General features: G+C 67.1%; 56 protein-coding genes (1 of these 56 cut by a window edge). 36 read left to right on the plus strand and 20 right to left on the minus strand.

Annotation, left to right across the window (positions count from 1 at the left end; all coding sequences use genetic code 11):
- Positions 1–305 precede the first annotated feature (305 nt).
- The 8 genes from G3573_RS00005 to G3573_RS00040 form a co-directional block, all read right to left on the minus strand.
- The gene (locus tag G3573_RS00005) at positions 306–3,527 is read right to left on the minus strand and encodes a CusA/CzcA family heavy metal efflux RND transporter (protein WP_163258790.1); all 3,222 of its coding nucleotides are present in this window, start codon (positions 3,525–3,527) and stop codon (positions 306–308) included.
- Positions 3,528–3,539: 12 nt separating this feature from the next.
- Positions 3,540–4,748: an efflux RND transporter periplasmic adaptor subunit gene (locus G3573_RS00010; protein ID WP_163258791.1), complete on the minus strand. Its 1,209-nt coding sequence runs from the start codon at positions 4,746–4,748 to the stop codon at positions 3,540–3,542.
- Positions 4,745–5,140: a hypothetical protein gene (locus G3573_RS00015; protein ID WP_163258789.1), complete on the minus strand. Its 396-nt coding sequence runs from the start codon at positions 5,138–5,140 to the stop codon at positions 4,745–4,747. The genes G3573_RS00010 and G3573_RS00015 overlap by 4 nt, the downstream gene beginning before the upstream one ends.
- 2 nt (positions 5,141–5,142) lie before the next feature.
- Positions 5,143–6,351 carry a TolC family protein gene (locus tag G3573_RS00020; RefSeq protein WP_346427317.1) on the minus strand — a complete coding sequence of 403 codons (1,209 nt, stop codon included), beginning with the start codon at positions 6,349–6,351 and terminating at the stop codon, positions 5,143–5,145.
- A 118-nt stretch (positions 6,352–6,469) separates the two neighbouring features.
- The gene (locus G3573_RS00025) at positions 6,470–6,829 is read right to left on the minus strand and encodes a hypothetical protein (protein WP_163258792.1); all 360 of its coding nucleotides are present in this window, start codon (positions 6,827–6,829) and stop codon (positions 6,470–6,472) included.
- Positions 6,826–7,464 (minus strand): cation transporter, encoded by a 639-nt coding sequence (locus G3573_RS00030; protein WP_163258793.1) that lies wholly within the window; start codon positions 7,462–7,464, stop codon positions 6,826–6,828. The genes G3573_RS00025 and G3573_RS00030 overlap by 4 nt, the downstream gene beginning before the upstream one ends.
- Positions 7,465–7,533: 69 nt before the next feature.
- Complete coding sequence (locus G3573_RS00035) at positions 7,534–8,013, minus strand: SRPBCC domain-containing protein (protein WP_163258794.1); 480 nt, start codon at positions 8,011–8,013, stop codon at positions 7,534–7,536.
- 25 nt (positions 8,014–8,038) lie between these two features.
- Positions 8,039–8,707, minus strand: a complete 669-nt coding sequence (locus G3573_RS00040) for a cation transporter (protein ID WP_163258795.1) — start codon at positions 8,705–8,707, stop codon at positions 8,039–8,041.
- Between the two features lie 81 nt (positions 8,708–8,788).
- On the opposite strand from G3573_RS00040, the gene G3573_RS00045 reads away from it, so the two are divergent.
- Positions 8,789–9,202, plus strand: a complete 414-nt coding sequence (locus tag G3573_RS00045) for a helix-turn-helix domain-containing protein (RefSeq protein ID WP_163258796.1) — start codon at positions 8,789–8,791, stop codon at positions 9,200–9,202.
- 23 nt (positions 9,203–9,225) lie between these two features.
- Here the strand turns inward: G3573_RS00045 and G3573_RS00050 are convergent, their stop codons facing one another.
- Positions 9,226–9,708, minus strand: a complete 483-nt coding sequence (locus G3573_RS00050) for a Fur family transcriptional regulator (RefSeq protein ID WP_163258797.1) — start codon at positions 9,706–9,708, stop codon at positions 9,226–9,228.
- A gap of 505 nt (positions 9,709–10,213) precedes the next feature.
- Between G3573_RS00050 and G3573_RS00060 the strand changes: the two genes are divergently transcribed.
- The 6 genes from G3573_RS00060 (at position 10,214) to G3573_RS00085 (ending at position 15,736) form a co-directional block, all read left to right on the plus strand.
- On the plus strand, positions 10,214–10,552 hold the full coding sequence (locus G3573_RS00060; RefSeq protein WP_346427312.1) for a YnfA family protein: 339 nt from the start codon (positions 10,214–10,216) through the stop codon (positions 10,550–10,552).
- A 331-nt stretch (positions 10,553–10,883) separates the two neighbouring features.
- Positions 10,884–11,411 (plus strand): hypothetical protein, encoded by a 528-nt coding sequence (locus G3573_RS00065; protein WP_163258799.1) that lies wholly within the window; start codon positions 10,884–10,886, stop codon positions 11,409–11,411.
- 157 nt (positions 11,412–11,568) lie between these two features.
- Positions 11,569–12,642 (plus strand): hypothetical protein, encoded by a 1,074-nt coding sequence (locus G3573_RS00070; RefSeq protein ID WP_163258800.1) that lies wholly within the window; start codon positions 11,569–11,571, stop codon positions 12,640–12,642.
- Positions 12,643–12,819: 177 nt separating this feature from the next.
- On the plus strand, positions 12,820–13,701 hold the full coding sequence (locus G3573_RS00075) for a replication initiator protein A (RefSeq protein WP_163258801.1): 882 nt from the start codon (positions 12,820–12,822) through the stop codon (positions 13,699–13,701).
- Positions 13,702–14,534: 833 nt separating this feature from the next.
- Entirely contained in the window at positions 14,535–15,311 is a 777-nt protein-coding gene (locus G3573_RS00080) for a division plane positioning ATPase MipZ (protein ID WP_163258802.1), read from the plus strand.
- Positions 15,308–15,736, plus strand: coding sequence for a hypothetical protein (locus tag G3573_RS00085; RefSeq protein WP_163258803.1), 429 nt, complete (start codon positions 15,308–15,310; stop codon positions 15,734–15,736). Before G3573_RS00080 ends, G3573_RS00085 begins: the two co-directional genes overlap by 4 nt.
- Before the next feature lie 400 nt (positions 15,737–16,136).
- Here the strand turns inward: G3573_RS00085 and G3573_RS00090 are convergent, their stop codons facing one another.
- From G3573_RS00090 to G3573_RS00105, 4 genes are read right to left on the minus strand one after another with little or no spacing between them, the layout of a single operon-like run.
- Positions 16,137–16,793: a thermonuclease family protein gene (locus G3573_RS00090; RefSeq protein ID WP_205597969.1), complete on the minus strand. Its 657-nt coding sequence runs from the start codon at positions 16,791–16,793 to the stop codon at positions 16,137–16,139.
- A gap of 47 nt (positions 16,794–16,840) precedes the next feature.
- A complete protein-coding gene (locus tag G3573_RS00095; protein ID WP_163258804.1) occupies positions 16,841–17,440 on the minus strand; it encodes a hypothetical protein in 600 nt (199 codons plus the stop codon).
- A gap of 2 nt (positions 17,441–17,442) precedes the next feature.
- The gene (locus G3573_RS00100) at positions 17,443–17,874 is read right to left on the minus strand and encodes a hypothetical protein (RefSeq protein WP_163258805.1); all 432 of its coding nucleotides are present in this window, start codon (positions 17,872–17,874) and stop codon (positions 17,443–17,445) included.
- 22 nt (positions 17,875–17,896) lie between these two features.
- Positions 17,897–18,079, minus strand: a complete 183-nt coding sequence (locus G3573_RS00105) for a hypothetical protein (protein WP_163258806.1) — start codon at positions 18,077–18,079, stop codon at positions 17,897–17,899.
- A 464-nt stretch (positions 18,080–18,543) separates the two neighbouring features.
- Here G3573_RS00105 and G3573_RS00110 point away from each other — a divergent pair, with 464 nt between their 5' ends.
- The 11 genes from G3573_RS00110 (at position 18,544) to G3573_RS00160 (ending at position 33,072) form a co-directional block, all read left to right on the plus strand.
- Positions 18,544–19,077 carry a hypothetical protein gene (locus tag G3573_RS00110; RefSeq protein ID WP_163258807.1) on the plus strand — a complete coding sequence of 178 codons (534 nt, stop codon included), beginning with the start codon at positions 18,544–18,546 and terminating at the stop codon, positions 19,075–19,077.
- Positions 19,078–19,118: 41 nt separating this feature from the next.
- On the plus strand, positions 19,119–20,042 hold the full coding sequence (locus G3573_RS00115) for a toprim domain-containing protein (protein ID WP_163258808.1): 924 nt from the start codon (positions 19,119–19,121) through the stop codon (positions 20,040–20,042).
- Positions 20,043–20,120: 78 nt separating this feature from the next.
- Positions 20,121–22,196 carry a ParB N-terminal domain-containing protein gene (locus tag G3573_RS00120; RefSeq protein WP_163258809.1) on the plus strand — a complete coding sequence of 692 codons (2,076 nt, stop codon included), beginning with the start codon at positions 20,121–20,123 and terminating at the stop codon, positions 22,194–22,196.
- A 76-nt stretch (positions 22,197–22,272) separates the two neighbouring features.
- The gene (locus G3573_RS00125; RefSeq protein ID WP_163258810.1) at positions 22,273–22,500 is read left to right on the plus strand and encodes a hypothetical protein; all 228 of its coding nucleotides are present in this window, start codon (positions 22,273–22,275) and stop codon (positions 22,498–22,500) included.
- Positions 22,501–22,666: 166 nt separating this feature from the next.
- Positions 22,667–26,932, plus strand: a complete 4,266-nt coding sequence (locus G3573_RS00130) for a bifunctional class I SAM-dependent methyltransferase/DEAD/DEAH box helicase (protein ID WP_163258811.1) — start codon at positions 22,667–22,669, stop codon at positions 26,930–26,932.
- A gap of 117 nt (positions 26,933–27,049) precedes the next feature.
- The gene (locus tag G3573_RS00135; protein WP_163258812.1) at positions 27,050–27,301 is read left to right on the plus strand and encodes a hypothetical protein; all 252 of its coding nucleotides are present in this window, start codon (positions 27,050–27,052) and stop codon (positions 27,299–27,301) included.
- A gap of 138 nt (positions 27,302–27,439) precedes the next feature.
- Positions 27,440–28,078 (plus strand): SOS response-associated peptidase, encoded by a 639-nt coding sequence (locus G3573_RS00140; RefSeq protein WP_163258813.1) that lies wholly within the window; start codon positions 27,440–27,442, stop codon positions 28,076–28,078.
- A 126-nt stretch (positions 28,079–28,204) separates the two neighbouring features.
- Entirely contained in the window at positions 28,205–28,525 is a 321-nt protein-coding gene (locus G3573_RS00145) for a hypothetical protein (RefSeq protein WP_163258814.1), read from the plus strand.
- 84 nt (positions 28,526–28,609) lie between these two features.
- Positions 28,610–29,377, plus strand: a complete 768-nt coding sequence (gene radC / locus G3573_RS00150; protein WP_163258815.1) for a DNA repair protein RadC — start codon at positions 28,610–28,612, stop codon at positions 29,375–29,377.
- A 1,205-nt stretch (positions 29,378–30,582) separates the two neighbouring features.
- Positions 30,583–31,518 (plus strand): DUF2493 domain-containing protein, encoded by a 936-nt coding sequence (locus G3573_RS00155; protein ID WP_163258816.1) that lies wholly within the window; start codon positions 30,583–30,585, stop codon positions 31,516–31,518.
- 444 nt (positions 31,519–31,962) lie between these two features.
- Positions 31,963–33,072: a Fic family protein gene (locus G3573_RS00160; protein ID WP_163258817.1), complete on the plus strand. Its 1,110-nt coding sequence runs from the start codon at positions 31,963–31,965 to the stop codon at positions 33,070–33,072.
- Between the two features lie 84 nt (positions 33,073–33,156).
- Here G3573_RS00160 and G3573_RS00165 read toward each other — a convergent pair whose 3' ends face one another.
- Together G3573_RS00165 and G3573_RS00170 are read right to left on the minus strand one after the other, a co-directional pair.
- Complete coding sequence (locus G3573_RS00165) at positions 33,157–34,149, minus strand: nucleotidyltransferase domain-containing protein (RefSeq protein ID WP_163258818.1); 993 nt, start codon at positions 34,147–34,149, stop codon at positions 33,157–33,159.
- Positions 34,150–34,321: 172 nt separating this feature from the next.
- Positions 34,322–34,528: a hypothetical protein gene (locus tag G3573_RS00170; RefSeq protein WP_163258819.1), complete on the minus strand. Its 207-nt coding sequence runs from the start codon at positions 34,526–34,528 to the stop codon at positions 34,322–34,324.
- Between the two features lie 1,056 nt (positions 34,529–35,584).
- On the opposite strand from G3573_RS00170, the gene ssb reads away from it, so the two are divergent.
- Both ssb and G3573_RS00180 read left to right on the plus strand, forming a co-directional pair.
- Positions 35,585–36,019 carry a single-stranded DNA-binding protein gene (ssb, locus tag G3573_RS00175; protein WP_163258820.1) on the plus strand — a complete coding sequence of 145 codons (435 nt, stop codon included), beginning with the start codon at positions 35,585–35,587 and terminating at the stop codon, positions 36,017–36,019.
- Positions 36,020–36,576: 557 nt separating this feature from the next.
- Complete coding sequence (locus tag G3573_RS00180) at positions 36,577–36,774, plus strand: hypothetical protein (RefSeq protein ID WP_163258821.1); 198 nt, start codon at positions 36,577–36,579, stop codon at positions 36,772–36,774.
- A gap of 522 nt (positions 36,775–37,296) precedes the next feature.
- On the opposite strand, the gene G3573_RS00190 is transcribed toward G3573_RS00180, so the two are convergent.
- Positions 37,297–37,746, minus strand: coding sequence for a hypothetical protein (locus G3573_RS00190; protein WP_163258823.1), 450 nt, complete (start codon positions 37,744–37,746; stop codon positions 37,297–37,299).
- A gap of 548 nt (positions 37,747–38,294) precedes the next feature.
- Here G3573_RS00190 and G3573_RS00195 point away from each other — a divergent pair.
- The 13 genes from G3573_RS00195 (at position 38,295) to G3573_RS00255 (ending at position 51,888) form a co-directional block, all read left to right on the plus strand.
- Positions 38,295–39,098 (plus strand): hypothetical protein, encoded by an 804-nt coding sequence (locus G3573_RS00195; RefSeq protein WP_205597970.1) that lies wholly within the window; start codon positions 38,295–38,297, stop codon positions 39,096–39,098.
- Complete coding sequence (locus tag G3573_RS00200; protein WP_205597971.1) at positions 39,095–39,853, plus strand: hypothetical protein; 759 nt, start codon at positions 39,095–39,097, stop codon at positions 39,851–39,853. Before G3573_RS00195 ends, G3573_RS00200 begins: the two co-directional genes overlap by 4 nt.
- A gap of 1,238 nt (positions 39,854–41,091) precedes the next feature.
- On the plus strand, positions 41,092–41,445 hold the full coding sequence (locus G3573_RS00205) for a hypothetical protein (RefSeq protein WP_163258826.1): 354 nt from the start codon (positions 41,092–41,094) through the stop codon (positions 41,443–41,445).
- Positions 41,446–41,847: 402 nt separating this feature from the next.
- Positions 41,848–42,075, plus strand: coding sequence for a hypothetical protein (locus G3573_RS00210; RefSeq protein ID WP_163258827.1), 228 nt, complete (start codon positions 41,848–41,850; stop codon positions 42,073–42,075).
- Between the two features lie 297 nt (positions 42,076–42,372).
- A complete protein-coding gene (locus G3573_RS00215; RefSeq protein ID WP_163258828.1) occupies positions 42,373–42,594 on the plus strand; it encodes a hypothetical protein in 222 nt (73 codons plus the stop codon).
- 77 nt (positions 42,595–42,671) lie between these two features.
- The gene (locus tag G3573_RS00220; RefSeq protein WP_163258829.1) at positions 42,672–42,857 is read left to right on the plus strand and encodes a DUF3606 domain-containing protein; all 186 of its coding nucleotides are present in this window, start codon (positions 42,672–42,674) and stop codon (positions 42,855–42,857) included.
- A gap of 413 nt (positions 42,858–43,270) precedes the next feature.
- A complete protein-coding gene (locus G3573_RS00225) occupies positions 43,271–43,636 on the plus strand; it encodes a CopG family transcriptional regulator (protein ID WP_163258830.1) in 366 nt (121 codons plus the stop codon).
- A 60-nt stretch (positions 43,637–43,696) separates the two neighbouring features.
- On the plus strand, positions 43,697–45,862 hold the full coding sequence (locus G3573_RS00230; RefSeq protein WP_163258831.1) for a type IV secretion system DNA-binding domain-containing protein: 2,166 nt from the start codon (positions 43,697–43,699) through the stop codon (positions 45,860–45,862).
- Positions 45,863–45,865: 3 nt separating this feature from the next.
- Entirely contained in the window at positions 45,866–48,937 is a 3,072-nt protein-coding gene (gene mobF, locus G3573_RS00235) for a MobF family relaxase (protein WP_163258832.1), read from the plus strand.
- A 120-nt stretch (positions 48,938–49,057) separates the two neighbouring features.
- On the plus strand, positions 49,058–49,405 hold the full coding sequence (locus tag G3573_RS00240; protein ID WP_163258833.1) for a hypothetical protein: 348 nt from the start codon (positions 49,058–49,060) through the stop codon (positions 49,403–49,405).
- 12 nt (positions 49,406–49,417) lie between these two features.
- A complete protein-coding gene (locus tag G3573_RS00245; protein WP_163258834.1) occupies positions 49,418–49,816 on the plus strand; it encodes a hypothetical protein in 399 nt (132 codons plus the stop codon).
- A gap of 204 nt (positions 49,817–50,020) precedes the next feature.
- Positions 50,021–50,773: a hypothetical protein gene (locus G3573_RS00250; protein ID WP_163258835.1), complete on the plus strand. Its 753-nt coding sequence runs from the start codon at positions 50,021–50,023 to the stop codon at positions 50,771–50,773.
- 5 nt (positions 50,774–50,778) lie between these two features.
- Positions 50,779–51,888, plus strand: coding sequence for a DUF3800 domain-containing protein (locus G3573_RS00255; RefSeq protein WP_163258836.1), 1,110 nt, complete (start codon positions 50,779–50,781; stop codon positions 51,886–51,888).
- A gap of 21 nt (positions 51,889–51,909) precedes the next feature.
- Here the strand turns inward: G3573_RS00255 and G3573_RS00260 are convergent, their stop codons facing one another.
- Genes G3573_RS00260 through G3573_RS00275 form a run of 4 tightly spaced genes read right to left on the minus strand, consistent with a single transcriptional unit; the run spans position 51,910 to position 54,400 of the window.
- Entirely contained in the window at positions 51,910–52,269 is a 360-nt protein-coding gene (locus G3573_RS00260; protein ID WP_163258837.1) for a hypothetical protein, read from the minus strand.
- Positions 52,270–52,290: 21 nt separating this feature from the next.
- Positions 52,291–53,016 (minus strand): GIY-YIG nuclease family protein, encoded by a 726-nt coding sequence (locus G3573_RS00265; protein ID WP_163258838.1) that lies wholly within the window; start codon positions 53,014–53,016, stop codon positions 52,291–52,293.
- A 12-nt stretch (positions 53,017–53,028) separates the two neighbouring features.
- On the minus strand, positions 53,029–54,195 hold the full coding sequence (locus tag G3573_RS00270; protein ID WP_163258839.1) for a DNA cytosine methyltransferase: 1,167 nt from the start codon (positions 54,193–54,195) through the stop codon (positions 53,029–53,031).
- The gene (locus G3573_RS00275; RefSeq protein ID WP_163258840.1) at positions 54,188–54,400 is read right to left on the minus strand and encodes a hypothetical protein; all 213 of its coding nucleotides are present in this window, start codon (positions 54,398–54,400) and stop codon (positions 54,188–54,190) included. The genes G3573_RS00270 and G3573_RS00275 overlap by 8 nt, the downstream gene beginning before the upstream one ends.
- Before the next feature lie 150 nt (positions 54,401–54,550).
- Here G3573_RS00275 and G3573_RS00280 point away from each other — a divergent pair, with 150 nt between their 5' ends.
- From G3573_RS00280 to G3573_RS00290, 3 genes are all read left to right on the plus strand, one after another.
- Positions 54,551–55,324 carry a hypothetical protein gene (locus G3573_RS00280; RefSeq protein ID WP_163258841.1) on the plus strand — a complete coding sequence of 258 codons (774 nt, stop codon included), beginning with the start codon at positions 54,551–54,553 and terminating at the stop codon, positions 55,322–55,324.
- Positions 55,325–55,546: 222 nt separating this feature from the next.
- Positions 55,547–56,461 carry a 3'-5' exonuclease gene (locus tag G3573_RS00285; protein ID WP_276208650.1) on the plus strand — a complete coding sequence of 305 codons (915 nt, stop codon included), beginning with the start codon at positions 55,547–55,549 and terminating at the stop codon, positions 56,459–56,461.
- Between the two features lie 25 nt (positions 56,462–56,486).
- Positions 56,487–56,551: the beginning of a hypothetical protein gene (locus G3573_RS00290; RefSeq protein WP_163258842.1), read on the plus strand. Its footprint extends 1,408 nt past the window's final position; only the first 65 of its 1,473 coding nucleotides appear in the window; it begins with the start codon at positions 56,487–56,489; its stop codon lies beyond the right edge, outside the window.

A 56,551-nucleotide genomic window follows, 5' to 3' on the forward strand; every position in this document is an offset into this window, starting at 1 on the left:
GACAGCCCTTACCGTCCTATGCCGGGATGCGTCTGACCATGGCCTCGGGAGCGCGTGGCCGAGCGCTCCCGAGGCCTGACGGGCCGCCCAAAGGGCGGCCGATGCTCACCAAGCCCCTCCGCCCGGCTTGCGTCGGACGAGGTCCATGGCCTGGCCCTGCAGCCGACCAGCCCGCTCCTTGGCGAGGTCGAAGAGACGCGCGCCGGGCCCGCCTTCGCGGCCCATGACCCGCGAACAGCAGGGCGTTGCGGACCAGGACCGCGAGCATCGTACGACGCTCGCGGTCCTCGGCGCACACACGCGGGTCAATCGTCCATGCCTTCCGCAGCCCGATGCCGGACCGCCTTGGCGGCGAAGGTCGGCAAAACCAGCAGGGTCAGCGCCGTGGCGGTCAGAAGGCCGCCGATCACGACGGTCGCCAACGGCTTTTGGACCTCGGCCCCCGCGCCATGGGCCAGGGCCATCGGAATAAAGCCGACGATCGCCACGAGCGCCGTGGTCAGGACGGCGCGCAGGCGGCTGAAGGCCCCCTCTATGGCGGCTTCCCGCGGCGCTCGACCCGCCGTCAGCCGCTCGCGGATCGCCTGCATAAGCACCAATCCGTTCAGGGTGGCGACGCCGGAAACCGCGATGAAGCCGACCGCGGCCGAGACCGAGAACGGCATGCCCCGCAGCAGCAGTGCCAGCGCCCCGCCAACCAGAGCAAGGGGCACGCAGGCGAAGACCAGGCCTGCCTCCGCGAAGGAACCGAGGGCCATGAACAGCAATACTCCGATCAGGACGAAGACGATCGGGATGACGATGCTGAAACGCTGCTCGGCGCGCTTCAAGTTCTCGAACTGACCGCCCCAGTCCAGGTAGACCCCCGCGGGCAAGTCGATGCGCGCAACCCGCGTCTGGGCGTCGGAGACAAATCCGCCGAGATCACGCCCGCGCACATTGGCCTGGACCACCATTCTCCGGCTGCCGTTCTCCCGGCTGATCTGGTTTGGGCCCTCGGCGGCCTGGATGCGGGCAACCGAAGAGAGCGGCACGACGACGCCGCTGTCGGCCACGATCGGCAAGGCCGCAAGCGCCGCCGGATCGTTGCGCGCAGCGTCGGGCAGTCGCACGACGACATCGAAGCGTCGGTCGCCTTCGAAAATGCGGCCGGCCTCCGCCCCGCCAACAGCCGCCGAAACAGCCTCGCTGACGTCGGCGGCCGACAGGCCGTAGTTGGCCGCGGCGAAGCGATCCACCTTGACGGTTAGGGTGGGCAGGCCAGAAGCCTGTTCGACCCGGACGTCGGCCGACCCCGTCGTCCCGCGCAATGCGACTGCGACCTGGTCCGCCACTCGCTGAAGAGTGGCGAAATCGTCGCCGTAGACCATGACGGCCAGATCGGTGCGCACCCCGGAGATCAGTTCATTGAAACGCAGTTCGATAGGTTGACTGAACTCGAAATTGTTGCCGATCTGCTGTCCCGCGACTTTTTCGATACGCTCGATCAACTCCTCCTTCTCCAGCTTGGGATCGGGCCAGTCCTTACGGTCCTTAAGCACGATCACGCTGTCGGAGATGTTCGGCGGCATCGGATCGACAGCCGCCTCTGCAGTGCCGGTGCGCGAAAACATGGTCTCGACCTCCGGCTGCGCCTTGATGGCGCGCTCCAGCGCCATCTGCATCGCCAGCGACTGCTCCAGAGAGGCAGACGGTACCCGAAGCGCCTGCATGGCGATGTCACCCTCGTCGAGCGTCGGGATGAATTCCCGGCCCAGTGTCACGAATGAGACCGCGCCGACCGCCAGGGCGGCCAAGGCGGAAATCAGCACGATTTTGGGCCGGGTGACCGCCGCCTGGATGGCGGGCTCGATGCGCCGGCGGGCGAAGCGCAGGATCCAAGTCTCGTGTTCGACAGGCTGACCGTCGGGGCCCAGGTGGACCGACTTGGGATCGCGCACGAGGAGCGCAGTCATGGCCGGCACGAAGGTGAAGGAGAAGATGAAGGCGCCCACGAGCGCCAACATCACGGTGGCCCCCATCGGCTGGAAGGTCTTGCCTTCCACTCCTTCCAGCATCAGCAGTGGAGCGAACACCAACAGGATGATCAGCTGGCCGTAGGCCGCTGGCTTGACCATCTGACGCGCGGACTGGACCGTTACCTCAATCCGCTCGTGTCGGGTGAGCATGCGCCCGAGCGCGGCACGCCTTTGCGTCAGCAAGAGCAGGGTGTTCTCGATGACGACGACACCGCCGTCCACCATCAGGCCGAAGTCCAGCGCGCCCAGGCTCATCAGGTTGCCGCTGATTCCAAACCGGTTCATGCCGATCACCGCGAACAGGAAGCTGAGCGGGATCATCAGGGCGGTGATCGTCGCCGCCCGGATATTGCCGAGCAGCAGGAAGAGGACGACGATCACCAGCAAAGCGCCTTCGGTCAGGTTCCGGGCCACGGTGGCGATGGTGGAGTTGACCAGCTCGCTGCGGTTCAGGACGGGAACGGCGACGATGCCGGGCGGCAGGCTGTCATCAACTTCCGCCAGCCGTTTGGCGGCAGCTTGCGCGACGGTGCGGCTGTTGCCGCCGGCGATCATCAGCGCCGTGCCGAGCACCGCTTCATGGCCGTCGCGGCTGGCTCCGCCCAGCCTCGGAGCTTGTCCGATTTCCACCGTGGCGACGTCCGCCACCCGCACCACAAGGCCGCCGCGATTGACGACGGGGGCCTGGGCGAGGTCCTCGACTGTTAGGGCGAGCGCATCGGTGCGCACGACCAGGGCTTCGCCGGCACGTTGCACATAGCCCGCCCCAGCCTGGGTGTTGGCGCGCTCGACCGCCTCCACTAGATCGCCGAGGCCGAGGCCATAGCTGGACAATCGCGCCGCATCCGGGCGGACGGCGTACTCCTTGACATAGCCGCCCACCGTGTCGACGCCCGCAAGCCCTTCCGTGCCCCTCATCTGCGGAGCGATAATCCAATCCTGGACCGTACGCAGATAGGTGGCGCGCTGTTGGGGGGTGGTGAGCCGCGCGCCCTCGGGAGTCAGATAGACCCCACCGGCTTGCCAGCCCGGCTGGCCGGGCTTCGCCAGGTCCTTGGCGTTGAACGGCACGTAGTCGACCGTCCACATCAGCACTTCGCCGAGACCCGTGGTGATCGGGGACAGACCGGGCTCGACCCCTTCCGGCAGGCCCTCGCGGGCCGCGGCGAGGCGTTCGGCGACCTGCTGGCGCGCGAAATAGATGTCGGTCTCGTCGGTGAAGATGGCGGTGATCTGGCTGAAGCCGTTGCGCGATAGCGACCGGGTGCTGGTCAGGCCCGGAATGCCCGCGAGCGCGGTCTCCAGCGGATAGGTGACCTGACGCTCGATCTGCTCGGGCGCCAGAGCTGGGGCGACAGTGGTGATCTGCACCTGCCGGTTGGTGATGTCGGGAACCGCGTCGATCGGCAGCTTGGTCAATTCGAACAGACCGAGGCCGGCGACGAGCGCGACGGCGATGACGACGAACCAGCGGAACCGGACCGACGCCGCTATGATGGCGTTGAACATATGCGTCGCTCCCTAGTGGCCGTGCTCGGCCTCGCCCTTTGCGAGTTCGGCTTTCAGGAGGAAGGCGTTGGCTCCGGCGATGCGCTCGGCCCCGGTCAGCCCGCGCAGAATTTCGGTTCTGTCGCCCGCCTGCCGGCCGACCAGCACGGGCACGGCCCGGAAGCCCTCGGATGTGCGCACGAATACGACGTTGGCGCCTTCTACAGTCTGCACCGCCTCCGACGGTACGGTCAGGCTCCCGGCAGTACCGCCGGTGACGACCGAGCCGCTGACCGCCGAGCCGGCCGGCGGCAGGCTCGCGCCCGTCGACCGGGCCCGGATGACCGTTGCGCCGCTCTTCTCACCCGCGTCGGCGGCGACGCCGGTGACGACGGCTTCGAACTCGCCGTTCGGCCCCTGCACGTGCACCTGCGAGCCGGCGTGAACCTGAGCGGCCAAGGCCGGCGGCGCGTTGAAGACGAGCTCGCCCCGGGCCGGGTTGGTGACCTCGGCGATCACCCCGCCTTGAGCCGCGAAGCCGCCCGGCCCGACCTGGACGCTGGTTACCACGCCGGTGATCGGGCTGGTGACGTTGAGGCGGCCGGAGGCGTTCGGAGAGCCCGCCGCGGACGCGCGAGCGCGCGCGGCCCGAGCAGCCGCTTCGGCGCTCAGCGCCTGGGCGTGGGACGCCTCGACCCCCTGCCGGGCGACCACGCCCGCCTGTTCCAGGTCTCGCTCGCGCTCGTAGGCGCGGCGGGCTGCTGCGGCCGAAGCGGCGGCCGCATCGGCGTCGGCGCGGAAGGTGGCGGCATCACCGCTGACCAACACCGCCAGGGCTTGGCCGGCCCGAACCGACTGCCCGGCCGCCACCAGCACCCGCTCGACGCGCCCGCCGACCGGGGCGGCGACGGCCGCGCGTGCATCAACCATAGGCTCGACCCTACCGGCAAGCCGGGTCTCGCCGCCGCCGCCACCGGTCACCGCCACGACGGCGATGTCCGCAGCCTGGATCTGGGCGGGCGTCAGGGCGACCACGCCCTCCTCTCCGCCGGCCTCCTCGGCATGGCCCTCTTCACCTTCTGCGTGGCCGTCCTCGCCTTCGGCGTGACCCGCTTCGCCACTCGCTTCGGCGGCGGGATTCGGCGCGGGGTGGAAGACCATGTAAAGTCCGGTCCCGCCCAGAATGACGACGGCGACGGCTCCGGCCATCAGCCAGCTCTTGTTGTTCGATGTGCGTTTCATTGGGGCGTTCCAAACGGGGCGCGGCCTTGCAGGCGCGCGAGGTCGATTTCAGCGCGGACCCGCGCAAGGCGAGCGTCCACGGCGGCGTTTCGGGCTGCGCCGCCGCCGCGGCCGACGCTCACGAGCTCTATACTGGCCGCCCGCGCGTCCGCGGGCTTGAGGTCGACCGCAGGCTTGAGGTCGACGAACCCTTCCGCGCCGTGACCGGCGCCTTCCTCGCCGTGGCCGGCCTCAAGTTCTTCGTCCCCGCCGCCTTCGACGTGACCGTTCTGGGCAGGGGCCGTGGTGCGATCGGCGGAACGCAGGAGCTCAGCGCCTGCGAAGCCTAGACCAGCGGCCACGACGACCGCGGCGCCGGTGAGGAGCAGTTGGTTCTTGTTCTTGGTGTTCACGGTCAGGCTCCGTAGGCGCGGCCCTGGAGGCGGGCGAGGCCCGCTTCAGAGCGCAGGCGCGCGAGGCGCGCATCGAGGGTTCGAGCGCGCGCTTCAGCGAGCGTGCGACGGGCGTTGAGGACTTCAAGGAGGGGGAGGCGTCCGGCGTCATACCCGACGCGCGCCAGACGATAGGCCTCAGCCGCGGTCGTTTCTCCCTCGGTCGCTGCGGCCAAGCGGGTCTGCGCTGCCGTGGCCTGGGCCTGAGCGCTTCTCAGTTCTGCTTCGGCGTCCAACCGGGCTGCGTTCAGCCGCGCTTCTGCGGCCTGCAACTCGCCTTGCGCGGCGGCGGTGTTGCCCTGATTGCGATCGAACACCGGGATCGGGGCCGAGACCCCGGCCACCAGCGCGGTCGAATCATCGCCCTGGAAGCGACGAAGTCCGAACGCGACAGTCACGTCGGGCGTCGCCCGCGTGCGCTCCATACGAACTCGCCGGGCCGCGGCTTCGCGCTCCGCCTCCGCGGCCAGGACCGCTGGGCTCGTCACCTGCGCCGCAAGCGGGGCTGCAATCTGTCCGGGGCCGTCCTGGAGCACGCTCCCGTCGAGGGAGGTAAATACGGTCGGTGAACCGGCCAGCGCGGTCAGGCGTGCAAAGGCGGTCGACCGTGCGGCCTGTGCCTCGTCGAGGTCGGCGCGAGCGGCGGAGACGGCCGCATTGGACTGCACTGCGCGAAGCTCAGCCTCGCGGCCGGCGTCTACCAGGGATCGCGCGGCGCGCGCGTCGGTTTGCGCGAGCTCCAGCCCTTCCTGGGCGAGGACAAGTCTCCGGTCGGCCGCCTCGGCTTCGGCGTAGGCCGCCGCGAGATCAAAGGCGAAGTCGGCCATAGTCTGGCGCTGGCGCGCACGGGCGAGTTCGACATCGGCCCGAGCCGCGCCGATGCGCGCGCCGCGCTTGCCGCCCAATTCGAGCGGTTGCGCCACCGAAAGAGTGGTCTCGGCGACGGCGAAGCCGTCGAACGGCTCGCCGCCGCCGAAGTTCTCGACCTCCAGCCCGAGTTCCGGATTGGGCCGGGCCGAGGCTTGGCGGGCGCGGCCTTCGGCGGCGCGGACTTGCGCGAGGCTTTCGGCCAGGCGCGGCGAAGTGGCTTCAGCCTGCCGAAGCAGGTCAGGGAACGACGGCGCGGGCTCGGCCAGCGCGGGGGACACGAGAGCCAGGGCGGCGACGATCACGCCCAAGCTGACGCTCAGGCGGAACGACGCGCCAGGCGCGGTCCGGTAGGGGGGTGTCACGAAAGACCTCCACGGATGATGACGAAAGCGGATGCGCGCCGTCGAGGCGCGCGGCTCGTCACCCGCGTGGAGGCTGGTCCTGTACGGCCTGGGCCAGCCCGGTCAGCTGGTGCGGCTCGGGCGTGTCCCAATCCATGGCGTCGACAATCGGGAGGCCTCCACCGCCCGCCAGAGGCGGCGCGACGGCGGTGTGCCCGGTGCAGTGCGAAGAGCAGTGGCCGACATGGAAAATCTTGTGGATCGGGCTGCCGTCGCCGTGGTCGTGTTCCACCAGCGCGGCCTCGGCGTGAGATCCGTGCTCCGTGATCTCCGAGGCGTGGGCGGCCTGGCTCATGAGCGCGAGCAGCAAGCCGAGCACGACCGCCGCGACGGTCACGACCGCGCGCCAGCCCTTCAGCGATGCCGCTTCAGCTCTCATCGAGCCCCTTCCCGCGCGAGCTCGCCCCGCGCGTCCCGTATGATGGTGAACGCCGAGTGTAAAAACAACGTGGCGATTACCGCCGCGGCGACAAGGTCGGGCCAGCGTGTGGCGGTCGCCACGACCAGCCCTGCGGCGACCAGAACCGCCACGTTGCCGATAGCGTCGTTGCGCGAGTAGAGCCAGACGGCCCGGGCGGTCGCGTCGCGCCCCTGATGCTTCACCAGAAGCAGGGCGCAGGTCACGTTGACGATCAGGCCGAGGGTGCCGTAGGCGCCCATCGACAGCGCCTCGGGGTGCGTCCCGACGAAGACGCGCCATAGCACCGAGCCGGCGGTGAAGAGGCCCAGCGCGGCGAGCGCGACCCCCTGCCAGAGAGCCGCGGTTGAGCGCACGCGCGCTGACCTGCCGATCAAGACGAGGCCGACGCCGGTCGCCAGCGCGTCGCCCAGGAAGTCCAGAGCGTCCGCCTGTACGGACACGGTCCGACCGAGAACGGCGATGGTGCCCCCGATGAGGAACATGGCGCCGTTCAGAGCGACCACCAGCCAGAGCGCGCGCTTGTAGCTCGGCGAAGCGCCGTCGAGGTTCTCGACGGCGCCGCAGCAGCTGTCGTGCTTGGCTGAGCTGTTCATTGGCACTGCCTTACGATCTCCAGCCACTGGAGGAGCAAGCGTCAAATCTGGCAGCTGCAGCTTCGGACGCTAGATTCCGCGGGCCTTCTTAGGTTGGCGGAAGCCCTTTCCGGACTGCCTCAAGGGCGGCAGTGAGTTGAACCGGCCTGTGATGGCCGTGTCGGTCGCTTCCAGGAAAAACGCGGCTCTCCGCGTGAACACGCTCCGGACCAGCGGCGACAGAAGCCCCTTGCAGCGGACCGCGTGACGAAGCCGGACCCCGCCCGCCGTCGGGGACAGTTCGTGGAGCTCGATGAACTGCAGGAGCCCGGGAAGGCCGAGCGCCCAAGACAGGCGTCGCATAGGGTCGAACTCAACGATTTCCAGCGGCAGTCGATGGTCCCGGTTGTCCCGGAGCCGCAGCGTACACTTGAGCTCCGCGCCCTTGGAGGCCGGGCCCTCGATCCTCACGCCAGGTCGCCAGGACGGATACCCTGGGAAATCGGTCAACAGCCGCCAGACAGCGTCGGGAGACGCCTTCAAGATCAGCTCGCTCGTCACTTCGTTCATGGCGTCCTGCGCGTGGCCCGGCAGGTCACTGTGCCGCCGGGCGCTGCGCGCGCCAACCGTCGCGGCGCAGTTCGTCGCTGGCCTGCCGGGTGATCAGGACGGCCGATTGCAGGAACAATCCCGCCATGACGGTCGCCACGGCCAGGTCCGCCCATTTCGTGCCCGTCCATGCGACCACGCCGGCCGCCGCCAGGACCGCCACGTTGCCGATCGCGTCGTTGCGCGAGCACAGCCAGACCGAGCGGACGTTTGCGTCGCCGTCCCGCCAGCGGGCCAGCATCACGGCGGCCGCCACGTTGACGGCCAGCGCCATCGCTCCGACCACGCCCATGGTGACCGCTTCCGGCGCGCCCTCGACGAAGGTTCGCCACAGCGAAGCGCCGAGCACATAGATGCCCATGACCGCTAGGGTCACCCCCTTGAAGAGCGCAGCCTTGGCGCGGAACTGTAGCGCGCGTCCGATGGCCAGCAAGGTCAGGCCGTAGGTCGCGGTATCGCCCGCGAAGTCCAGGGCGTCCGCCTGCAGGGCCATGGAGCCCGCCAGTTGCCCGGCCACCGCCTCGACGGCGAACATGGCCGCGTTCATGCCCACTACGAGCCAGAGCACGCCTCTAAAGGCGCGGGACGTTCCGTCGAACACCGGGGCGGGGCCGCCGCAGCAGGCGGGCTTGTCGTGACAGGTCGCGCTGGTCATGTATCGGCTTGTGCATCCTCCAGTGACTGGAGGAGCAAGCGAGTTTTTTTTGTGGAGAAGGCGATGCCGTCCAGATCGGGCATGACCATCGGCGAACTGTCCCGACGGACCGGCGTGAAGCCGACCACCATCCGGTTCTACGAGAGCGTCGGGATGATGCCGCAGCCGCCGCGCAGCGAAGGTGACCGGCGGCTTTACGAAGCCGAGCACCTTGAGCGGCTGACCTTTATCAAGCACGGGCGTGAGCTGGGGTTCGAGATGGACGCCATCAGGGCGCTACTCGACCTGGCTGTGAAGCCGAACACCCCGTGCGACACGGCCGACCGGATCGCACGGGAGCACCTGGCCGAAGTCGAGGCCAAGCTGGTACGGCTGGGAGCCCTGCGGGACGAACTGGCCCGGATGGTCGCATCGTGTGCGACGGGAAAGGTCGCGACCTGTCGGATCATCGAGACCCTGGCCGATCATGGGCGCTGCGCCCATGCCGAGCACTGATCCGCGCAGGACACGCGCGGGGCTCACGCGACCCGGCAGGCGCCGCACCGGCCGCGGGCTTCGACGGTGAGCGTCTTCACCTCGTAGCCGACGCGCTCGGCCGAGGCGACGAAGGCTTCAGCGCCCGCGGGCGCGATCTCGCGCGCCGCGCCGCAACAGTCGCAGATCAGGAAGGCGGCCGCGTGCAACGCCCCGCCCAGCCGGCAGGCGATGTAGGCGTTCAGGCTCTCGATGCGGTGGACGAACCCCTGGCGTTCGAGGAAATCCAGGGCGCGATAGACGGTCGGCGGCTTGGCCGGCCCCCCGCCCGCGCCGAAGGCGCCGATCAGGTCGTAGGCCTTGACCGGCCCCTCGGCCCCGAGCAGCAGTTCGAGGACCCGCCGCCGAGGGGCGGTCAGTCGCTGCCCGACGGCTCCACAGCGCGCTTCCGCGTCGGCCAGCGCGTCGTCGAGGGCCTGGCCGAACAATCCCGTCCGGCCGGTGTCGGCGTGTTCGCAGTGGTCCATGCAACCTCGTTACGTCCGCGCTTACAGCGGGGCGGACTCGTTTCAACCTCGTCGCCCAGACTCGTCCAGATCCGCTGCGCTGGATAGAACGGCATAAGGAACAACCAAGCTCTACCGCGTCGGGAACTCGGCTGCCCTCACCCGGTTCAAATCGCACCGCGACGTCATGAGTGCGCAAATATGCTGCGAGTTGAAGGAGAGCCGGCGTTCCATCTCACAGCGCGTGAGCTAGAGATCGTGAAGCTCTTGGCGAGCGGACTTTCCGTGCGCGCAGCGTCCATCCAACTCGGCCTGTCGACTCGCACCGTCGAAAGCTATGTTAAACAGTCCCGCCTCAAGTTGGGCGCACGAAACCAAGCGCACATGATCGCGCAGGCCATGAACAGTGGCCTCATTGGGTGACGGCTCTATTGCACAGGGGCGGCCGAGATGATGTTTGAGCAGTTCGTAGCGCCAACGCTAGCCGCGGTGCCGTGGGGATGCGGGTGCGGGTGCGGCTGAACTCATGCTTACGGGGGGGCTGAAAAGCGTCGGCATCTATGGAGTGGCCGCCGCAGCGGAAATCGGCGGCTGCTTCGCGTTCTGGGCCTGGCTGCGGCTCGGCAAGTCACCGGTTTGGCTTGCCCCAGGCATGGCCTCGCTCGCGGTCTTCGCGTGGCTTCTCACCTTCATCGACAGCAGCGCCGCCGGTCGGGCTTATGCGGCCTATGGCGGCGTCTATATCGTGGCGTCGATCGTGTGGTTGTGGGCGGTAGAAGGCGCGCGGCCCGACCGCTGGGACACCTTGGGCGCCTCGGTGGCCCTAATCGGGGCAGCCATCATCCTGTTCGGGCCGCGTAGATGAGACCCTACGCAGCATATCAGCGCTCTGCTACCTAGCCGGACGTCCGCTGACCAAGGTTCCAATTGGGGTTGTGACGAGCCTTTTGGGCGCCGTAGCTCCGTAGCGGCGCCACACCGACGACCTTCAAGCTCTCTATAGGGCGGGCGTCGCCGACCGGCCTGAAGTGCCGACAGCGTTCAGTTGGGAACGGTCGCGCGACACCCTCCTGGGACGTTAAGTTGGAATCGGGACAGTTCTAAGTTGGCCCGACACGCCGCCCTCCACCAACGCGCGAATTTTAACCGCTTGTTAGCAACGCTCGGGGATAGCCATGCCGCTAAGTGCAAACATTATGTTTGCACTGTTCGTCCGTCGGCAAGTTGGGGACAGCAGCATGCCTTGGCATACAAGCGAGCTGACCGAGGAAGAGGTGAGCCGTCGGCTCTCCTGGTTCTTCGATCAAAGGTTTCACAGCCGCGGGGTCACCAAGCGCGGCATCAGCGAGAAGACGGGCGTCTCCGTCTCCACGCTGGCGCGCTATGCGAGCTATCACACCGATGTCAGCGCGGATCTGGACGCCGCGAGGGTGGCGGGTGGAGGACGCCCGCTATCCAAGCAGTACCCCGAGGGCCCGCTGAAGCTTGGCGCGATCATCAAGATCACCCGAGCTCTCGGATACGAACTCGACCAGGTCATGTTCGCCGTCACCCGGAGCACCGACGAACACAGCTTTGAGCTGCTGCTCCGCTCGCACCTGGTCGCCGAGTTCTGCGTCAACACCAGCTGCAATGGCGAGGCCGTCAGCCAGGTGAACAGGGTCGAGTATCAGCCGGCTCGGCCCGAGGGCGTCATACGCCGCCAGTTTCGTGTCGTCTCATAAGCTTCGTCCGGGCGGCTTTTCACTTCTCCAAGGTCCCGCCCTGACGTGCGCCCCCTCCGGCTGTCTCCCAGAGGGGGCGCGTTCTCCCATGCGAGCTATACGCCCCTTCCCCACCCTCCCAACGTTGGTCGGGCGCTGGACGCCGGTCGGTGCCTGGGTGCTGGCGCTGGGGGCAGCGGCGAGCTTCACCGGCGCTGTGCTTTACGTTTCGCAGGCCGATCGGCTCGCCCGACGCCTTGAAGCGCAGGCTGACGTATCCTTGGCCCAAGGCCCGGCGCCGTCTGCCTACACAGACCCGAAGCCGGTCCTGGATATCCTCGCTATCGATCCCGTGGTCCGCGCCATGCGCGCGGAGCAACAGGCGATCGCCCTGCACGGAGGGGCGGACGTGAAAGTCACAGTCCCAAAGGAACTGGCGTTCCTGCACCCAATGCTGGCGGAGAAGGCCGTAAGGACCCTCACCGTTCTGCAGCTTGAGCCGATCCCAGCGCAGCAGCCCCACGGCCTGGAGTTCCTCCGACGAGGGCTAAAGGGCAGGCCGCGCCGTGCGCCGCCCGGGCCCCCCTCCCCTGTCGTCTCGTCCGCAATCCACCGAGCGGCGTCGGTGACTGGCGTGTCAAAAGCCTACCTACACCGGACGGCCTGGCGGGAGTCCTCCTTCGATCCTTACGCGCGCGCCCCGACCAGCTCGGCGACGGGGCTGTTCCAGTTCGTTGAACGGACCTGGCTCACCATGGTCCGCGACTACGGACCACGCTACGGCCTGCGGCGCGAAGCGGCTCTCGTGCGCCAGGACGCGTCCGGCCGTCCCTACATCCCAGATCCGGTCGCCCGGGCACACGTGCTGGGCCTGCGGTACGATCCCCAGGTCTCAGCCCTCCTCGCAGCGGAGCTCGCGCGCGCCAACACCCGCGCGCTGCGAAGCTCCCTCGGCAGAGAACCCCGGGCGAGCGAACTCTACCTCGCGCACGTCCTCGGCGCTGACGGCGCCGCCGAGATCCTGCGCGCCGAAAGGCTGTCGCCGCTCCGGCCGGCCGCCGCCGTTCTGCCCCGCGCTGCGAAGGCGAACCGGGCTCTCTTCTTCGCGAACGGCCGCCCTCGCAGCACGGCTGCCGTGGTTCGCTCGCTTTCCGAAGGAATGTCCGGCCTGGACGGACAGCCGTATCCGTCGGCGGCGCTGACGGGTCAGCTTTGGAGAGAAAAGCCGATCCCTCGGGCCGCGGATCCGTGATCGTGGCGCCGTAGTCAGATCAATAGTTTAGCACACGACCCTGGCGTACCGCCTTAGGACGGGGGTCGGTAGATCGCCCACGCCGAGCGCGCACGCGCACTCGGTATATCGCTCACGCCGGGAATCGTGTTTGCCTCGGTAGATCGCACACGCCCCGATTCGGTAGATCGCACACACATGGCCAGCCAGGTCGACCTCTTCCTCGACAGCCTCGTGGACGCGCCCTTACGGGACGAACGCGCGCTTATGGAGTTTCCGTTCTTCTCGATCACCAAGCGCCCCCAGAAGGAGGCGTTCGTCTACGAGCGTGACGACGTGAAGATCGTGGTCTCCCCTGGCCCAAAGGGCATGGCGACCATCTGGGACCGCGATGTCCTGATCTACATCGCAAGCCTTCTGAACGAGCGCCTCGAGCGTGGCTTGCCGGCCGACCGAAAGGTGCACTTTGCGGCCCACGACTTCCTGCGGGTGACGCAACGCGGCACGGGAAAGCAGGCCTACGAGCTCTTCAAGGACGCCCTCTTCCGCCTGCGATCAACGACCGTGGAAACGACCATCGTCAGCGGCGGCCAGCGCAATCACCGCGGCTTTGGCTGGATCGACACGTTCGAGATCATCGAGGATGAGCGGGCGGACGGCTCGCGACGTATGCGGGCCGTTGAGATCAGCTTGTCCGATTGGATGCATCGGGCCGTAACGAAGGATCGGCGGGTGCTGTCGATCAGCCGCGACTACTTTGCGCTCACCGGCGGGCTGGAGCGCCGTCTCTACCAACTCGCGAGAAAGCACGTCGGACGCCAGAAGGAATGGCGGATTCTTCTGCCTGCCCTGGCGGAGAAAGTCGGCTCGCAGCAAGAGCTTCGCTTCTTCAAGCGGGACCTGAAGAAGGTGATCGAGGCCGACGCTATTCCAGACTATCGATTTGGGCTCCTGGGCGACCCGTCGAGTGAGCTTGAGGCCGGGATGAGGGAGGACGGATACAAGCTGCGCCCTGCCGTATCGAATGACAGAATCCTCGTGCTGGCGTGCCCGAAAGGGCGATCCGACTCGGTAGATTGACCACGCCTGTGGATAAGTCCGACGCATCGGTAGAACGCCCACAACGGCTCGGTACAACGGCCACGCTAGGTGTCGGTAGATCGCCCACGGAATCTCGGTAGATCACACACGCAAAACGCCCGGAAACCCTTGTGCGCAAAGGCCTTCCTAGCTCCGTAACGCTATAACTAGATTCTTCTAACCCTTTAACGCTCGTGGGTTTGCCTGAAAGGCCGAGCGCGCGAGCGCCAGGTAAGGCGCACGCGCTCGGCTCAATGGTGTGGGCGTTCTTTTGTGAAATGAGGTGCGAGCTCCGATCGAAACTCCCCTCCCCTCCTTCCCGTGCCAGGCCTGGCGCAAATCGCCTTCCTTCAACGGATCGCGCTCGCGTTTTGGCACGCGCAGTCCGTTGAGCCTCTAGCCTCCGGGGTGGACGTTAGCTCGCCATCGGTCGATCGCTCTGACGGCGGCGGACGCACGCAGGTCTTCATCACTGCTATCCTGTGATTCCAGGATTGCTGGGACCGCCGCCGAAGCGTCGCGATCTGTCGCTCAGGGCTCGAAACGTCCAATGCAGCCCCAACCCATAAAACATGTTCTACATGCCTGACGTGCCCGGAACGGCCTCCCTGCCGAGCCTGTTGGAAGCGTCGGGGGTGTTCGAATGGGTGTGCAGGGATAGCGCGCCTGACACGCTCAGAGCGTCGGGCGTGTTCGCCGTTCTTGACGGTTTTAGCTTGCCGCAACTGCAAAGCCTGTTGTACCCGTCTGGAAGGTTTAGTCTTTTCAGCTTGTCTGGCGCTGACTGCACGTACGCCACGCCGGGAGGGCTTTGATCGTACAGAGGGGTAGGCATGCCGACCGTTGTCGTTGCGAACACCAAGGGCGGGAGCGGGAAGACTACGACTGCGCTCGTCTTCGCCGGCGAGATTGTCGCCGCCGGAGGTAAGGTCGTGATCCTGGAAGGCGACCCGAACCGACCTATGGCTCGCTGGGCGACCCGCCGTGGCACGCCGGTCATCGAAGCCAACAAGACAAAAGTCGGAAGCGCCGCGGACGCCGAAGGGGAGATCCGTACGATTGCGGGCGAGAGCCGGATCGTCGTGATCACGACCGACAACGACGACGAGGCGGTTTTCGATTGGATCGAGGGCGCCTCCGCCTGGTCTCACTTCATCGTGGCCGACCCCGAGGGCTCGCCGAACCAGTGGCTGAACAGCGTCGCCTCACAGGCGGACCTTGTCCTGATCCCGTTTGCGCCGACGACCCTCGACGCCAACCAGGTCGCCCGCACGATCCAGGTGATCCGGCATATCGAGAAGATGGCCCGCAAGACTGTCCTGCATCGCATCCTCGTCACGAAGGCGAGCCCGGGTGCGGTCGTGACGCGCGACGAGCGTGAGATCCGCGAGAACCTTGCGAAGAACGGCCTGCCGCTCATGACCACCACGCTCCACGACCGGCCGGCCTTCCGCGCGCTGTTCAAGTTCGATGCGCTGCTGTCAGACCTGCCGGTTTCGCAGGCCCCTGAGCATCAGGTGAACGGCCTCGCCGGCGCCCGGGCAGACGCCAAGGCGCTTTCGGAGGAAATCCTGACCCTTCTGACCCAAGCCCAGGAGCAGGCGGCGTGAGCAACGACCCGTTTGGTTTCGACGAGCTGGCCGGCGGCACAGCTCCGAAAGTCGACACTGGGCCCGACCTGTCGCGCTTCGCCCCCAAGGCGAAGACGATCGACGTGGAGAAGGCGGCGGCCGCAAAGGCGGCCGGTGAGGCTCACGGCTTCCACAGCCGCTCGCCGCGTCAGCCCCGCGAGCCAGCCCCCCCGGCGCGTCCGGAACCGCCCAAGGCCAAGGGCAAGCGCCTGGTGATCGGACGCCGGCGGCGGGGGGAGGGTGGCGACATCGGCCAACTGAGCCTGACCGGCGATCCGGAGGTGCTGAAGGAGTTCGTGCGTCGAGCGACCTTTGAGCGGGCCACCTACGTGGGGTTCCTCGGCCAGATGCTGGAACTCTGGGAACGAGAGCACGGCAAGTTGCCCGACGACTTCGAAATCTGAGCAGGGGAGGGGGCCTTCAGGCCCCCTTTCTTCTTGGAGGAACGCCGGCGCCGCCGCCTCGTTGGCCGTGAATGCCGGCGCCTCGACTCGACAGGGCAGGGGAGGGGGCTCACGCCCCGTTCATAGCCCCGCAGCTGTGCGTATCCGACGCCAGGGCGCCGGCCAGACCGGACTGGGTCCGTGAGATCAAGCTGGACGGCTATCGCTTACAGGTGCGGGTCGATGCAGGCGGCGCGACCCTCTTCACGCGCACCGGCCTCGACTGGACCCATCGGATTGGCGGCACCGAGCTTGGGGGCACCCCTCCTGCCGCGTTTGGCCTTGTAGGGCCCAGAGAAGCCGCTGCAGGCGGGTCGGACGGCCGTCAGGCCTCCGATAGCCATCGCCATCTAAGCCGCACCTACCTGGCCGCTTTCCGCCAGCCTGCAGACACGGCCTCAGCCTCGGAACAGAACCAGCGCTCTCCATGCGCCAGATTGATCTGCGTGCGGTCGTAATTCTCCTGCCCGGGGACGTGGTAGATCCGCTCGGCCTTGGAACTGATGTTGCCCTTGATCGTGCAGCCTGGCCGCCCGCCCAGCGGGGGCGGAGAGGGCGCGACCGTCAGCGTGTCCTTGGTCTTGCGCCACTCCCATGGCGCATCGAACGTCCCTGAATGGATGCCGCGCCGGGCGGCCGCCGCTTCGCGCTCGAACGGTTTGTACGCGCCCTTGGAGTAGGTCGTGTAATCCAGCGCCCAGCCGTTTCGGACCAACCAGGCCCCCACATCTGCGCCACCGACCGCGCACCGGGCGACGGCTCGCCCGTAGCGGTCGCGGTCGATCACATTGCAGGTCACCGTGCGTTGGCCGATCCAGTCCGACAGCGCTGCGGCCGCACGACGGCCACAGGCCCAGGACTGCGCGTCGCGCGACACGCAGTTTTGCCGGCTCTCCACGGCGTCAGCGCCCCAGATGCGGATGCGCTGGCCGTGGATCTCCAGAGTGTCTCCGTCAATCACGCTGGCCCGCCCGACCCACATCGTCTGCGCTGCAGACTGACCGGCGATCCCGACCATGAGCGCCGCCAACGCGCCGGCCGCCGCTTTGCGTCCCCACCTCATCGTCATGGCCAGTGCTGAAGCTCCTGGGTCGGCGCCTCTCTGGCGGGCGTGAGATACGCTATCGGCTCGTCCGCGAAGTCGAAACGGCGAACCCGAAGCTTCTCGCAGACCTGTGCCTTAAGCTCGGCGCCGGTCATCGCCTCGACCGCGCACCGGGCGAGAGTGAGGTGGTCGACCTCCTTGGAACTGACGAGAACCTGCAGCTCGGGAATCGTCAAAAGCCGAGCCAGCGCCCGCGGGTCGATGAAGTTCTTGCGGCCGCTGAACTGCAACGGGTCGGACGACGGCTCGTCGCTCAGCACGCCGACGTAAATCGGCAGCTCCTGGGCCAACACTTGCGTCAGCTCGAGGCGGCCGATCACCCAGACCTCCTCGGCAACGTCCTTCGCCATGCTCACGCGCGCCTTCAGCAGGCCCATTTCCTCTCCGGGACGGGCGAAGATTACGCCGACGATGCCGCCTGACTTGATCGCCGCGACGTCGAGCAGCAGCGCGCCGAAACAGGCGCGCAGGTCGTGGACAATCCGAGCACGCTTACACCGTGCCCGAAGCCACTCCTCTGCGCGCCGTCGCGTACGCGCCTCGCTACCAAAGAAACCCACGCCTACACCCGATGTAGTCCGGCCAGGTCGAGCGCCCCCTGTCGCTCCTGGCCTACAAGAAGTCGTACGGACCCGTCCCCACCGAGGCCGTAGACGAACACCATCCCCTCCGGACCGGCCGCCAGGATTCTTCGGTCCTGGAAGCCGATCGGCTCCATCATGTCGGTCCAGCGCCACGCCAGACCTCCGGCTTTCCGCTCCGCTCCACCTGGCGGTCTAAGTATATGGATTGGCTGACAGCCATAGATTTCGGCTTCTGCCGCCCATTCCCGGATAAACCGCTCGCCACGCCACAGAGCGTCCTCCACATCGCCGAAGGGCAGATGCGGGTAGACTCGCCTTCGCAATCTGACGAGCGCATCCCACCAGCCGTAGTGCAGGCTTGCGCGGGCGGATGCGTCATCGTGGTAACTCGAACTGCCATGCAGCTGCATTGAAATGCGCACCGCCAAATACCTAGGCGGCGGCGCTGGCCAGCGGCGCTTTCACTAAGTTGGACTTGGCCGTGGCTGGGCTGGAGGGACTCGCCGAAGCCAGCTTCACCGTCTGCAGCAGCTCCTCGCCGGAGATGATCCGGACCGCCTCGCAGCAGAGTTTTTCGACGAGCGCGAACAGCGTCTTCAGTTCGTCGATTGTCACCTTCCCATGTCCTTTCACGAACATGGGGGTCGGCGTCACGGCAGGGCGAGGCCCTACCACGGCCGGCTACGCTGATCCAACACACAAACACAGTGGCTACGCTCATACACGGGCTCGCCTGGCTGGCGAGTAAACGATGGTTACATATCCGGCGCGAGTTGACCTAACGGAGAGATCGGTCCGCTGCGCCTTGGCGGACCGAGCCGACCGGCCTCGTACCGTTCGGATCAGCATGTCTGTGCCGTGGCCTCGCGGCGATCAAACAGCCACCCGTAGACGTACGGGGTCGGCGCGACCCCGGACAATGCGGCGCCGAAATCGGCTCCCAGGCTGAATACGTCCGCAGCTCGTTTTCCTCGCACGCGACATCAAGGCTTTGTCAGCCGCGAGAAGGGGGGAGGGAGGGGAGGCCTTCATGCGCTGAGGACCGGGAGAGGGCTTCCGGCCAGCGCGTGGAGGCCGATATGCAAGCCGCTCTCACCGAGCCCACCCTGCCGAACCTGTTCGGAAAGCGCGCCCGTAGCTCCTTCGTCCGAGGGCTGGGTCGGGCCACCGCGCTGTGCTTTGCGGGTGATGTCCTTCTGAAGACCTGTAACCAGGTCGCTTTCGATCCCGAGGCTAAGAAGGTCGACTCCTCGATCGCCAAAGATCCGCGCTGGCGCGCGGCCGTCAGCATCGCCTTGCCGCTGGCGCTCTGGGGTGACCTCCGCCACCGCAAGGTTTTTGAAGATCGCGCCGCGCGCATGAACCGGATTGTCCGCAACCACGGCGCCGCAGGCCCAGTCGGCCTGGCCGCAGCCGCCGCCCAGCGTCTGGCCGCAGCGGCGACCGACCTCAACTGCGACCAGGACGCGGTCCTATCCGAGGCGATCGACCTGGCCATCCAGAGCGAGGTTCTGCACGCCGCCCATCATGGCCGAGATGTCTCCCGCGCCAGGGCCGCGGTCGAGCTTCGCGTCCTGAATGCGGCGAACGCCCTCCGGCCGACGATGCACTGAGGCTCAGCCATGACCGCCAAGGTTTGTGTCTGGAGAAGCCGATGTCGTCCCTGACCCCCATCGTCGCTGCGCTCGGCGGGGAGCTCTACGACCGTGGCCGGCGCGCCAACATTCCGGCGCCCGGCCACAGCCGCCACGACCGGTCCGTCTCACTGTTGCTCAACGAGCAAAACAGGGTCGTCGTGCACACCTTCGGCGGCGCCGACTGGAGGGACGTTCTCGACGACCTTCGCGCTCGGCGGCTGATCGACGCCACCAACACGCCCAGTTCGGGCCCCGCGGGATTCAAGTCGCCGGTCGGCCCAGTGACCTCCTCCAAAATCGAGCGGATCGATGCGGCTCGCCGGATCTGGAGTCTCGGCTATCCGATCGTCGGCACGCCCGGCGAGCAGCACTGTCGGGTTCGCGGCATCGCGCGCTCCCTTCCGGGCTCGGACGTCCTCCGCTACGCCGCCCAGACCCCCATCTCGGCGTACGGCTCATCCCAGCAAACCATGCCGGCGCTCCTGGTCGGCATCCGCGACGCGTGCGGCGACTTCACCGCTGTCGAGATCACCTACCTCGACCCCGACGGCACGCGGACAAATCGACTGAAGATCTCGCGCAAGATGGTCGGCGTCGTGCGGCCCGGCTCCGCGGTGAGGATCGACGCTGCCTGTCCATGCATGTGCGTCGGCGAGGGGTTCTTCACGACGCTGTCGGCGACTGAACTTTTACGGCGTCCGGGCTGGGCGCTGATGTCGGCCGGGAACTTGCGTCGGTGGACGGCTCCGCAAAACGTTGCAGACGTTGTCATCGCCGGCGACCGTGGCCGCGACGGCGAGGCCTCCGCGCGGCTCCTCCGGCACCGACTGCGAGCTGGAGGTCTAAAGGCCCGCATCGAACTCCCTGCGAACGGCTATGGCGATTTCAACGAGGCTGCTTGCGACCGTCCTAGACGGCCAAGCCTGAACCACACGAGCTGAACTGAAAGGAGAAGGGAGGGCGGGGAGGGGCGCGCTGGGCGTCGGGATGGGCCCGGCGCGCGCAGGAGAACCTTCCCCATGACCACCCCGAACGAGGCCGTCGCCACCGCGCAGCAGCAGACCGCCGACATCCGGTTCGTCCCCTTCAAGAGCCTGGCGGTCGCGCCTGAGAACATGCGTTTCGGCGAGCCCGCCGACGCCGCCATTCCGCAGCTGGCCAACACCGTCGAAGCCGCTGGCATCATCGTGCCGCTGATCGTTCGCCCCGGCCGCAAGAAAGAAGCCGACTTCATGATCCTGGAGGGCCGTCGCCGCTATCTGGCGATCGCGCACCTGATCGCGGAGGGCCGTGCGACCGAGGACCTCATAGTGAAGATCGAGGTCGAGACCGACCTGGCACGCCAGCAGGCCGCCCTGTTCCTGACCAACACCCAGCGTGTGGGAATCCACGTCGCCGACGCGATCGCCGCCATCGGCAAGATGCGCAAGGCGAAGTTCTCGACTCAACAGATCGCCGACGCCCTGGGCTACGACGAAATCGAGATCAAGCGACTGGCCAAGCTGGCCGGCGTTCATCCGCTCGTTGTCGAGGTCCTGCGGGCTGGGAAGATCAATCTCGGCCACGCCCGCTCGTTCGCCCGCCTCCAGAGCCAGGAGCGTCAGGCCGAAATCGCCCAGTCGGTTCTGGACGGCGACCACTGGTGGAACACGACCCTGCAGAACGCTGTCAGCGGCGACAAGGTCGACGCCGCGGACGAGCGCCTGGTCCTGATCGGCCTGGACCGCTACGCCGAGGCCGGCGGCCGTCTGGAAACCGACCTGTTCGGCGAGCTGCCGGCGGTCCTTCTGGACGGCGACAAGCTGGACGGGCTGTGGCGTGAGCGTGTCGCGGGCATCGTGCAGGCGCTGAAAGACGCTGGCCTGGAGGTCTTCGTCAGCCCGAATGGTGTACCGGAAGGCTTCGAACGCCCGCCCTACACCTATCGCTATTACCTGAGCGACGAGCGCAAGCAGGCGCTCGCGCCGCTCGACAAGGCCTATGAAGCCGCCAAGTCAGCGTTCGAAGCCGAGGGCTTCCATCCGGCGTCGGCAGACGCCGATCCGCTGTTCGTCGCTGCGATCCTCGCCAAGCTCGACGTGAAGCGCGCCGAGTACCCCGGGCGGGAATTCGCCGCCGTGACCCTCTCGCCGGAACGCGGCATCGGGTTCTCGGCCGAATACTGGACCAGGCCGTACGTCGCGCCGGCGGTGGATTCCGCGTCGTCGACCAGCTCGACCTCCTCGCGATACGAGGTTTCCAAGCCTGACGTCGACACGCCGCGGTTCGAGGTCGACACCGGCGACAACTCGCACTCGCTGCACGAGACCTACACGGACTACGCCACGCGCGGCCTGATCCGCGCGCTGGCCGACGACCCGACCACGGCCCTGACCTTCCTGGTGGCGCAGCTGTTTTCCCAGAACGCGCTGCACGGCGGCAGCTCGTACAGCGGCGACAACTCGGCCTCGACAATCCGCTCCGAACGCTACAGCCGCAACGGCGTGGGTCCGGTCCCGGGCCTCGACGCGGATGTCCGCGGCCGTCTGGACGCACACCGCGAGACGTTCCTGGCGTCGGGCCTGCGCCCGCTCATGTGGGTCGACAGCCTGGCGCACGGCGAGAAGATGGTTCTGTTGGCCGAACTGGTCGCAATGACCCTCAACGTACGTGAGGCCCGGAACACCAGCATTCGCCGCTCGGCCCGCGTCCAGGCCGCCGAGCTCGCCGAGCTGACCAGCTACGATATCACCGCCTACTGGACCCCGACGGCGGAGTTCCTGAAGGGACACAGCAAGAAACAGCTGCTCGCCCTGCTAGCGCAGATGGACGTCGACGCGGCCGAAGCGGCTTCGCTGAAGAAGGACGAGCTCGTCAGCTTTGTCGCCGAACGCGCGGCCGAAAAAGTGTGGGCGCCCGATGCGCTGGGCTGGGCCATGCCCAACCTGAACGTGACCGACGCTGGCGACCGGCACGCAGACGACGACGTCGGCGAAGGTTCTTGCTCGGCCGCGTTCGCAGGCGACGGAGTGGACGACGCCGCCAACGACGATGTCACGACGTACGCCCTGCCTGCCGCCGAACGGGCCGACCTGCGTCCGCTTGAGGCGGCCTGACCTTTCCGGCCGGGGCTCGCGCCTCGGCCGGCTCCTCGTCGGTACGCCCAAATTTCAAGTCTGGAGGCTCCGCCCCATGACCGTCGCCAACCTGGCGCGGCCCTTCGCGCTGCGGCGCATCTATCTGAAGCGCGTTCCGGCCAGCAACAACGTCCCAGACCGCTTTGATGTCGAAGCCTATCAGGACCGCAAGCACTGCCGACCTCTGGCCCGTTGGGCGTGGCCGGACGCGCGGCGCCCAGCGAAGGGTCAGTCCTACGTCACCCTGAACGCGGAGCGGATGCGCGCCTACTGGTTCGGTTGACGTGGGTGTCCACCCTGGCTGCCCCCCTGGGTTTCGCCCTGCGCATGGCCGCTGAAGCCGCGGCGCTGGCGACCGCCCAATAAAGGGAAAGGAGAGGGCGCCGCTTCGCGAGCCTGCGGTGACGGGAGGGATGCGCCCTCCGGCCCAGGCTCTCGGAGCATCCCTGATGAACGCCGCCCTGCCGCTGTTCGCGACCGCCACCAAGACCGAGAAGGCTCAGAACGTCCTCGCCGCCGCCCGCGCGATGGTCCCCCACCTGGCGCGCTCCCGCACGCTGGACCGAAAGCTCGTCTCCAACATCATGACGACCTGCTTCGGCGCCACGGACGCCGAAGGCGCCTGGAACTGGCGCGACGCCTACGACGCCGCTGAAGCCGCGCTCGTCCTGCAGATGCGCCGCCTAGCCCCGCAGATTGGGCGGGTCGAAGACGCTCCGGCCCAGATCGCGGCCCTCCTGCAAGCTCTCTCGAATCTCACCCCCACCCACACCCGCCGCAGCGAAGAACAGGTCGCGCTCGACCAGTTCTCCACGCCGCCGGCGCTCGCGGCCCTCGCCGTGGCGGCCGCCCAGGTCCGCCCGGGCGACCTCGTGCTCGAGCCGTCCGCCGGTACCGGCCTTCTCGCCATCGTCGCGCAGACGTGCGGCGCGAAGCTCGAATTGAACGAGATCTCCGAACATCGCGCGTCGATCCTCGACGGCCTATTCGCCGACGCGGCCCGCACGCGCCACGACGGCGCCTTGCTCCCGGATCTCCTGCCGTCGTCCGGCTCGTTCCACGCCGCGGTGACCAACCCGCCGTTCCAGGTGCTCGACGCGCATCTTAAAGCCACCCTGCGCTGCCTCGCGATCGGCGGCCGCATGTCCGCGATCGTCCCTGCCCGCGCGCTTGAAGACGTCTCGATCATCAAAGGGCTGTCGCGGATCGGCGAAGTGATCGCGGCGGTCCGTTTCCCCGACAATGCCTTCTACAAGCACGGCACGGGCGTCGATTCCGGCCTGCTGGTCGTCGATCGACGGGTCGAGCCGACCGAGTGGACCGGCTCCGTCCGCGAATGCTCCAGCCTGGCCGAGGTCGCGGAGGCCATCTCCACTCTGCCCGCCCGCTCCAACGTGCAGCCGCGCGCGTTCCAGACCGTCTCGAACGTTGCGCTCCTGACGCCGAAGGCCCGGGAACTGGCCACGCCGTCGAACCGGCTCGCGCTCCTCTCCACCACGGCTCGACTCGAGTACGGCATCAGGGACTGGACCGGCGAGGGCCGTCAGGTGGGTATCTTCCAATCCTACAGCGTCGGGCGGGTCGCCCTCGCAAAGGAAAACCCGCACCCGTCGCCGCTCGTAGAGTCCGGGCCGATGGCCAGCGTACCGCTACCGGCGCCGACCTATCGGCCGACCCTGCCGGAACGCCTCATCCGCGACGGTCTGATTTCGGACGCCCAGATGGAGACCATCATCTATGCCGGCGAAGCGCACTCCGCGATGCTGCCGGGCTGGTGGAAGGTCGACGAAGAGAACCCCTTCAGCGTCAGCCTGGTCAAGGAAGGCGCCGAGGGCGCCGTGCAGTTCCGCCGTGGTTTCTTCCTGGGCGACGGCACCGGTTGCGGTAAGGGGCGTCAGGCCGCTTCTACGGCCGCCGAGAGCATGGCCAACGGACGCCTTCGCGCGGTCTGGGTTTCGAAAAACGACACCCTTCTGGAAGACGCGCGTCGCGACTGGTGTGCGATCGGCGGCACGGCGACCGACGTCACGCCCCAGAGTGCGTGGAAGCAGGGCGAGAAGATCCGCATGGATCGCGGCATCTTGTTCACCACTTACGCCACCCTGCGTCAGCCGGCACGCGGGGCGAAGGCTTCGCGTCTGGCGCAGATCGTCGAATGGCTGGGCGCAAACTTCGATGGCGTAATCATCTTCGACGAGGCCCACGCGGCGGCGAACGCCGCCGGGGGCGCCGGCAATCGCGGCAAGAAGGCCGCGTCGCAGCAGGGCATGGCCGTTCTCGCCCTGCAGAACCTGCTTCCCAACGCTCGCGTCCTCTACGTGTCGGCCACCGGCGCCACGACGCCGGAGAACCTGGCTTACGCCGCCCGGCTCGGCCTGTGGGGCGGCCCCGAGGCCCCCTTTGAGAACCGGGAGCAATTCCTGGAAGCCGTCGATGCCGGCGGCGTCGCCGTCATGGAGCTCATCGCCCGCGAACTGAAGGCGATGGGGCTCTACATCGCGCGCAGCCTGTCCTGCGACGGCGTCGAGTACGAGGCTCTGCACCACGATCTCACCGACGAGAACATCGCCGTGTGGGATGCGTGGGCTGACGCCTTCCAGGTCATTCACGCCAACCTGCGCGAGGCGCTCGAGCACGTCGGGATCGAAAGCGACGAGGGCGGCCGCTCCAGCGGGGCCGCCAAATCGGCCGTGCTGTCCGTCTTCGAGGGCGCGAAGATCCGCTTCTTCGGCCACCTCCTCGCCGGCATGAAGACGCCCACGATCATACAGCGCGTGCGCCAGGTCCTTGCCGACGGCCAGTCGGCGGTGCTGCAGATCGTTTCGACGAACGAAGCGGTGATGGAGCGCCGCCTGGCTGAGGTCCCGCCAGAAGAGTGGAACAACCTCGCCGTCGACCTGACGCCGAAGGAATACGTCCTCGACTACCTGAAGGGCGCGTTCCCGGTGAACCTGATGAGGGAGATCGAGGACGACGACGGCAACAAGCGCCTCGAACCGGTAATGCAGGACGGCGTGCCGGTCCTGTCTCAGGAGGCCCTGCGTCTCCGCGACGAACTCCTCGTCCGTCTCGCATGCCTGCCCGCCGTCCCTGGCGTGCTCGACGGCGTCATCGACGCCCTCGGCGCCGACCAGGTGGCCGAAGTCACCGGCCGCTCGCGCCGCGTCGTCAATCGCGACGGCCGCCGCGTTGTCGAACGTCGCGGCTCCAGCGCCAACAAGGCGGAGTCGGACGCCTTCATGTCCGGCCGCAAGCGCGTCCTCATCTTCTCGGACGCCGGCGGCACCGGCCGCAGCTACCACGCGGACCTCGCCGCGGCGAACCAGCAGCGGCGTGTGCACCTGCTCATCGAACCGGGCTGGAGGGCTGATAACGCGATCCAGGGCCTGGGCCGCACGCACCGCACCAATCAGGCGTCAGCGCCGCTGTTCCAGCCGGTCACAACCAACATCCAGGGCGAGAAGCGCTTCCTGTCGACCATCTCGCGCCGTCTTGACGCGATGGGCGCCCTGACGCGCGGAGACCGTCGCAGCGCCGGCAACGGCCTCTTCCGGGCCGAGGACAACCTCGAAAGCCCCTGGGCGCGCCAGGCGCTGCAGGTGTTCTACGCCAACCTCGTCTGGGGCAGCGTGGAGTGCATGACGCGCGAGGAGTTCGAGACCAAGACCGGTCTCACGCTCCTGACGGCCGAGGGCTCGCTGAAGAAGGCCGAAGACCTTCCCCCGATGAACACCTTCCTGAACCGCGTGCTCGCCCTGCGCATTGCGGACCAGAACGTCGTGTTCCGTGATTTCACGACCATCCTGAACTCAATTCTGGAGCGCGCTGCGGCGTCGGGTTCGCTCGACCGTGGCGTTGAGGACATCGTCGCCGACGAGATCCAGCTGGTCTCCGAGGAGGTGATCCGCACCGACGCCGTGACGGGCGCCGAAACCCGCTTGGTGGCGTTCGACATCAAGACCGAGCGGGAAATCCGCCAGTCGTCCGACGTGCGCAAGGGCCTCGACCCGAATGCGATCGAGCTGGTCGTAAACAAGCGGTCCGGCGGGGCGGCCGTAGTCGCGAAAGGCCTGACCATGACGGACGACAACGACCGCCTGGTCGAGTCAGTCCGGATCATCCGGCCGACCAAGACCTCCAACTCGCCGGCGAGCGTCTACGCGGAAAGCGCGTGGGAGGTCGTGGACGAGGCGCCTTGGCTGGCGACGTGGGATGCGGAGGTCGCGACGACCGACAAGTACCACACCCGTCAGATCACCCTGATCACTGGTCTGCTTCTCCCGCTCTGGACGAAACTGCCCAGGAGCCAGACCTACGTCCGACGCATCACTTCGCCGGACGGTCGCCGCTGGCTCGGGCGGGTCCTCGACGACCGCGCTGCCGACCAGCTGCGCATCGCTTTGGGGCTCACGACCGCGGCCAAGGCGGCGTCGGACGCTCCGAAGACGATGGCCCGAGTGCTCGACGGTGACGTCAGCCTGCAGCTCGCCGGCGACAAGTGGGTCCGCCGCGTCCGCGTCATGGACCGCTATCGCCTCGAGCTGGTGAATGTCAGCTACCACGAGCGCCCCGGCTTGCACGTCATGGGCTGCTTCACGGAGATCATCGCGCACACCCCGCGCATGTTCATGCCGACCGATCAGCCCGTCGTGTTCACCAAGGTGCTCGAGCACTGGCCCGTGGTCGACTTCCACTCGGAACGCGCCGCCGCCTGACCCTGGCCCCAACCCGCGCCGGCCTGTCCGGCGTGGGGAGGGGAAGGGAGGACGCAAGGGGGCGGCCAGAACGAGGGAGAGCGACGGTCGCTGCCCAGGCCAGGGGGACCTCTCAACATGCGTCATGAACCCGCCCACGCCGTCACCGCCAGTACTCGTCCGCTCCGCCGTGCCGAACCGGTGGACGTAAGGCGGATCGCCGCCTGTGCGGCCATCACCGCCTTGGTCGCCGCCGCCAACGTCGGTGTTTTTGTGGACAGCTTCGCGCCGGTTTTCGCGACCGTAATGATGGTCTTCTTCGCGTCCGCGGGCGCACAGCTGATGACCATTTCCGATCCGGACCCGGAGGCTCCGGTCGATCTCCTTTAGGTCGCCCTGCGCTGTTGCATCGGGTCGGGCACTCCTCTGGCCGCCGACGGAAGTCGGCGGCTCTTTCCTTGTTCCAAGGCGGACCGAAAACGCGGATAAGCTTAGGAAGCTCGTCTCGTAACTCCGGTGCGCTGAACAATGTGCGGCCGCTTCTCTCGCGACATTCCCTGGTCGACCCTGCACGATGCGCTGAACATCATCCGTCCGGCGCCGCAGAACCTCGAGCCCGCGCCGGACATTCGGCCGACCACCCAGCAATGGGTGGCTCGCCGCGAGGGGGAAGGCTTCGCCCTCGACCAGATGCGCTGGGGTCTCGTGCCGTTCTGGCATGGCGGCAAGCCGCTGAAGAACAGCGGCCCTGGCGCGAAGGACGGCTTCAATCTCACCACCTTCAACGCGCGCGCTGAGGAAGCCGCCAAGAAGCCTGTCTTTCGGGGGGCTTTCGCCCGACGGCGCTGTCTCGTGCCCGCGTCGGGTTGGTACGAGTGGACCGGCGACAAGGGAGCGAAGACCAAGTGGCACTTCGGCCGCATCGACGGCCAGTTCCTGATGTTCGCTGGGATCTGGGACGAGTGCACGACGTCCGACGCAGGCGTCGTGACCAGCTTCACCCTGCTTACCCACGACTCGACGGGGCACCTGACGACCTATCACGACCGGGCGCCGATCGTGCTGGAGCCCGGCGAGTGGTCGACTTGGCTCGATCCCGAGGCCGACCCGATGGGGCTGCTCGCCCCGGGCCGCGCTGAGCGCTTTGAGGTCAGACAGGCCGCCTAGGACGCCGACCGCCCGGGCGCCTCTTACGCGCCGGCGCTCGATGACGTTCAACTAGCGGCGACATGAGAACAAAGCCGGAACGTTTCGCTTGCGCTAGCAAACGGCCGGCCTAAGAGTCCCGCGGCTATGGGCTCGACGAACCCCGACCGCATCCCGGCCATCCAGTGGCGTAGGCAGAGTGAGACGCTGGGCGAAATGCGCGCGAACGGTTGGCGGCTGACGTCGCGTTGCCGGACTTGCATGCTCGAGATGGTGGTCAACCTCGACATCCTCATCCTGCTCAAGGGCGAGGACTTCTCGTTATGGAATCGGACTGCGCCGTGCAGGCGGCTCTATTGCCCGGGGATCGTCGATTTCTGGGCGGTTCCCCATCCACGAGCGCTGGCGATGAAGCTTGCGGCCGATTGGCCGCCTGGTGTGCCGCCGCGCGTGCAGCGCTCGGCCTAAAGGCAAGGGGAGGGACCGGAGGGCGAGCCTGAGCCGGGGGAAAGCCCGTGCCGATCAGGCGTCGGAACCTCCCAGGAGCGCCTCATGAGGACCGCGACCGCATCGCGCGTTCAGCCCGACATCACCGACCTGTTCGCCTGCTCGCCGACAGGGGTGGAGGACGCCTTCGCCGGCCGCGGCTTTGATGCGTCCTCCAGTCTCGCTTCATCGTCGGCCCGTCTCCGCGACCGCGCTTTCGACCGCGGGATCGAGACCCTGACGGACACCGAAGTCCTCGAGCTCTACATCGCTCGCGCGACGCCGCGAGGCGCTTCGGCATACGCGGCCGCCCTTGTAGCGCGGTTCGGCGACCTGCATGCGGTTCTGGCGGCCGACGTCGCGGCCCTCTCGATGGTCGTCGAACGTGAACTCGCGCTCGACCTGCGCCTCCTGTTCGACCTGACCCGTCGGTCTCTCGAGATCCCCCTTCGGGCGCGCGAGGTCCTGAGCTCGACCACGGCTGTCATCGCCTATTTGCGCTTCACCATGGCCAGTCGCCCGCGAGAATCCGTGAGGGTCCTTTGGCTCGATAAGCGCAACCGCCTGATCGCCGACGAGGCGATCGGCGAGGGCACGGTCGATCATGCGCCTGTTTACCCTCGGGAGGTCGCCCGCCGCGCCCTGGAGACGTCAGCGGCCTCCTGCGTGCTTTGCCACAATCACCCGAGCGAGAGCACGAGTCCGTCGAACGCCGACGTTCAGATCACCAAGCAGATCATCGACTGCCTGAAGGTCTTTGGCATTCCCGTGCACGACCACTTTATCGTCGCCGGCGAGACCGTCGTCAGCATGAAGTCGCTTGGCCTGATCTGATGGGCGACTGACCTGGAACCGACGTGGGCCGCCAAGGTCGCCGCGCTGGGTTGCAGCGAGTTCAAGCAGGCCGCCTCGACAGCCATCCTGCCGACCACATCGTGCTGTTTCAGCGGCAACGGGCAGCTTCTGTCGTCGCAACTTTAGACTGACGCTTTCGCAACTTAAGAGTTGTGTACTTGCGGGCGATTCGCAGGACCTGTGTCCCTGGTAAACCGCTCGCACATGCCACCCTCCCGGTCGGATTGGCCGACAACGATGTTCAGCGGGATAGATAGACGCGCGCAAGCCCTAGGCTGCCCGGCCGTCGTCACAAGCCGCCCGCACGCCGGGGAGGCTAGATGCGGGCGGCCCCATGACGCAGGGAGCATCAGCGATCACTCTTCGCGGATGCACCGGACGATAGTGCCTGATCTCGCCGGCAATTCTACGGGACGGAGACTCGCCTCCAAGCGACTCCACTGGCGTAATTTTCCGCAAGGACGCCCTCCCGGCAGCGTAGGCGGGAGGGCGTCCCTGCGCAGTCACAGCGCCCAAGCGGGGACCAGGACGCCGCGGGAGACGGCCGCCGCCCACGACAGTGTGGGTAAGCGAGGCGCCCAAGGCGCTCCAGGCGACATGCTCCACCCGCACAACGGTGCGCGTATGCCGGCGGCGCCCCTCTCTGGGGTTTGCTCCCGGTGAACTTCTGTGGGGCGTCCAGCGAGTCGGGCGGACTACATTCGTTCCAGCCGCATGCGGATCGGAACGGGAACGAATGGAGGGGCGTGGATGTAGTCACCCCCCCCCTTTGTTCCTGACGCACGGTCGCGCACGCAGGCATTTGTCCTGGCGCGCCGCCGTATCGGCCGCGGGGTGCGCGAGTGCGCCGGCGAGCCGTAGCGTGGCCGCAGTCTTCCGCGCGTCTCGTCGTGTCGGTCGGTCATCGCCGTGCAGGTCGGCGCGGTCGGGTGGAGGGGTGATCGGTTCAGTCGACGAACGAGCGCGACGCGGTCAGGCACGGCGGTCAGGGCAGGGCATCCCGGTGGGAGGGCGGTTCGCCGTTCCTGTTGGCGGCCAAAGGCCTTGCTCTAATCGACCTCGCCACCGGCGATCGTCCCTCGCAAGGGGCGCTTCGCTCAAAGCCCTTGCGAGGCCCGCCCGGTCCGGCGGCGCGAGGCGGTCTCAGAGCTTCGGCTCGGACCCCTCAGACAGGAACCACTTCGATGCAAACCGCCTCACTACCCGGCCTTCATGACCGCCAGACCTCCTTCGAAGCGATCGCTGCCGCTGTCGGTGATCACCGTCCGCACCCGACTGAAGACGCGCTCGGGCACCTGGGCGCGGCGGTGATGACCGAGGTGGTCGACCTGCTCAGCGAGACAGCCCTGGAAGACTACATGGCTACCGTCTGCGAAGCCGTGATCGGCGCCTTCCACTCCGCGGCGACGCGCGTCGAGCGGGAGGCTGATCGTGCCCGGGCAGAGCTGAGCCAGGCGCATCGGGACTTCGACGGCACCGAGATCGCCGATCAGGAGCTGCAGGACCTCACGCGCAGGGCGCACGCCGCCGACGTCGCGGTGATGGCGCTGGAGCAGATCCGCAACACGGCGGCCGCCGCCTACACCACGGCCACCGGCGAGGTCTGGACGCCCTGGAAGGGCAGCGTGAAGCCCAACCGCGTGACCGGAGCCCTCATCGAGGCCCGGGATGCGATCCGCGCTTCGAAGGCCCGCAAGCACGCAGTCGCGGATCCGGGCGTGGCCGTAGTGGCGTTCCGCGGCTCGCCGAAAGCCGACACTCAAGCCGACGCCGCCCGGATTTTCGACGCCCTGAACTGGGCTCACGAGCGGTTCCCGGACATGACGCTGGCGACGACCGGCGCCCCTGGCGCTGAAAAGGTCGCCATCAAGTGGGCGCAGCAAAAGGGCGTGCGCCTGGTTCTCGCCAAAGCCGACTTCGACAGGTACGCCCGCTCGGCTCCGTTCCGTGCCAACGACCAGATGCTCGAGCTGGACCCGGTCTTGTGCCTGACCCTCGATGACACCCTCAACGCCGAGCGCGGTTCGCACACCTCTCCGTTCGGTCCGTCCCTGAACCTCGGCCAGAAGGCGGCCGAAAAGGGCATCCGCCATGTCCGGATCACGTCCAAGGCGGCGTGATCATCTTCATCCGCTCCGCCGCGGCGCCACGCCCCGTCCGGGTCACCGGGCGGGGTTCTTTTGTCTGCGCTGAGGTGGGACCCGCCGACGCTTCGTTACTGCGCCTCTTCCTGTGGCGCCATGAACGCTTGAGCGCCCAGCTCCACCGGGCCAGGTTCTATCAATGCGAAGGATTCACAGGTCTGCTGCCGGAGAGGTTCTCCCCCCGGGTCATGGCGCGTTACGAGTCCTCCCGAGCGTTCGGCGGCGTCGGCTCTGGGTCGCCGTGACGGTCGTAGGCGGCCTCATGGCGGCGGCGCTCGCGGTGCTAGCCTTGGCAATGACCGATACCGTGTCCTTAGGCCTACCGCGGTGATTAGGAGCGCTTATCTCCGCATGGATTGCGGTGAATGCCCTTGTGCTTGCGGCGAATAGGGGCCAGTTTCTCCGCAAGGAGTGCGGCGAATGGCTCGATACATCCACGAACTGGAGGACTGGCCCGCCATCCATTGGCGCGCGGGCGATCTGACTGATCAACTCGCGGCCGTCCGCCATCGGCAGGGGCGCTTGTTCGGCCGAATGGAGAACCTGGGCTTTGATCTGCGCGCCGAAGCCGTCCTTGAGACGCTAACGGAAGAGGTGCGTAAGTCGAGTGAGATCGAAGGCGAGGTCCTGGATAAGGACCAGGTGCGGTCCTCACTCGCTAGCCGGCTAGGCATCGCGGTCGGAGCGCTCACGCCGTCGGACCGGAATGTGGACGGCGTCGTCGAGATGATGCTCGACGCTACGCAGCACTACAGCGCTCCTCTCACGGCTGAGCGATTGTTCAGATGGCATGCCGGGCTGTTTCCGGCTGGTCGCAACAGCACGGGGAAGATTGTCACCGGCGCCTGGCGCGACGGTAGCTCCGGGCCGATGCAGGTTGTGTCCGGGTTCTATGGTCGACAGCGAGTGCACTACGAAGCCCCGCCGGCCGATCGACTTGACCGCGAAATGGGCGCGTTCCTGGAGTGGTTCGAGAGCGAACTCGTGATGGACCCAGTCCTGAAGGCTGCGGTCGCTCACTTCTGGTTCGTCACCGTCCACCCGTTTGAAGACGGGAACGGGCGGATAGCGCGAGCGATCGCCGACATGGCGCTCGCTCGGTCCGAGGGCAATCCGCAGCGCTTTTACAGCATGTCGGCCCAGATCCGGCTGGAACGGAACGCCTACTACGACGTGCTCGAGGCCACGCAGAAGGGCGACCTCGACATCACCACATGGATCCAGTGGTTTCTGGGGTGTCTCGAACGGGCGTTCGACGGCGCCGAGGCGATCCTCGCAAATGTCCTAAGGAAAGCGCGGTTCTGGGAGGGGTTAGCTGGCCAGCCCTTGAGCGATCGGCAGGGCAAGGTGATTAACCTCCTCCTCGAAGGTTTTCACGGCAAGCTGACGTCTTCGAAGTGGGCGACCCTGACCAAGACGTCGCAGGACACCGCGCTACGAGACATTGATGATCTGGTCAGGCGCGGAATTCTGGTGAAAGAGCCGGCGGGCGGACGGAGCACGAGTTATTCGCTTGCAGGGATCGTATAGGCTCTCAGAACTGCAAGTCATGGTCCGACGGGCGCGTTTGTTGACGAGATCGCCGCAACACAGGACGTAAAAGCGCTCGAGGCGTCAGCCGGAGAGCAGCTCGCTCATCCCGATCTCTTTGAGCGAGCGCTCGACGGGGGCGCTCCAGCCCTTCTCGCCCTGCATCTTGGCGTCATGGAGCGCGTCCTCGATCGCGAACGAGTCGTGATCGCGCAGGATCTCGATTAGGGCCTTCGCCTGGGCGAGGTCCTTGGATCGCTTTAGTCGGCCGGACGCGTCGCGCCGTTGGGCGAGAATGAGCTTGTGGACGGCGAAGCGGGCCGGCTGAGGGACGTTGACGATCACGCCTGCGCCCCAGAGCGCCGCTGTCCTGACAGAGCCGTCGAGCAGCCAGGCCAGATGTTGCAGCGGCGCTGGCCCGGCCCCGAGTTCGGTCAGCGGGACAGGATCTGCGTCGTCGCGCGTCCGCATGGGGGTGACGAGATCGACCAGGTAGCCCTGTGCGTTGCGGAAGCGCGACGGCGGGGCCTGCGGCTTCAGTTGAGGCACGCCCTCGAATGTCGGATCGGCGCGCTTAAGGATCGTGTCCAGGCGTTCCGGAGGCTCCGCACTGAGCGCGACGCTAGCCGTGGCGGGATCGAGGTCGCCAGTCATGAGAGTGGGCGAGGGGAGTCTGCTGCCGACGAGAGGTTCGCTGAGAAGGTAGGCTCCGGTCCCTACGAGAACGGCGCCGGCCCGGAACAAGCTCGCGTATGCGAGCGAGTCCAGGATCGCGCCCATCGTCCGATCCGGCCCGGCCAGCCCTTCGCGGCGGAGCATTGAAACCAGTCGGCGGCGCTGTGCCGCAAGTTCGGTCCCGGTTTGCAGGGATGCGGCGCACGCCTCGGCTTCCGGAGCGCCGCTCCTGCCGACGAACTGGTCGATCCGGGTCGAACCGACCGGTAGCTTTGCGTAGATGTACTCGACGCCGCCGCGCGCGCGTCGATAGACGGATCCGGCGGGCGGAGCGGTTTCCAGCTGCTGCAGGAGCTCGCTGTAGAGTGTTTGCAACGCTGGCGAGATAAGGCCGCGCTTCATACAGACAGAACCCCGTGCCTCTGTCTGTACATTGCGCTGTACAGACGAAAATATCAATTCCTGTCTGTACGGGTGCCCGACCGCTATCCGCAGGTCAGGCCCGCGGGAGGAGCCAGAGGGCCAGGCTCGCCATTGGCCCGAGCAAAATGGGGAGAAGGTCTCCCCAGAGGTCTCAGTGGATTACCTCCACCACCTCGAGCACCCGGTGGAAGGGATGGAACACTCCCTGCCTGCCCATGAGGGCGTGATCCGCCCAGGCCTCGATCTTCTCCTTCCGGCCCAGGCCGTCCCAACGGCCGGCCAGCTGGGCCACCTGCTGCTGCAGCTGTTCAATCACGACCTGCTGCTTGTTCTTCTCGGCCTGCGTGATGGTGTTCATGGCTAAAGTCTCCTCTGGGCGCCGTGAGCGGCGACGGAGACATCGAGGCACGCTGGGGGCCCCGTCAGTCACCGGAGGGGTCGCGTAGCGGCCCCGGAGGGGAACGGCGCAGCCGTTGACTTACGGGGTGGCGTGACACGATGCGGAGACGACGCGAAGGGCCACGTGCTCGCGACTAGCGAGCACTCGATCAGCGGAGCGGCAGCTCCGCGTGACCGACGGTTCCGCTTCAGCCGCGCTCGGCGGCAAGAGTCCCCTCAGGCCTTTCTGCCGATCCGGCGGCCGTCCTCCCGGATGCAGTCGCAGGCCAGGGCGCAGGTCACGCCCGCCGCTCGGGCGGGCCCGCCGGTCTCTCCAGGCAGCCCCGCCCAGAATCGAAATCCCTCATCCAGCGGCTTGAGGCGCCTTCGTCGCCGCGGCGTTCTCATCCCTGACCGCGCGGGCCGTCGCCCGTTCTGTCGGTCGTGGTCGTTCGGCGACGACCGGCCCGTTGCGTCAGGGCTTCGCCGGCTGCTCCCGTTCGATCCACCTGAAGGGAGCCGGCGCGCTCCGTCGCCGCGGCCCCTGGAGGCCGCTCCCGCGTGCGATGATCTTCGGACCCGCGAGCCCGGTCGCCCGCGCCGCAGGCGCTATTGGCCGCCGGCGTCCTGTCCGCCTGGGCCAGCGGGCCTGTCGGTGCCGGCTGCGCCTTGCTCCGCGCTATGCACTGGATGCCTTCGGCCCACGCCGGCGGCTTTGTCGGTCAGATCGACAGCAGCGACGGGACCGCTGTTTTCGGCTCCTGGGGCTACGCCGGCCTCGGGACCTCTCGGCTGCGATGGTCCACCGCGATCTCTGTTCGCGAACCTGGGGCGGGGCGGTCTCCTTGCGAAGTCGACCCCGCTTGCGCGAGGCGAGCCGGCCGGATCCTCCGGCCTTCGGCTTCGCCTGCAGGCCGGTTTCCAGCCAGCTCGGACTTCGACGGAGCCCTATCACCCCGCCCCGGACGGTCGCGTGATCGCGGCAGGGACCGCGAGCCGGTCGGGAGGTCCCGACCGGTAGCCTGGAGAAAACATCATGCGCTGCAACGTCCAACTGACCGGCCGCCTGGGCATGGACCCGGAAGTCTTCACGATGAACAGCGGCAAGAAGGGCGCGAACTTCACCTTCGCCACCTCGGAGCGCTGGAAGGACAAGCAGACCGGCGAGCGCAAGGAGCGCACCACCTGGCACCGGGTGACCGTCTTCAAACCGGGCCTGGTGAAGATGATCGAGGGCGGCCACCTGCAGAAGGGCCAGTTCGTCCTGCTGGCCGGCACGCTTCAGTACGAGGAGTGGGAAGGCAAGGACGGCGGCAAGTGCCGTGACGCCAAGATCGTCCTGAAGGACGTCGCCCACGAGATCGACTTCCTCGACAATAAGCGCCCGCGGGACGAGGCGATGGAGCAGACCTCCCAGCAGGCGGACGAGAGCCGCTACGAGCCGGAGGACGACAACGAGATCCCGTTCTAGGAACGAGGCCCGCCCGGGTGACCGGGCGGGCCTTTCCGTGTTCGCGTCTGGGCGCTCTCGGCCCCCATGCTGAACATGCCGAACATGTTTTATGGGCGCGCGTTCCGCTTGCTGTCGGGGGAGACGCGCCCGGATCGCAGCCGCTCGACGTGTTTTGGCGAGGCCGGCTCGTTGTGGAGCGCCGGCAAGAATCGCCTTTGCGAATCCTTGCGACTGACCTTACCTCGGGCGTCCTCTCGGATTCGGAGGGGACCAAATGCCCGCCAGTTCCAGTGTGAGTTTCAGCAGCTCGGGAAACGCGGGAGATCGCGGGGCCCGGGCTGAAGCCGCAAGCTCTCGCGTGATCCGTGCTGCGGCCGTGGCTACCCAACCTTACCGCCGCCGTCCGGAATCGACTGTATTTAGTGGGTCCACTCGCATCAGAGGGGACGCACGTGTCCGGTAGATCGAAGCGAAAGAAGGCCGCCGGGCGTCAGCTCGTCGGTGTGGTCCCCGATGGCGTTGCGCCTTCAGAACCGGGGCTAGTGGTGGTGTCCGCTCATGTTGGAGGGGACGCCGTGTCCGACATTTTCACGTTCAAGGCCGGAAAGATCGAGATCGTCGGGAGAGGGGCTTCCGCCCGGCCTGCGGCCTGGATCGCCGTACTCGCCATCCTGGTCGGCGGTTTGATCATCCTGATCGGCCTGTGGCGCGGGTCGGCGGCTTTGGGCAGCGGCTTGTCGTCGGTGCTGAAGGGCTTTGGGCTCTTCGGGTGACGGGCCGAAGGATCGGGCGTCCCCCGCCGCCTTGCGGCGGGTCGGGCTCGATTCGTCGCTTCGCTCCTCACCGAGCCCCGCGTTCCGCGGGTCTCGTCCCATTCGGGCGACGATCCCTGACGCGCAGCTGCTGGCTCGAACCAGGTCCGACAACGCGCAGCGTTGGAGCCGTCGGCCGCGAGGGGAAAGTATCAACGGCCGAAATAGGGTTCGCAGGCGACCCCGTCGCCGTCAGCGTCGAGCTCGGGCCGGTAACCGGCCTCGCCCTGGCGGATCGGCGCCGCGCCTTTGGCGCGCGCGTCTGCGCAGGAGCTGAAGTAGCTGTATTGCACCGTGCTGACGGGCTTTGGGCTGTTTGCCTGCTGAACGATCGCGATCGCTGCGAGTATGACCAGGCCGGCGATGAAGCCCAGCCGGCTGGGCGTCAGGCGCCAGCGTCGGCTTCGAGTGGACGAGCCGTAGCCCCGCGCCTTTGGGCGTGGTCGCAGTCCTCGACGATATGGTCCAGGCTGGCGCATGGGCTTAGCGATAGAAGTCCGGCGTGCAGGGCTCTTTCGGCAAGGCCTTGGCCGCGCCCTTCAGTGTGAACGCTGTCGATCGTCCGGACGCCAGGCGCACCCGCATCACGTCGCCCTTGCGCATGGCCGCCCACAGCGCGGTGAAGGTGTCGGCCGAAGCATGTGATGCAGTGCCGCCGCGGCCCAGTTGGTCGGTCCACACCTCGAACTCGTCGCCGCCGATCGTGACGACGACGCTCTGGGCCGGTTTGGGGTCCTCGCCGCCGACCGTGAAGCTGATGGTCGTGCTGTCGTCGCTGCAAGCGATGTAGACGGAGTCACTGCCGGCGCTGTCGTTCTTGATGCCGTACTCGAACGTGCCTTGGCCGAACCCCGACCACCATACACCCATGGGCTCGGCCGCCACCGACGAAGCGGCCGCCCAGGCGGCCAGCACGAACACTGCGCGTTTCATCAGAACCCCCGTCCAGATACCGGCGTGATAGCACGGCCAGGCAAGTCTGGCAGGACGCTGACGGCGCGGGCTGCAAAGGGCCTGGAACCTGAGCTGCGGGGCATGGAGTTGTTCGTCGTTCGACGAGCATCGAACATTACCGGGCCCTCGAAGCCCCGCGCCTTCGGGCGCGGGGCTTCAATTTCGGGTTCAGCAGCCCTTATGTCCGCGCGAAGCGCGGTCGCGGCAGAAGCTCCACGGCCATCGAGGCGACAAGGTTCGCAGCGGCATGGGGCGGCCGTGGGGATTATCTAACATTAAGTGGCGCATTAACATCTATAATGTTATTGTTGCGCGTGATGTTAGAAACGGACGCAAACTGGGGCGATCGCCTGGCGCAGGCCGCGGAGGCCTATGCGCGTGACGCGTTCGACGTGCCCCTGGAGCTCCAGCCCCTTCACGAAGGGAAGCTCCCGCATTTTCTGCTTGATCGATATCGGCTGTGGCGAGGCGAGATCTTTGGGCGCCCTTGCGTGTTCATGGCCCCCCGTCCTCCGGAAGACGGCGCCATGGCCGACGTCGACCGGCATCGTGACCTCCTGCGTAGGCTTGCGGGAGTGGACGTGGTCGTCTTGCTGCTTGCGGGTCTGAACGCAAAGCAGCGAAAGCGCCTGATCGAGCGCCGCGTCGCCTTCATGGCGCCGGGCGCCCAGCTCTACGTCCCCGAAATGCTGCTCGATCAGCGCGAGCACTTTCGCGCGGCGCCGCCGGCGGCGCCTGAGCGGTTCTCGCCCACGGCGCAGGTCGTGGCGATCGCTGCTCTGCTCGGGCGCGAGATCGACGGTGAGAATGCGACGGCGCTGGCGCGGCGCTTCGGGGTCGCTCCTATGAGCATGGGCCGCGCCCTGGACGAGCTCGAGGCGGCGGGCGTGGTCGACGCGCACAGGATCGGTCGGCAGCGCCAGGTGCGCATGAAGATGACCGGGGGCGAGCTGTGGCGCGCCGTCGAGAACCGTCTCCAGTCGCCTGTGCGCAAGGTGCGAGGCGTTGTGATCCCTTATCCTCAGGAAGTCAGAGCTCTGGTGGCCGGCGAGAGCGCCCTTGCGAGCTACACGGCCCTGGCGTCGCCGCGAACCCAGAGGCTCGCCATCGCCGCGGCGGACTGGAACCGCGCCAGCCGCGCGTGGGGGCTTCAACCGGCGGAGCGGTTTGATCCCCGGCGCGATGAGATCGAGACCTGGAGCTACGACCCGGCTTGTCTGGCCCGGGACAATGTCGTGGACCCCTTGTCCCTTTACCTCAGCGTGCGCGATAGCCGCGACGAACGCGTCGCCCAGGCGGCCGATCAGCTGCTGGAGACGATGCCTTGGTGACCGGCCTTGATGTTTGGCGCGCCCATTTCGAAGGGTTCGAAGACCGCTACGTGCTGGTCGGCGGCGTCGCCTGCGACCTCGTCATGGACGAGGTCGGCCTGGAGTTCCGCGCCACCAAGGATATGGACGTCGTCCTGATCGTCGAAGCGCTCGACGGCGCCTTCGCCGAGCGATTCTGGGCGTTCGTCGAGGCTGGCGGCTACGAGCAGCGGGAACGGAGCGACGGCAAGAAGTCCCTCTACCGCTTCCAGCGCCCGACGACGCCCGGCTATCCGGTGATGATCGAGCTCTTCTCGCGGGCTCCGGACGGCCTGGAGCTGGGCGAGGACAGCCAGCTTACGCCCTTGCCCATCGACGAGACGGTCGCGAGCCTGTCCGCGATCCTGCTGGACGAGAGCTACTACGGCCTGCTGAAGGCGAACATGCGTCGCCTCGAGGGTCTGCCGCTTCTGGACGAGGTCGCTCTGATCCCGTTCAAGGCGAAAGCCTTCATGGACCTGAGCGCCCGCCGCGCCGCGGGCGAAAAGGTCGACCAGAAGGACGTGCGCAAGCACCGCAACGACGTGTTCCGCTTGATGCAGTTGCTGGCTGCCGATGCGGTTTACGAACTGCCGGAAGGCATCGCTGGCGACATGGCTGACTTCGTGCGTGCCGTGCAGGCCGACGAGATCTTCGATCCGAAAGGCATCGGGCTGCGCCAGAGCGCGGAGGAGGCGCTTGCGCGCCTGTGCGCCGCCTACGGCGTCGTGCTCTGACGGGCACCGAAGCCGACTAGGGGCAGAGCGCTAGGCGCGCCGGCCTCGACTCGCGCTATCGTCGGCGAGCGGACCGACCAGTCGCGCACCACTCCGGCGACCAACCCAAGAGCCGGAGAGGGACCAGTCCCGCCCTCGGTATCCCGTTCTATCAGCCGGGGGCGGGATCCCTGTCCTGCCGCGGGCGACCCGCTTTCAGGGCTATTCTCCTCGCGTGCAGCTGCGATCAGGCCGCGCGTAGCGCGGTCGCCCGCCTAGCCCTTCATCACCTTGTTCCAGTCGGTTTCGAAACCTGCTCGCGACCGTCGCCGGTGTGAGGCTGAGGCCGTGCGCACGCTTCGCCTGCCGGCTCGCTGATCGAGTGCCCGCTCGTCGCGGAGACGGGCGAGCCCTTCCCCGAGCCCGGCTTCCGCGGCTCGGTCTACCCCGCCAGCGGGGGAGTCCCCCTTAAGTCGCCCGCGGCTGGATCGGATGGCGGCGAAAAAAAATCACCGTCAAGAATTTATACTCGGCCCGGCTGGCATATATACATTGTGGGCGCAAGTATAAACTTGACATTTCGCCCGAAATATGAGACTATAATGCACCAAACCCTCAACACGGAGGACTAAATGGAAATAGAAAGGTTATCCACCCAATGTTCGACCCAATCACCGCAACCGTAATCGCCTGCTTCGCAGTCTTCTCGTTCTGCGCCGCTCCTCTGGCGTCCGCCTATCGCATCCTGACTGACGACCACAGTGAGGTCGACGCCAGCGTCGGCCACAAGGACCTCAGCGCCCGGCTTTACGTAAAGACCAGCCGGATGCCACCGCCACCGCCCAGCTAAAACTGACGGCACACGCCGGGGCGCCCCGACCGCCCCGGCGGCCGTTCCCGTGCCTGACCGCCGCGGCACCCTTGCTGCAGCTCGCCCGCCACGCGATCGCGGGATCTCGTCGCCTGCGCGCTGCGCTGTGGGCCACTTCATGTCCGGCCGATCCTGGTTACCGTGCTTTCCCGCTCGCCTCGCCGCAACCGTCTCGGCTGCGCAACTTCGAGCACTTGGCCGGCGGCCGACGGTTTCCCCGCGCACGTCGCCTTCCCATCGTGACACGCCAGCCCGGAAGTCAACGGCTCGTCGCCGTTGCCCTCCGCGTCGGCTGGCGGCCGCCGCTCCGGTGACTGCCGGGCGCCCAGGCGTGGCCCCGATTGGCCGTCGCCGCTCGCTGGAGAGCGGCAGGAACGGAGGCTACGCCATGAACATCGACGCCATCACCTCGGAATGGAACGCTCTGACCCTGGCCCAGCAAGAGGCTGCCTGGATGGTGTTCCTGAAGGACCTGTTCGCCGGCGAAGCTCCCGCCAACCGCTTCTTCCTGGTGCTGATGCCCCTGTGGGATAGCTGCGAAGCTCCCGAGAAGGTGCAGGACGCAGCACTCGATCTCTACGATGCCGAAATGCAGGAGGAGCTGGCCTTCAACGCCCGATACGAGAGCGCCACGAACGTCTGGTTCGATCGAGCGGTGACAGCGGACGATGTTGCCGACGACGCTTTCTGGGACCGGTTCGATCCCGCTATGGCCGAAGCGATCCTGGGCTGCCCGATCTGACGAAGGGGGCTTCTGGCCCCCTTTTTGTGCGGGTCGACTGTCCGATGAGCAGGGCCGCTTTTAGTCCACCGCGACGTCGCGGCGGGTGGCTGCCGCGCTCCTGTTCAGGATGGCTGGGGCTCGGCCGCGCGACGCCGCGCGCGGCCAGAGACTGAGACGCCGCGGGTCTGGCCGAGGTCGGCCACGCTGCGCCTTCGGCTCCGCTGTTCGTGTGCCCGCTAGTCGCGGGCACCTGCCCCTCGCACGTCGTCGTCGCATCGTGTCACGCCAGCCCGGAAGTCAACGGCTCGCGCCGTTCCCCTCCGCCGCCGGCGTCGCCGGCGGCTCCGGTGACTGCCGGGCGCCCAGGCGTGCCCCGAAACGCCAACGCCGCTTGATGGGAGCGGTCTTGGGAGCTTCGCTATGCAACTTCAGTCTCTGGTCACCGCCTGGAACGCCCTCTCGATGACCGAGAAGATGGCCGCCTTCACTCGCTATTGCGGCCTGGTCGATGAAGGTCGCGGCAACGAAGCTCCGCACTGCATCATCCTGCAGAACATCTGGCAGTACGGCTGGCCGGCCGCAGCGGTCCTGGTGGTCGACGGTGACGGTTTCCTCCGCACCGCCGCGAACATGGCGCTGGCGGCGTAGGGGGGAGTGTCCCCCCTTTTTTGGCTCGGGCTGATATCGCAGGGCGGGCCCGCCGACCGCCGCGCCTATGGCGCGCGGTCGCCCGTCTACTGACCTGTCGCGCCCGCCTCCAGCTCCCCTCGCGCCCGGCCTTCGGCCTGGTCGCTTCGATCGCGTCGGCGCTGCCTGGTCGAACCGCCGGCCGCGCCCGGCCTCGCTTCACTCGACTGCGGCCGCGGCTGGCGGACTGCAGAAATCAGGCCCCATCCGCTTCCACTGAAGCTCGCGACGAGCGGCGGGCAAGCGTATGCTTTGCACATGCGAGTCCACCTGCAGCGTCCCCATTTCGAGGCCGGTGCGACCGACGAGGTCTGGCTGCTCACCGTGCCTGGCGAAGACACCTCGGCGCTCGTGATCGCGCCGCCGGAAGCTCGCGCCCTGATGGGCCAGGAGGTGGAAGGCGACTTCGAAGCCGAACACAGTGAGGGCGGCTGGTTCATCGGCCGTCGCTTGCCGCCCGCCGGTTCGCACGTGCACTGAGCTGCGCAGGCGGCCGTCGCGCGAACACCGAACCGCAGCTCATGCTGGCGCGTTTCTTCGACCCAGGAGGAAAGCCCATGCCTGACAATCCGAACCTCCGTGGACGGCAGGATCGCGAGCGGATCAGCCTTCGCGAAGCCCACGAAGTCTCCTACTGGACGAACGCCTTGGGCGTGTCGCCCGAGGAGTTGGTCGAAGCCGTGCAGAAGGCGGGAAACAGCGCCGCCGCAGTACGAGAACTGCTCGCCACCCGGCGCCATTAGGAGCGACGGCCGCCGCATCGCAGGTAGGCCGCGCATCGGCGACGTGACGGTCGCATTCGCCTGCATGCTCCGCGCGGGAGCGGCCATGGCGTTCGGCAGCTTTGGCATTGGCGAGAGATGACCCCGTCCCTTTCGCGTGCACAGCCGAGGGTATTGCCGCCTACGCAGGGGGCCCCTCAAACGAACTCTAAAAGCGGGCTGCCCCAAAGGGGACCGTGAAGAGACACTCCCTTTGGGAGTGGCACACATTACGCACACCTGCGGTTTCGCCGTAAGTTCTTGTTCCGGCGTTGGTTTTCCTTCCGCCAAGCTATGCGCAAACTCTGCGCACGTTTTGAGCTGCTGCGCGCAAAGCGTTGCGCTACAAGGGAGCGGTTATGCGCAACGTCTGCGCATGAAAGCGTGAGACCCTTATGGCCACCAAGCCCCTGAACCTCTCGATCAACACCGAGACCCGTCGCCGTCTGGACGAACTCGCCGCCGATCGGGGGGTCTCGATGTCCCAGGTTGTAGAGGATCTGATCGACGAAGCCTGGGGCTCCCAGGAGCACTATTTCCTGAAGCAGACCGCCTTCCAGAGCTTCCTCGGGATGGCGCTTTCCATCGCCGTCGCTCGGAAGACACTCGGCCCGGAGGTGATGGCCGACGTCCGTCAGCAGGCGGCAGACGCCGCCCACAAGCTGTTCGGCGCCCCTCCCGAGAAGCGTTACGCCGACCACACGCCTCAGCAGAACGATCCCCGGATCGAGGCCCTTTTCAGGGCGTTCGAAGGCGACTAATACAGCCGCGACCCAGTAGACCCGTCCGGCCCGCTCGCTTCACGAAATGTGGAGCGTGTAATGGCTCGTCCGGAACGGACTGACTTCTCGGCTTGGCTTCGCGGTGGACAGACCATCGGGCACACGCTCGACATGGTGCGCGAGGTCATCTCTCGCCTGGTCCTCATTCTACTCCTCTGGTTCGTCGCCTGCGTCATCGGGCTGAACACCCATGCCTCGGCCGAAGAACAGACCTATGGAGTCCTCACGCTCCAGGCCAAATTGCTCGCGTGGTTGGGCGCGCCGTTCCCCCAGGAAATGAGCGTCCAATCGCCCGGCGGATTGCGGCAGGTTTTCCCCGTCCAATCCGTCCCCGGGGTACCGTGGATTCAGGTCTACGCGGGCGCCTACTTCCACAAGGCGACCGGGGCCATGATGGTCTGGGCCTTGGGCGCGGCGATCGTCCTCGTCGGATCGTACTACTGGTATCGGGAGTTCGGCCGCGAGAAGCTGAAGACGCGTCAGGTTCGGGGCCAGATCGTCGCCCCCGTCGGGCAGCTGATCCGCGAAATCGAGGACTTCAACGCCGAGCAGCGGAAGGCCAAGCACCGTCCGCATCACGTCCCGGCTCGCATCGTCAACGTGCCCTATCCGTTCGGCACAGAGGTCGAGCACACCCTCGTCGTCGCCGCGCCGGGTTCCGGTAAAACCGTCGCGCTTCATACGCTGATCGACTCCATCCGTGCGCGCGGCGATCGGGCGGTCGTCTACGATCCCGACCTCGCCTTCATCCGGCACCACTACAACCCGGAAACGGACGTCATCCTGAACCCCTTCGACGACCGCGGAGCAGCGTGGTCGCCGTTCTACGACGCCCGTGAATCGCACGAGTGGGCGAAGCTGGCCGAGTCCCTGTTCAAGGACCCGAAGTCCGGCGACCCCTATTGGACGAACGTCACTCGCCAGATCTTCACCTGGTCCTGCACGACCATGAGCCGCCGGCCAGGCGGCGTCAGCCTCTCCGAGGCGCTGGACGTCCTGTTCGGGCCGACCGATCGGCTTCGCAAAACCCTGACCGACACCCCGGCAGCGGAGCACTTGGCCGACGGTTCGCCGGGCCGGGTCAGCTCGCTTCGCAGCGTGCTGATCGAGGGCATCGCCCCCCTGATCTATCTGACGGGTCGGGAGGGGCGCTTCTCCATCCGGGAGTGGGTGAACCACCCCGAAAAGCGACCCGGCTTTCTCTTCCTGTCGGCCCCCGAAAGCCACATGGCCAGCCTGCGGCCGCTGCTCGGCCACTGGTCCGAGATCGTCGTCAGCGCCCTGCTGAACCGAAACGCCCTGGGCGTTCCGGCGCACCCGACCTGGCTCATCCTTGAGGAGTTTCCATCGCTCGGCCGCCTCGACGCCCTGGCGGACGGTCCCCAGCGCCTTCGTCAGTACGGCGGGGCGGTCGTGGTCTGCATGCAGCAGATCAGTCAGCTGCAGGACATCTACGGACGCGAGAAGGCCCGGACCCTCGTCGGTCAGTGCGCGACCAAGCTGATCCTCCGGGCCAACGACTACGAGACCGCGACCTACCTCAGCGAGCTCCTCGGCCGGCGCGTGATGCACCGCGTCGTGGAGAACACCTCCTACGGCGCCAACACTATCCGCGATGGCGTCGGTCTCGCGCCGCGTGAGGAGATGGAGGCCATCTGGCTCCCCGAGGACATCCTCAACTGGCCGGCGCTTCAGGGGGCGATTTCGGTCCCGAACGCCCGACAATCGGCCGCCTTCCCGGTCGCGCCCTTGAAGTTCCAGTACCAGGACCGCGAGCAGGTTGCTGACGGCTGGGCGCCGCTGACCGGTCCCGACCCGGTCCACGCCTTCCTCACCCGCAATCAGCCTCGCGTCATACAGGCGGAAGAAGACGCCATTTCCGCCGGGGCGGGCGGCCCTGAGCTCGACGAGAGTACGGCGGCCAGCGATGCGGAGACTAACGCCCAGCACAGCGAACTGGTGGCCGCCGAAGGCGAAACGCCCACCGAGCGCGACAACCAGGCGGCCGCCCGCGAACAGCGGGAGGCCGAGTATCAGCGTGAGCAGGAGCAGCGCCACCGCGCCGAGGACCCGAACCAGGCGCGGTACGTCAGATCCGACCGCGACACCGACACCAGCGACCCGGGCCGTAACGCCGACATGGGCCGTGACGGCACCCTGCACGAAGCCGCTCGCGAAGACGCCAAGTTCGATCTGGGGCTCTGACCGATGCAGTCGATCGGTTCGGTCAAGAGCGCGGGCGGCGCCGCGTCCTATTACGGCAAGGACGACTACTACGTCTCTGGCGAGGCTGACCGCCCGGGCCTGACCTGGGGCGGGGAAGGCTCTTCACTAGCCGGCCTTGAGGGCAGGGCAGGGACGACCCAGTTCCGCCAGGTCCTGGACGGCAGTTTCGCCGGCTTCGCGAACAAGGACCCCGGGCAGGCCGGAGGAGGGGAGAGCGGCAAGGGCGCCGCCGGCCCGAAGGACGGCGGCAAGCATCGTGCGGGCTGGGATTTCACCTTCTCGGCCCCGAAATCCGTCAGCGTCGCGATCCTCGTCGGCGGCGACAAAGGTCTCGACCGCGCCCACGACAAGGCCAACGCCGCGGCGATGAGCTACATCGAGAAGCACTTCTCGGTGACCCGTGTCCGCGAGGGGGGCACGATCGTTCAGAGGGTGACGGGCAACCTTGTCTACGGGTCGGTCGTGCACGGCACCTCGCGCGCCGGCGATCCGGATCGCCATACCCACAACGTCGTCGCCAATCGCACCTTCGATCATCAGACCGGCCAGTGGCGCGCGCTGGAGACCCATCACGCCTTCAAGCACCAGCAGCTGACCGGAATGATCTACCAAGCCCAGCTCGCCGCCGAGGGGCTGAAGCTCGGACACAACTTCGTCCGAGGGCACACGCAAGGCACGTTCGAGCTGGCGTCCTGGTCGAAGGACCAAATGCGAGTGTTCTCGCAGCGGCGCGAGCAGATCGAACAGCAGATCAGCTTCGAGAAGCTGAGGACCGGTGAGGATCCGTCGCCGGCGGTGATCGACAGGCTCGTCCTTCGTAGTCGTCCCGACAAGGAGCACGTCGCCCGGTCCGAGCTGGTCAATCGCTGGAAGGCCGTCGCCGAGAAGAACGGCATCGAGGTGGACCGCGTCATTCGGGAGGCCGAGTCCCGCGAGCATGGCGCGGACCTGACGCCGACCAGTGAAGGCTTCATCAAACAGGACGGGCTCGTCACCCGCATCCGGGAGGCGATCTTTGGTCGCCAGGCGCCGAAGCAGGCGGATCCCTACGCCCTTGGCTCACGAGATCCGGGCGGCGACCACGTCGCCGGGGCCGCTGTGTCGTTCGCGGTCCGCCATCTCGAGCAGAACAACGCCGTCTTCGACCGGCACCAGGTCGCCTTCCATGCGCTTCGCGCAGCGCCGGTCGGGGTCACGATCGACCGCATCGAAGCTCAGATCGAAAGGCTGACGGCCGAGAAGCATCTGCATGTCGCTGATCGCGAGGTCCTAGGCGGCCTGACAACGGCTTTCGCCGTGAAGCTCGAGCAGTCGATCCTCGGCCGGATGGACGCCGGCCGCGGCGCGGCGGCGCCGATCATGAGCCGCGCCGAAGCCAAGGACGCCATCGCCGGCATTTCGGAGAAGATGGCGAAGGCCAGCGGCCACAGCCTGACGAACGGTCAGGCGCGTGCCGCCTACCAGGTTCTCTCGACGAAAGACCGATACGTCGCCGTTCAAGGCTGGGCGGGCGTGGGCAAGACGACCCTGTTCAGCACGCTCAAGGGCGTGCTCGAGGAGAAGGGCCACTCCATCCATGGCGTGGTGGCGACCCACGAGGCCGCCGGCGTGCTGCGCCGTGAAACCGGCATCGAGAGCAACACCGCCGAGTCCTGGCTGCGGGGCAGGGAGCGCGACCTCGAACGGGGCGGCGTCGCCCTGGAGAGGGCCCGCGCTCACTGGAAGGACAGGACGCTCCTCGTCGACGAATCCTCCCTCCTGTCGAACGCGTCCCTACACCGCATCCAGGTGGTGACTGAGCAGCTCGGGCTGCGCAGCGTCGTCCTTGCCGGCGACAAGGGTCAGATCGGCTCCGTCGAAGCGGGCTCGCCCTTCCGCCTTCTGCAGATGGCGAAGATCGCGACCACGGAGATGCGGGACATCATCCGCCAGAAGGATCTGGGCTTGCGGCGCGCGGTCGAGCTTCTGGCGGACCAGAAGGTCCACCCGGGCATCCGCGCCCTCGGCGAGCGCGTGCACCAGGTCGGCCGCGACGCGAGCGACCAGAAGGTCGCCGAGAAGGCCGTCCAGCTCTGGAAGGAGCGCCGCGCTGAACGGCACACGCCGCCTATCGTCGTGCTGACGCATGCGATGCGGGGCCTGGTCACTCAGAACGTCCGCAACGAGCTCATCAGGTCCGGCGAGCTCGGGCCGGTCCTGGGCCAAGAAACCCGCCTCTATGAGGCACGCATGTCGAACGCGGAGAACGTGCGCGCCGACAGCTATGCCGTCGGCCAGGTCGTCGTGACCGCCAAGGCCATGAAGAACCTGGGCCTTGCGCGCGACACGCAGGGCCAGATCGTCGGCGTCGACCGCGACCGGAACCGCCTCACCGTGCGGATCGAGGACGGCCGGATGGTCAACTTCGACCTGAACACGTTCCGCGGCGACCGGATGGGCTTCAACACCTATTCGGCGCGCGAAGCGGAGATCCGCGCGAACGAGCAGATGGTCTGGGAGAAGTCCGATGCGAAGCGCGGCTTCTTTGTCGGCGCCGGCTTCACCGTGCTCGGCCGCGACGGCGACAAGTGGACGATCCAGGACAGAGCCGGAAAGGTCCACCAGGTCACCGACAAGGACCTCCGCTTCACGGGCTACGGGCACGCGATCACGGCTGACCGAGTGCAGGGCGACACGGCGATCAATGCGATCGGTGTGCAGACGCCGCGCGAGGGCCAGTCGGTGGCGATGACCCGCATGTACGTCCAGGCGTCGCGCCCCAAGGAACGCTTCGACCTCGTCACGACCGACGCCGGGCTCCTCGCGCGCAAGCTCGCCAAACAGTCCGGCGTGAACCCCTCGGCGCTCGAAGCCCTCCGGGACGCCGGCCAGCAGCTGATCCAATCCGTCGCCGATCGCGCCGGGATCGTCCGCGGTGACGAAGGCAAAGGACTGGCCGGGGGGCGGGCTCTCCTCGTCCCAGACGAGAAGGTCCCCCCTTCGGCGCCGGTCCAGGACCGCGAACGGGACTTCAGCAAGACCCACGACCTCAAGCAGCCGGAGAAGACGCTGTGACCCGATGTTCCGGCTGCCTGCTGGCGCGCATCGACAGCAGCTAACCCATCAGCGCGCGACGATCGAGCGCCTGCCGCCACCCACCCGCAGGGAGACACCAATCAACCTGCCGAGCATGAGATGAGCCCACCGACCGACCATCATCTGCAGCCCTACCTTGAGGACCCGAGCCTCAGCGCCGAGCTGCGCGCTCTGTTAGCCGCCTGGGCCGTCCGAGACCCTGGCCAGGCCAGCTCAGACGCGCGCACGCTCTGGGACTTCCTCGAGCGGAAGCGCCCCCTCGCGACGCTCGTCCTCGACGACGATCAAACTCCGGCGCCGCTGCGTGAAGCGCTGCGTGCCTGGCTCGACCGCGCGCCCGATCACGCGATCCGGGACGCCCAGCTCCTGACCCAGATCCTTGGGCCCCGTGAGCACCATCATCAATCTGCCAACCTGGTCGCGGCCTCCGGCCCGGCCATCAACTGAGGCCTTCTTCCAATGACGATGCAGTTCTTCGACGTTCTTCCTTCCGCCGGCGACCAGCCCACGGTTCAGGCCAGCAAGACGCAGGTGATCTTCTCCGTCCCGGTCGCCCTCGCTAAGCGCGTCGGCATCGAGGCCGGCGGCCACGTCCACCTGCAGTACGGCGAGGAGGGTGATACTCGGGCCGTGCGCCTGGCTCCTGCCGAAGGCCAGACCGAGTGGAAAGCCGTTGGCCGCAAGAACCTGATCCAGGTCTTCGCCAAGCAGCTCATGCCGAAGACGGAGATCGACAAGACCCCGGTCTCTCACAGCACTGACCGGGGCGCGGTGATCCTCAACCTGCCGACCGCCTGGAAGCTGGCGTCGCCCGACGTCGTCGACCGGGACGGCACCGCCAAGACCAGGCGTCGTTGAGAAATGTGGAGGGTCGGTACCGAACGAGACTCGGAGTGCAATGGAGGGCCGCTGAAGGTGCGCGTTATCATCGCGCCCCGGGACCTAGTTCCGGAGCTCGCGCTTGCCTCGCCGCCGCGGCGGCTTCCCCTTTTGTTGTAGGGGAGCCGCGTCTAGGCTCTCGTCACGACGGCAGAGCGCTCCGAAAGTATCATCCGTATCGACATGGACGCCTCCGCCGAACCCGCTCCAATCCCGTTCGACACGGCGGCGCTGCAGTCGCTGGAAGCGATCCTGTCCGCCCCGCAGGGCATCGATATCGGCGAGTTTCTGGCGACGCTCGACGAGCACTTTGCGCGGCAGCGCTCGCTAATCGACGTCCAAGCTTACCGCGAAGGCCGAAAGCCTTGGAAGAAGCTGGCGGATGAGGTGGTCCCTGTTGCGGCGTTCCTTCGCCACGTCGGCATTACCGGCCAGGTTCGCTTCCCACTGAACGATCAGCCGCCTGATGCTTGGGTTCGTGAAGCTAGTTCGGAAGCCGAGGTCGGGATCGAGGTGACCCGGGTTCTCGCCCGCTCCAAGGTCGAGACCGCCCGGAGCCTGCAGGATAAGCCTGTGGTCCCGGGCTTCCTCGGCCTGTCGGACAAGGCCTCGCCAGAGGCCTATAAGCAGGCCAAGAAGCGCGGCCGAATCCTGAACAGCCGCCGCGGCATTGAACGCGCGATCGAGGGCAGCATCACCGAAAGGCTGGCCGGGAAGTCCGCCCCCAAGTTCCAGGGCCAGAAGCTACTGCTGGTAACCCCGCTCGGGTCCGCTCCGGACCACGATTGGGAACCACTGTGCGAGCGGTTGCAGCCGGTCGCGAAGGGGACCGCTTTCGACCAGATCTTCCTGGTCGGCGAGGCAAGTTCCAGTCCGCCCGTCCTGCTCTTCGACCGGACCGCCCAGGACGTCGTTCCCGCCTCGGCGGAGCCCTGAGCCACATGGCCGACATCAGCCGGGTTCGAGAATTGACGATCCAGCTCCATGGGCTGGCTAAGGCCGACGCGGCCTACACGCTCTATTACGACGAGACCAACAACGCGCGCCGGCTGCACGTCACGCCGGACGGCTTCAACGTCAGGGACCCGGCGTGTTTCGTCCTAGGCGGCGTAGGCCATGCTGGGCCGCCTCGGCCGCTCGACATTGCCGCGCTCCACAAGGCTGTCCGCCTGCAGCCCACGGCCAAGGAGCTGAAGCTCGAACACCTTGGCGGAGGTGACTTTCTCAAGCTGATCGGCGGCCAGAAGGTCGCCGCCTATCTCGCGTGGATGAAGGACCAGGATCTCTTCGTCCACTACAGCGCCGTTGACCCCGTCTACTGGTCGACCGTCGATATCGTGGACGCCATCATCAGCGATGACCAAATGGGTCATATGACGCTGTTCGGCGGATCGCTGAAGGACGACCTCTACACCGTGCTGCGGATCGATCTGGACCACTTGGCGGACCTCTACCGCCGACACGGCTATCCCAACATCGCCCAGGACGCCTGGCCAATGTTCGCCGGCGAGCTGCTCGATATCCTGGAAGCGCGCGAAGAGCTGCTCGACCATTTCAACTACTACACCCTGAAGGGCGTACTGCAGCACGCCGCCCGCGGCGCCACCTTGGCCTATCTTGAGCGCGAAGCCGCGAACACTCTGATCGACAGCTTCGTCGACTTCTTCGCCGAGCGGTTCTGGCTGCTGAAGAACGCCACGCACGTCCTCGACGTCGAACCATTCATCCGCAAGCGCCTGGATGCGCTCGACCTGTGCGATGGGGATCGGCCCATCACCAATTTCCGCTTCGACGATTCCAAGGCCGAGCCCGGCGTGCAGGTCTCCGACCCTATCGTCGGGCTGCTCGGCAAGTTCCTCACCTACATCGGACGAACGGACCCGGAAGACCTGGCCAACGACGCGCAGGACCTGAGCCCGCTACAGCGGGCGAATTTATCGGCGCTGAATGAACTCCTCGACCGATCCGCCGAGGAGAACCCGGCATTCATGAAGAACGTCATGGCAGCCACAGATCTTCAGCGAGCCCGCGACTTTCTAGAAGGAGCGTAAGGCGTCCGTTGCAGCCTGGCGCTAAATGGCATCCCAGGTGCGGCCCCATTCGGTGACCGTCTTGCCCGACCGGCTCTTCTCTTCGGGGAAGAACCGGCGACGATAGCGCTGGCCGTCGTGCTCCACGACCTCACCGCTCCTGGCTTTGGGATGCAGGGCATCCAGCGCGGCGCAGAGCCGTTCGTGATCAGTCATAGGCAATGCGCCCTGGGCCTTTAGTTGCGCGGAGAGTGCCCGAACACGGCGCCGCGCTGCCTGACGCTTCGAGAAATGCTTGTCCGGGTTGCCACTTGTGTCGTTGGCCCAGCGATCGTCCCACAGGGCCACTTCGTCTTGCGCCTGCTTAAGATCCTGCAGCGTCGCGCGAGCTTCCTCCGCCATCGGCTCCTCTACTCTCGCTGGCTAGTCGTCTTCCGTCTCCGCCTCAACGGAGGCGGCGCCGCCCAGTGCCTCGTAACGGCGCGAGGCCAACCACTGCAAGCGCTTGGCCTGGGTGAGCAGTACGCGGCGCAAGCCGCCCTGCACCTTCCGCTCCGAAATAACCTGCGCTAGCCGCGACAGGATCAGCGCGCGCCTGGCCAAGCGAAAATCGGGGTGGGAGCGCAGCTCGAACACGCGCTCAGAGACTATCCGACACCGAAGGGACGCTGGTGCCTCCACTGCCATGCGGCCGGGCGGCGGGTCTTTCTCGTTCAGGATCGCCTTAAACTCGGAATTCTCGATCGCCTGCTCCGTGATTAGGCGCTCCAGCGCATCCAGGTGCTGACGCGCCTCCGCGTCGGACCGGTTGGCCGCCTGCAGGTGGGGGAGGGGCCAGACCTCAATCTCGAACACCTCGAAGGGGTCGAGCACGGACATGGCGACTGCGTCTGTGCGCTGGTTGGTCAGGTGTCGGCGAATGCGGGTGCGCAGGCGTTCGTTCGTCTGCCCGACGTAAATCGGCTCGCCGTCGTAGTCGAAGAATGCGTAGACGCCCCATCGGAAGTTCCCGACAGGTGTCGGGCCGCCCTGCCAGGCGAAGGGCGTGTCTAGGAAGCGGACCAGGTTGGCGCGCAGGTCCTCGGTTTCGAACGGCGGGAAATTGACCGCGTCGGGGTTGCGGCCGAACAGCGGAGCCGGATCAGTCACGCGTGGCCGTCCTCACGCCGCCTTCACGCCATCACCCTCGGCGGCGTCGGCCGCGGAGGAGGGGGCGAGCAGGGGCTCGAAAATGTGCTCGGCCAAGTGTCGCACGACATGGACCACCACGCCGTCGCCGGTGAGGTGGTAGGCCTCGTTGTAGTTCTTCGGCAGCTTGTAGGTGTCGTCGAGGCCCATGAGGCGGGCGGTCTCCCGCGCCGAGATCAGGCGGGTGCGGACCTTCTTGCCGTCCACCACCATGATCACCTGGCGGCTGGAGCCGCCGGCTGGGGTCCTCAGGCAGCCGGCGACGTCGTCGAAGCGAACCTCGGCCCGCTGGACCTTAACGCCGCGCTCGTCGAGGCGTGTGCGCTTGTAGATGCCGCCGACCATCCGCCGGCCGGCGCGCTTGGCGGCCTCCAGCTTGGCCCGGTTTACAGGGGACATCTTGGCGACGATCTGGTCGCGCTCGGCGTCGGTGTGCCAGGCGACGCTGTCGGGGTGCTCCTCGATCAAGTCGGCGAAGGTGTCGTTGCGATGCGGCGGCGCCGGCACGTTCCACCAGACCATACGCTTCAGCGCGGTCTTGCCGACGCGCTCGAACGCCCGCTGCAGGGCGGCAGTGTGGAAGGGTGCGATCGGGCCGGGCGAGAGCAGGGCCGCGTCGATCTCCACGTCATCGCGCACACCGATCATGAAGAGGCGCGGGCGGGACTGCGGCACGAACAGCGAGGCGTTGATCACCAGGGCGCCATAGCGATAGCCGGCGTCGGCGAAGGTCTTGCAGATGGCCTCGAAATCCTGGCCGCCGTGCGAGGTCAGGGTCCCCAGCACGTTCTCCAGCGCGATCAGCCTGGGCGCGCGGCCGGCATTCATCAGGCCTCTGATCAGATCCCAGAAGGGGTAGAAGGTCCCAGACCGCTCGCCCTTGAGCCCCGCGCCGACCCCGGCCAGCGACAGGTCCTGACAGGGGAAGGACCCCCAGACCAGGTCAGGTCGGCCCGGCAGTTCGCTCGCCTTCAACTGCGCGACATCGCCGACGGTCAGCTCGCCGCCGGCACCCCAGTTGGCCTGGTAGGTCAGGCCCTTCTTTGGGTCGAAGTCGTTGGCGAAGAGGCAGGTCCAGCCGCCGCCCAGCCCGGCCCGCGCCATGCCCGCGCCGGCGAAGAACTCGTAGAAGCTAGGCATGGTCGTTGACCCCGCCGACCTCAACGCCCTTCAGCTGATCGCGCGCCAGCTTCTCCTCGATCGCCTCGGTGATCCAGGTGTTGCGCGAGATGGCGCCTGGCCGCGCGCTTCGGCTCGCATCGATGGCGTCGAAGGTCTCGCCGGGCAGGCGGAGATTGATGCGGTCCAGCGACCGGATCGTGGGCGTCCTCGAATCAGCGAGCATGGCGCCAGTGTGGCGCCACATCTGCGGCCCGTGAATTGTTCTTTTTTTGTTCGCGCCTTCCCGCAGAGCCAGCCGGCCGCGGCTGGCGGCGGCTTGACATAACTCACACAAACGGTGAGACATATAAACTCACAGTGACTGGAAGTTGTTATGGGCCGTCCAACCAAGGGCTCCGAATTGCAGTTCACCTCACGCGAACTTGGCCGCGCTGCGGATCTGACGGTCCGCAACATCGGCTTTCTCTATGAAGAAGGGTTGGCACCGGCGCCGATCCACGGCGATGTCGGCCGGGGAGGGCACCGCCTCTACAACAGCGTCTCCCTGGCGCATGCGGCGCTGATTGGTGCGCTCCACCTCGCGGGCTTCGAGCTGCTGGTTGCGGCGCGGTTGGCGGCGGCCCTCTCCGACGATTTCGGGGCGATCTACGGCAAGCTGCACTCCAACCTCCAGGACCAGGCCCGGAGCCATCGGTCGCTCTTCTCAGGCCTCGGGGCCAAGGCGGTGCTGGACGACGACTTCTGGATCTACAGTCGGCTGGTGGATGGGGTGGCCGACTACAGGCCGGACGTGGCTCAGCGCGGCGACGTCCTGCTCGAGATCGCCGACCACGAATATGTTCTGACGGCGTCCTACGGCTCGAAGGTCAAGATGCTGTCGCCGGCCCTGAACGAGGGGATGGACGCCAACCCCGAGTATCGCATCGTCGGCCGAGGGGCCGATGTGGAAGTCATTTCGATCGTCGACGAGGTTGGCAGCCTCGATTTCGAGATTTATCCCGAGAACCGCGCCCACATGCGAAACCTGACGCTCGAATATCTCGCGGCCCGCGAGAACGCGGTGGCGCTCACGCGGCTCAACGTGTCGCTCGCCATCCGCAACGCCTTCGGCCGCGTCCTCAAAGAGCGGGCTCCACTGGCGGCCTAGCCGGGCGTAAGGCGCCGCGGCGAAGTGGGCCGCCGGGCGCAACTACCAAGGTGCGCCGAAGGGCCGGATTTCCGCTCGCAGTCGGCTGCCCCGAGCGGCGAAGGGACGTGGCGGTCGTGAGCTACGAGGCGCGCCAGGTCGAGGTGCGACACTGTCGAACTTCTCGCCCATGCCCGCTAATCTCGCCGGCCTACCTTCTCTGCTGTACGAGTCGGACGCCGCTTGCTCAATGCCACGCCCACGACCGAGACCGCCAAGGATCTCGAAGTCATGGCCCAGGCCCTCGAACGGTCTGGCGGCTATCGCGTGCTGCGCCGCCTGACACCGTTGGCGCGGCGCGAGCCGCCGGCCGGCGTGCAGACCCGGCAGGGCTTGTTCGTCGATACCGAGACCACGGGCCTGGACGCCACGCGCGACGAGATCATCGAGCTGGCCATGGTGCCCTTCACCTATGGGGTGGACGGCGAGATCTACGGCGTCGGCGAGACCTTCCAGCAGCTGCGCCAGCCGACCAAGTCGATCCCGCCGGAGGTGACAGCCATCACTGGCATCGACGACGCCATGGTAGAGGGCCAAGTCATCGACCCGCGGGCCGTGGCCGCGTTCGCGGCGCCGGCGGCCCTGGTGATCGCCCACAACGCCGCCTTCGACCGCAAATTCCTCGAGCGCTTCAGCGAAGTGTTCAATACCAAGCCTTGGGCCTGCTCGATGAGCGAGGTGGACTGGGCAGGGGAGGGGTACGAAGGCACCAAGCTGGCATACCTCGCGTCCAGCACCGGCTTCTTTTACGAACGCCATCGCGCCACCCACGACTGCTTGGCGGCGCTGGAGCTCCTGGCCCGGGTCCATCCGGTCAGCAGGCGGACCGGCCTGGCGCAGCTTCTCGACCGGGCCCGGACGCCTACCTGGCGCATCTGGGCTGAGAACTCGCCCTTCGACCTCAAGGGCCAGCTGAAGGCGCGCGGCTATCGCTGGAACGCCGAGGCTGGCGGCGGTCCGCGCGCCTGGTACATCGATGTCGTCAAGGAGGCACGGGAAGCAGAGGTCGCTTTCTTGCGTGCAGAAATCTACCGCGGCGAGATCGATCCGCTGATCCGCCGCATCGACGCCTACGATCGATTCTCCGATCGGTGCTGACGCTTCGCGACGGATCAAGGCGGCGATGACGACGGCGAGCGAACCTGTGAACGCCCACCTCGAGGCGAAGCTGGGGCCGACCCACACCCT

The organism is Caulobacter sp. 17J65-9, assembly GCF_010975005.1.
GTDB lineage: Bacteria > Pseudomonadota > Alphaproteobacteria > Caulobacterales > Caulobacteraceae > 17J80-11.

Bases quoted from the DNA above. Each gene is read 5' to 3' on its own strand.
- G3573_RS00005 (WP_163258790.1), bottom strand. From the start codon at position 3,527: ATGTTCAACGCCATCATAGCGGCGTCGGTCCGGTTCCGCTGGTTCGTC.
- G3573_RS00010 (WP_163258791.1), bottom strand. From the start codon at position 4,748: ATGAAACGCACATCGAACAACAAGAGCTGGCTGATGGCCGGAGCCGTC.
- G3573_RS00025 (WP_163258792.1), bottom strand. From the start codon at position 6,829: ATGAGAGCTGAAGCGGCATCGCTGAAGGGCTGGCGCGCGGTCGTGACC.
- G3573_RS00030 (WP_163258793.1), bottom strand. From the start codon at position 7,464: ATGAACAGCTCAGCCAAGCACGACAGCTGCTGCGGCGCCGTCGAGAAC.
- G3573_RS00035 (WP_163258794.1), bottom strand. From the start codon at position 8,013: ATGAACGAAGTGACGAGCGAGCTGATCTTGAAGGCGTCTCCCGACGCT.
- G3573_RS00040 (WP_163258795.1), bottom strand. From the start codon at position 8,707: ATGACCAGCGCGACCTGTCACGACAAGCCCGCCTGCTGCGGCGGCCCC.
- G3573_RS00045 (WP_163258796.1), top strand. From the start codon at position 8,789: ATGACCATCGGCGAACTGTCCCGACGGACCGGCGTGAAGCCGACCACC.
- G3573_RS00050 (WP_163258797.1), bottom strand. From the start codon at position 9,708: ATGGACCACTGCGAACACGCCGACACCGGCCGGACGGGATTGTTCGGC.
- G3573_RS00060 (WP_346427312.1), top strand. From the start codon at position 10,214: ATGCTTACGGGGGGGCTGAAAAGCGTCGGCATCTATGGAGTGGCCGCC.
- G3573_RS00065 (WP_163258799.1), top strand. From the start codon at position 10,884: ATGTTTGCACTGTTCGTCCGTCGGCAAGTTGGGGACAGCAGCATGCCT.
- G3573_RS00075 (WP_163258801.1), top strand. From the start codon at position 12,820: ATGGCCAGCCAGGTCGACCTCTTCCTCGACAGCCTCGTGGACGCGCCC.
- G3573_RS00080 (WP_163258802.1), top strand. From the start codon at position 14,535: ATGCCGACCGTTGTCGTTGCGAACACCAAGGGCGGGAGCGGGAAGACT.
- G3573_RS00090 (WP_205597969.1), bottom strand. From the start codon at position 16,793: ATGGTCGGGATCGCCGGTCAGTCTGCAGCGCAGACGATGTGGGTCGGG.
- G3573_RS00100 (WP_163258805.1), bottom strand. From the start codon at position 17,874: ATGCAGCTGCATGGCAGTTCGAGTTACCACGATGACGCATCCGCCCGC.
- G3573_RS00110 (WP_163258807.1), top strand. From the start codon at position 18,544: ATGCAAGCCGCTCTCACCGAGCCCACCCTGCCGAACCTGTTCGGAAAG.
- G3573_RS00115 (WP_163258808.1), top strand. From the start codon at position 19,119: ATGTCGTCCCTGACCCCCATCGTCGCTGCGCTCGGCGGGGAGCTCTAC.
- G3573_RS00120 (WP_163258809.1), top strand. From the start codon at position 20,121: ATGACCACCCCGAACGAGGCCGTCGCCACCGCGCAGCAGCAGACCGCC.
- G3573_RS00125 (WP_163258810.1), top strand. From the start codon at position 22,273: ATGACCGTCGCCAACCTGGCGCGGCCCTTCGCGCTGCGGCGCATCTAT.
- G3573_RS00130 (WP_163258811.1), top strand. From the start codon at position 22,667: ATGAACGCCGCCCTGCCGCTGTTCGCGACCGCCACCAAGACCGAGAAG.
- G3573_RS00135 (WP_163258812.1), top strand. From the start codon at position 27,050: ATGCGTCATGAACCCGCCCACGCCGTCACCGCCAGTACTCGTCCGCTC.
- G3573_RS00140 (WP_163258813.1), top strand. From the start codon at position 27,440: ATGTGCGGCCGCTTCTCTCGCGACATTCCCTGGTCGACCCTGCACGAT.
- G3573_RS00145 (WP_163258814.1), top strand. From the start codon at position 28,205: ATGGGCTCGACGAACCCCGACCGCATCCCGGCCATCCAGTGGCGTAGG.
- radC (WP_163258815.1), top strand. From the start codon at position 28,610: ATGAGGACCGCGACCGCATCGCGCGTTCAGCCCGACATCACCGACCTG.
- G3573_RS00155 (WP_163258816.1), top strand. From the start codon at position 30,583: ATGCAAACCGCCTCACTACCCGGCCTTCATGACCGCCAGACCTCCTTC.
- G3573_RS00160 (WP_163258817.1), top strand. From the start codon at position 31,963: ATGGCTCGATACATCCACGAACTGGAGGACTGGCCCGCCATCCATTGG.
- G3573_RS00165 (WP_163258818.1), bottom strand. From the start codon at position 34,149: ATGAAGCGCGGCCTTATCTCGCCAGCGTTGCAAACACTCTACAGCGAG.
- G3573_RS00170 (WP_163258819.1), bottom strand. From the start codon at position 34,528: ATGAACACCATCACGCAGGCCGAGAAGAACAAGCAGCAGGTCGTGATT.
- ssb (WP_163258820.1), top strand. From the start codon at position 35,585: ATGCGCTGCAACGTCCAACTGACCGGCCGCCTGGGCATGGACCCGGAA.
- G3573_RS00190 (WP_163258823.1), bottom strand. From the start codon at position 37,746: ATGAAACGCGCAGTGTTCGTGCTGGCCGCCTGGGCGGCCGCTTCGTCG.
- G3573_RS00195 (WP_205597970.1), top strand. From the start codon at position 38,295: ATGGCCGACGTCGACCGGCATCGTGACCTCCTGCGTAGGCTTGCGGGA.
- G3573_RS00205 (WP_163258826.1), top strand. From the start codon at position 41,092: ATGAACATCGACGCCATCACCTCGGAATGGAACGCTCTGACCCTGGCC.
- G3573_RS00210 (WP_163258827.1), top strand. From the start codon at position 41,848: ATGCAACTTCAGTCTCTGGTCACCGCCTGGAACGCCCTCTCGATGACC.
- G3573_RS00215 (WP_163258828.1), top strand. From the start codon at position 42,373: ATGCGAGTCCACCTGCAGCGTCCCCATTTCGAGGCCGGTGCGACCGAC.
- G3573_RS00220 (WP_163258829.1), top strand. From the start codon at position 42,672: ATGCCTGACAATCCGAACCTCCGTGGACGGCAGGATCGCGAGCGGATC.
- G3573_RS00225 (WP_163258830.1), top strand. From the start codon at position 43,271: ATGGCCACCAAGCCCCTGAACCTCTCGATCAACACCGAGACCCGTCGC.
- G3573_RS00230 (WP_163258831.1), top strand. From the start codon at position 43,697: ATGGCTCGTCCGGAACGGACTGACTTCTCGGCTTGGCTTCGCGGTGGA.
- mobF (WP_163258832.1), top strand. From the start codon at position 45,866: ATGCAGTCGATCGGTTCGGTCAAGAGCGCGGGCGGCGCCGCGTCCTAT.
- G3573_RS00240 (WP_163258833.1), top strand. From the start codon at position 49,058: ATGAGCCCACCGACCGACCATCATCTGCAGCCCTACCTTGAGGACCCG.
- G3573_RS00245 (WP_163258834.1), top strand. From the start codon at position 49,418: ATGACGATGCAGTTCTTCGACGTTCTTCCTTCCGCCGGCGACCAGCCC.
- G3573_RS00250 (WP_163258835.1), top strand. From the start codon at position 50,021: ATGGACGCCTCCGCCGAACCCGCTCCAATCCCGTTCGACACGGCGGCG.
- G3573_RS00255 (WP_163258836.1), top strand. From the start codon at position 50,779: ATGGCCGACATCAGCCGGGTTCGAGAATTGACGATCCAGCTCCATGGG.
- G3573_RS00260 (WP_163258837.1), bottom strand. From the start codon at position 52,269: ATGGCGGAGGAAGCTCGCGCGACGCTGCAGGATCTTAAGCAGGCGCAA.
- G3573_RS00270 (WP_163258839.1), bottom strand. From the start codon at position 54,195: ATGCCTAGCTTCTACGAGTTCTTCGCCGGCGCGGGCATGGCGCGGGCC.
- G3573_RS00275 (WP_163258840.1), bottom strand. From the start codon at position 54,400: ATGCTCGCTGATTCGAGGACGCCCACGATCCGGTCGCTGGACCGCATC.
- G3573_RS00280 (WP_163258841.1), top strand. From the start codon at position 54,551: ATGGGCCGTCCAACCAAGGGCTCCGAATTGCAGTTCACCTCACGCGAA.